The organism is Pseudomonas sp. BN606, assembly GCF_029873115.1.
Classification (GTDB): domain Bacteria; phylum Pseudomonadota; class Gammaproteobacteria; order Pseudomonadales; family Pseudomonadaceae; genus Metapseudomonas.
Window position 1 is genome coordinate 1 of record NZ_SSOF01000083.1, and the last position, 55990, is coordinate 55990.

Consider the following 55990-nt stretch of genomic DNA (forward strand, 5'->3'; position numbering starts at 1 on the left):
ATCCTCATCGAGGGCTTCGAGGTACTCGCGCACGGCGCGGGTGCTGAGCGCCGGATCGCGCCAATCGATCTCATCGCCCGGCACCCCGCGTTGCCGGCTGGCATCCGCCTTGATGATGCTGGCGTCGACGGCGAAGCCTTCACCTTTGACCAGCCCAGCGGCCATTCAGCGCCGGAGCACCCCATTGAACAACCAGCGGAACAGGCCGCTGTCACGGAAGCGGCCGTGACGATTCTTCGAGAAGGTCGAGTGATTGGGCACTTCGTCCTCCAGGCCCAGCCGGCAGAACCAGCGGTAGGCCAGGTTCAGATGCACCTCTTCGCATAGCCGCCGCTCGGAACGGATGCCGTAGCAGTAGTCGACCACCAGCATGCGCACCATCAACTCCGGATCAATCGACGGTCGCCCAATGGGGCTGTAGAAATCCGCCAGGTGGGCGCAGGTCACTGAGATCCAGGCACTGGTCGATGCTGCGCAGGAGGTGTTGGGGCGGGAGGTGATCTTCCAAGTTGAACGAGTAGAACAGGCGCTGCTGTCCTCCCGGTAACTGTCCCATCATGCTGCCTGCCCCCACGCTCACTGAGCGCGTGATTTTGCCGGCGGCATGGGGCGGCAGCTACTTTTTCAACAGAATCGGCCAGAAGCGGACTCAGGCAATGCGTCGATGATTCGACTATCCGCAACCTTTCCCGCTCAGCTCCCAAGTGCTACGGAGTGCAGTGCGTCACCCGCGCCGATCACTGATGGCCCACGCTTTCCACCGCCTTGAGAATCACCGCGGCGACGTCGGCCGGTTGCGATTGCTGCGGCACATGGCTGCTGTGCAACTCGGTCAGCTGGGCGCCGATGCGCTTGGCGGACGAGCGCTGGACATCCGGGTGAATCATGCGATCTTCGCTGGCCAGTACGTACCAGGACGGCTTGGTCCTCCATGCTGCAACGGTGGTTTTGTCCTCGAATGCGGACGCACGAATCGGCCCTTGAGTCGCAGTCATCACGGCCGTCTGTTCAGCCGGTAGGTCTTGGGCGAAGTCTTTGGCCATGCCTTCCGGCGTCAGGTAGAGAAACCCGTTGGCATCGGGCTTGATCTGGCTGATGCCTGGCGGGGTCGGTGCGCCTTTGCCTTGTTCGCCACTGATCTGCCCGGCGTCGGGTGCGAACGCGGCGACGTAGACCAGCGCGCTGACGTTCTGCTGGTTGCCCGCTTCACTGATCACGGTGCCGCCCCACGAGTGGCCGACCAGCACCACTTTGCCTGGCTGGTTGCGTAGTGCGCGTTGGGTGGCGGCGACGTCATCGGCGAGGGAGGTGAGCGGGTTCTGCACGACGGTCACCGCAACGCCTTTGGCCTGTAGTAGCGGAACCACTTTGGCCCAGTCCGAACCATCGGCGAATGCGCCATGTACGATCACCACGGAAGGCAGGGTACTCTCGGCGTGGCTGACGCCTGCACTGAAGGTGGTAGCCAGGGCGAGGGCGACGGTAGCGAGTTGAGCGTTGATTGTTTTCATCGGGATGACTCCTGTGTAGGGAGCTCCAGTTTGCTGACGGGCCTGCACGGCGGGTATCGGTCATTTATCCGAGCCAGGGAGTTTTCATGGATAGCACGCATCGATACGACATTTCCTTAGGCGCGGCACTGGCGGCCATCGCCCAGGTCGGTGATCTCAGCATGGGCCAACCGCTGGGACACTCCCTACGCGTGGCTCGCCTGGCCAGGCAGCTGGCGCAAGCGAGACAGGCAAGCGCCGAGCAGATGAGGGTGGTGGAGCAGGTGGCCTTGCTGCGCTGGTCGGGCTGCACGGCCAATGCCGACGGGTTTGCCCACCTGCTTGGCGACGATGTGGACGGCCGCCGCGCCATGCTGGACGGCACGTTGAGCGCCGCCGACATGAACGCCGTGCACAAAGCGGCGCCGCTTGCCGTGGTGCACTGCGAAGTGGCCGGCGAAATTGCCAGAACGCTGGAACTGGGCGACGCAGTGGAGACCGCGCTGTGCCGGGTATTCGAAACCTTCGATGGCAGCGGCCGGCCACTGGGGTTGACCCATGAGCACATCCCAGAGGCGGCCTACCAGGTGGTGCTCGCCGGGGATCTGGACATTCTCAGCCGCGCCCATGGGGTGGAGGCGGCGTTGAAGTGGATCCATGAGCAGGCTGACCGGCGCTACCCAGCCGCCCTCGCGGCGTTGCTGGTGAACAATGCGAAGGGCTGGTTGGCCGGGTTGGACGCCACCGCTGACACTCAGGGCGTCTCGGACAGCGAACGCCCCGTTTGCCTGAGCCTGGTGGGTGATGTGATCGATTTGAAGCTGCCGTGGCTGGCGGGGCATTCGCGGCAGGTGGCCCATATCGCCGTAGAGGCCGCTCGCTTGTGGGGCGTGGCCGAGTCCAGACGGGCGGAAATCGGTAAGGCCGCGCTTATCCATGGACTGGGCCGGGCCGCCGTTTCCAACCACGTGTGGAACACCGCCGGGCCGCTGCCCTACGGCGCTGCGGAGCGTGTGCACTTGGTGCCGTACTGGACGCACAAAGCGACTCGGTCGATCCGCGAACTGAGCGCGCCGGGCGAGATCGCTTCCTATGTTTACGAACGCCTCGACGGCAGCGGCTACTACCGAGGCACAGCGGCGGAGGCACTGTGCGCCGAGAACCGCTTGCTGGCCACTGCCGTCGCTTGGGTAGCGTTGCGTGGTACCAGGCCTTGGCGTGTCGCGCACAGCGAAGCCGATGCTGCCAGGCTGCTTAAACAGGAGGCCAGTCGCGGCGTCTTCGACGGTGAAATCTGCGATGCGGTGATCGCCGCCGCCCGTGGCGAACGCACCCTCACCCAGCCCAAGAACCCGCTGCTCACCCCACGTGAATGCCGCATCCTTCTGGAGATCAGTCAGGGCGCCAGCAACAAGGAAGTTGCGCGCAATCTGGCCATCAGCCCAAGTACCGTGCGCACGCACATGGAAAGCATCTTTCGCAAACTGGGGTGTTCCACCCGGGCGGCGGCGACGCTGAAAGGACTGACGCTGGGTTTGATTGCCTGATACCCATCGCGGACTAAACGCCCGCACGGGCCAGGGCAATGAAGGCCTTGAGCGCGGCCGACGGGTTGCGGCGGTTGGCGTAGTACAGGCACAGGGCGTCGCGCGGCGGGGTCCAGGCTTGCAGCACCCGTTCGAACTGACCCGTTTCGATTTCTTCCATGACGTCCTGCTCCATGAAAAAACCGAGCCCGATGCCTGCCTGCACCACGGCCTTGGCCACGCCAGGTTCGTCCAGGGTGAGCGGGCCGCGCACATCCAGGCGGATAACCTCGCCATCGCGCTCGAACTGCCACGGGAAAATCGCCCCGTTGGGTAAACGGATACGCAAGCACGGATGCTGGAGCAGGTCTGTTGGGGTGAGCGGCCGGCCATGGGCGGCAAAGTAGGCGGGTGTGCCCACCACCGCGTAGCGTTGCGGTTGACCCAAGGCGATGACGATCATGTCGCTGGGCACCAGATTCGTCGCCCGCACGCCGAGGTCAAACCCATCGGCAACGATGTCGACCAGGCGCCCCTCTGTGACCAGGTCGACGTGTACCTGTGGATAGCGTCGCAAGAACTCCAGCACCAGTGGCAGCAGCGCAGCGCGGGCGGCGCTGGCGAACGCATTGATACGCAGCACACCCGACGGCCCGGCGTTGTGCGAGCGCACCGCGTCCAGCCCGGCACGCACATCCCGCAAGGCCGGCCCCACCTGTTCGATGAACATCTCGCCCGCTTCGGTCAGCGACACGCTGCGTGTGGTGCGATTGAAAAAGCGCGTTTCCAGGCTCGCTTCCAGCTTGGCGATGGTGTGGCTCAATGCCGTGGTTGAAATTCCGAGGTCGATGGCCGCCTGGCGAAACGACGCCCGGCGTGCAACGGCCATGACCGCTTCCAGTTCGTTGAGGCTGACGCGCGGGTCCGACGTGGGATTGTCCTGAATTTTGGGATTACTCGTTAACCGTTGTCCCAGTTGAGCAAACAATTTATGGCGCGCCAACATTGCTCTCGTTCAATCCAACAACCCAAGCGAGAGGAGACAGGCCATGAACCTTGATCTGAGCGGCAAACGAATTCTGGTTACCGGTGGCACCAAAGGCGTTGGCAGCGCTGTTGTAAAACTGTTGCTGGAAGAGGGTGCCCAGGTGCTGACCTCGGCACGGCAAGCCACCGAGGACACGCCGCAGGCGGTGTTTTTCGCCGCGGACCTGACAACCGCGCAAGGTTGTGAGGCGTTGGCGGCGGCTGTCCGGGAGCGCCTGGGTGGCGTGGATATCATCGTGCACGTGCTGGGCGGCTCCACCGCTCCCGGCGGCGGGTTTGCCGCATTGGGCGAGGATGAGTGGCAGAACGAACTGAGCCTGAATCTGCTTCCGGCCGTGCGCCTGGATCGTGCGCTGCTGCCGGACATGCTGCAGCGCAAAGCCGGCGTGATCATCCACGTGACGTCCATCCAGAGCCGCCTGCCGTTGCCCGAAGCGACCACGGCCTATGCGGCGGCCAAGGCGGCACTTTCCACCTACAGCAAAAGCCTGTCCAAAGAAGTGTCGCCACAAGGCGTACGGGTGGTTCGGGTGTCGCCTGGCTGGGTCGAAACCGAAGCATCGGTGGCCTTGGCCGAGCGCCTGGCGCAGAACGCGGGCACTGACTATGAAGGGGGTAAGCAGATTGTCATGGACGCATTGGGCGGCATACCTCTGGGCCGACCGGCCAAGCCACTCGAGGTGGCCGAACTGATTGCCTTCCTGGCTTCGCCGCGCTCGGCGTCGATCACAGGCAGCGAGTTCGTGATTGATGGCGGCACGGTGCCGACGGTTTGAGTCGCCGGCAGCCATTCACTTGGGTGGGGCCACATTCATAGCTGAAATGTGTGGCATGTCGCCGAAGGGTTTTCCCTGCCTCAGCGCGCTGGGCCGCAAGCGTTGATCGGTTTGCTGGTGGTGGCGTTCAGCAAGATTAGCCAGGCCATGGAGCAGAAGCAGTAGCCTCCAAGCCCGCATGTTCCGGTCAGTGTTCTTCACTGCACCGCACGTCCTTCGAAGTGATCATCAACGCTTGCTGCGCCGTTGATGACGATCAGGCTCCGCGAGGAATGTCTGATCGCCGTCAGGTCAGAACTTGGCGCGCGGTGTTATCGATACCGCTCGTGGGTGACCCAAGATATTGCAGCCCTGGAAGGCAGCTATTGGCCGAGTGCGGCCGTCCGCTATGGGGAGGACTTCTGCCTTGGTGGCTGGCTGCTGTCGGCCGAAGTCGGAGCTACTCACCAATGAAAAAGGGCCGGTGAGCATTGCCCACCGGCCCTTTCTCGTACTCCTTCGACCCCAGTTCCTTTGGGGTTAATGGTCTTGACCGTACAACGAGGCCATCCTGGGATGGCCGGCGCCGCTACCCTCCCCAGGGCATCGGCTGTGCACCTTCTCGGTGCATCCGTTTCAACATTCAGTGAAAAAGTTTCAGTGTTTGTTGAAAAACTACGGGACCCGGATTCAATCCCAGCTCAGCGCGCCGCCGGTCTGGTACTCGATGACGCGCGTCTCGAAGAAGTTCTTCTCTTTCTTCAGGTCCATGATTTCGGACATCCATGGGAACGGGTTGGTCGCGCCCGGGTATTCCTCTTTCAGGCCGATCTGGGTCAGGCGGCGGTTGGCGATGAATTTGAGGTAGTCCTCCATCATCGCGGCGTTCATGCCCAGTACGCCGCGCGGCATGGTGTCGCGAGCGTATTCGATTTCCAGCTGGGTGCCCTGCAGGATCATCTGGGTGGCTTCGTCCTTCATCTGGGCATCCCACAGATGCGGGTTCTCGATCTTGATCTGGTTGATCACGTCGATGCCGAAGTTCAGGTGCATGGACTCGTCACGCAGGATGTACTGGAACTGCTCGGCGGTGCCGGTCATCTTGTTGCGGCGGCCCATGGAGAGGATCTGGGTGAAGCCGCAGTAGAAGAAGATGCCTTCCAGTACGCAGTAGTAAGCGATCAGGTTGCGCAGGAACTGGCGGTCGGTCTCTGGGGTGCCGGTCTTGAACTCGGGGTCGGAGATCGAGCGGGTGTACTTGAGGCCCCAGGACGCCTTTTTCGCGACGCTCGGAATCTCGTGGTACATGTTGAAGATCTCGCCTTCATCCATGCCCAGCGACTCGATGCAGTACTGGTAGGCGTGGGTGTGGATCGCCTCTTCGAACGCCTGGCGCAGGATGTACTGGCGGCACTCGGGGTTGGTGATCAGGCGGTACACGGCCAGCACCAGGTTGTTGGCAACCAGGGAGTCGGCGGTGGAGAAGAAGCCGAGGTTGCGCATCACGATGCGGCGCTCGTCTTCGCTGAGGCCGTCCTTGCTCTTCCACAGGGCAATGTCGGCGTTCATGTTCACTTCCTGCGGCATCCAGTGGTTGGCGCAACCATCCAGATACTTCTGCCAGGCCCAGTCGTACTTGAAGGGTACGAGCTGGTTGAGGTCGGCGCGGGCGTTGATCATCTGCTTGTCGCCAACCTGCACGCGCGCGGCGGAGCCTTCGAGGTCGTCCAGGCCTTCCTGGATGTCGAGGGCGTCGAGGGCCTTCTTGGCGCGGGCTACGGCGTCGGAGTCGTCGGCCGATACGGCGCGGGCGTCTTCAACGGAGCCAGCGGCTTCGTCGTCGAGCTTGTCGATGTTCTTGGCTGCGGCCTGGGCAACGGCGGGGGCTGCCTTGGCTTCGGTGGGGTCTTCTTTGTCGAATTCGTCCCAGCTGAGCATTGTTCCTCTCCTGGTCTGCGGACCGGTCTATGCCGGCCTGGGTGTTTGGGTGCGTGGATGGATGCACGCGAAAGCGTTGGATCAAGGACGGGGCGGTGGATTGCCCTGGCCTGTGCACACCCGGTTTGTGGATGTGATTGTTCGAATATCTGTGCTGCCTGAGGTTTCCCTCACCCCGGCCCCTCTACCAGTGGGAGAGGGGAGGGGAATTTCACTCCCGGTCGAGCGTGGTGCTGTGCGAGTGACCGCTAGGCGCCCGGTTGGCTGGAACCCCTGAGCGTACGTATGTACGTGATGGGGGCCGGCCAGCCGGGCAACAACGCGGACGCCGCTCAGCGACGCGCGCTTATTGGCACGCTTCGCAGTCGGGGTTATCGATGGAGCACGCGCTGGGCACTGGAGCCGGAGCCGGTGCTGCAGCCGGAGCGGCTTGCAGGGTTTCGCTGCCACCCGCCGATACGGCGTTCAGCTTGCCGGTGTTGATGGTCGACTTCTCGGTGCTGGTGGCGGCCAGGGCGCGGAGGTAGTAGGTGGTTTTCAGGCCACGGTACCAAGCCATGCGGTAGGTCACGTCCAGTTTCTTGCCCGAGGCGCCGGCGATGTAGAGGTTCAGGGACTGGGCCTGATCGATCCACTTCTGACGGCGGCTGGCGGCGTCGACGATCCACTTGGTTTCGACTTCGAACGCGGTGGCGTACAGGTCTTTCAGGTCTTGCGGGATGCGCTCGATCTGCTGCACGGAACCGTCGTAGTACTTCAGGTCGTTGACCATGACCGGATCCCACAGGCCACGGGCTTTGAGGTCGTGTACCAGGTAGGGGTTGATCACGGTGAACTCGCCGGAGAGGTTCGATTTCACGTAGAGGTTCTGGTAGGTCGGCTCGATGGACTGCGATACGCCGGTGATGTTGGCGATGGTCGCGGTCGGCGCGATGGCCATGATGTTCGAGTTACGAATACCTTTCTTGACGCGTTCGCGAACCGGGGCCCAGTCGAGGGACTCGGTCAGGTCGACGTCGATGTACTTCTGGCCACGGGCCTCGATGAGGATCTGCTGGGAGTCCAGCGGCAGGATGCCCTTGGACCACAGGGAGCCGTCGAAGGTCTCGTAGGCGCCGCGCTCGTCGGCCAGGTCACAGGACGCCTGGATGGCGTAGTAGCTCACCGCTTCCATGGACTTGTCGGCGAACTCGATGGCAGCGTCGGAGCCGTAGGCGATGTGCTGCAGGTACAGGGCGTCCTGGAAGCCCATGATGCCGAGGCCAACCGGGCGGTGCTTGAGGTTCGAGTTGCGAGCCTGCGGGACTGAGTAGTAGTTGATGTCGATAACGTTATCGAGCATGCGCACTGCGGTCTTGACGGTCTTCTCGAGCTTGGCGGTGTCCAGCTTGCCGTCGATGATGTGGTTGACCAGGTTGATCGAGCCCAGGTTGCAGACCGCGATCTCGTCCTTGTTGGTGTTCAGGGTGATCTCGGTGCAAAGGTTGGAGCTGTGGACCACGCCCACGTGCTGCTGCGGGCTACGCAGGTTGCACGGGTCCTTGAAGGTCAGCCACGGGTGGCCGGTCTCGAAGAGCATCGAGAGCATCTTGCGCCACAGGTCTTTGGCCTGGATGGTCTTGAACAGCTTGATCTTGCCGTACTGGGTCAGGGCTTCGTAGTACTCGTAGCGCTCTTCGAAGGCCTTGCCGGTCAGGTCGTGCAGGTCCGGTACTTCGGACGGCGAGAACAGGGTCCACTGGCCATCGTCGAACACGCGCTTCATGAACAGGTCGGGAATCCAGTTCGCGGTGTTCATGTCGTGGGTACGGCGGCGGTCGTCACCGGTGTTCTTGCGCAGCTCGATGAACTCTTCGATGTCCATGTGCCAGGTTTCGAGGTACGCGCAGACGGCGCCCTTGCGCTTGCCACCCTGGTTCACGGCTACGGCGGTGTCGTTCACGACTTTCAGGAACGGCACCACGCCCTGGGACTTGCCGTTGGTGCCCTTGATGTAGGAGCCCAGCGCACGGACCGGAGTCCAGTCGTTGCCCAGGCCACCGGCGAATTTCGACAGCATGGCGTTGTCGTGGATCGCGTTGTAGATGCCCGACAGGTCGTCCGGCACGGTGGTCAGGTAGCAGGAGGACAGCTGCGGACGCAGGGTGCCGGCGTTGAACAGGGTCGGGGTCGAGCTCATGTAGTCGAAGGACGACAGCAGGTTGTAGAACTCGATGGCGCGTTCTTCTTTCTGCTTCTCTTCGATGGCCAGGCCCATGGCCACGCGCATGAAGAAGACCTGAGGCAGTTCGAAGCGGATGCCGTCCTTGTGTATGAAATAACGGTCGTACAAGGTCTGCAGGCCGAGGTAGGTGAACTGCTGGTCGCGCTCGTGGTTGATGGCCTTGCCCAGCTTTTCCAGGTCGAAGGTCTTCAGCTGCGGGTCGAGCAGTTCGAACTCGACGCCTTTTTCCACATAGGCCGGCAGGGCCTTGGCGTAGAGGTCGGCCATCTCGTGGTGAGTGGCGCTCTCGGCAACACCGAGGAAGCCCAGCGCTTCGGCGCGCAGGGTGTCCATCAGCAGGCGGGCGGTGACGTAGGAGTAGTTCGGCTCGCGCTCTACCAGGGTACGGGCAGTCATCACCAGGGCGGTGTTGACGTCCTTCTCGGCTACGCCGTCGTAGAGGTTCTTCAGGGTTTCACGCTCGATCAGCGAGCCGTCGACTTCGGCCAGGGCTTCGCAGGCTTCGCTGATGATGGTGTTCAGGCGGCCCATGTCCAGCGGCTGCTGGCTGCCGTCGGCGCGGGTGATGCGGATGCTCGGGTGCGGCTGGGCTACGTCGCTGGAGGCGCTGCGCTTGGAGCGCTCCTGGGCGCGGGATTCGCGGTAGATCACGTAGTCGCGAGCGACTTTCTGCTCGCCGGCGCGCATCAGGGCCAGTTCGACCTGGTCCTGGATTTCCTCGATGTGGATGGTGCCACCGGAGGGCATGCGACGCTTGAAGGTCGCGGTGACCTGCTCGGTCAGGCGGGCGACGGTTTCATGGATACGCGAAGAAGCAGCGGCAGTACCGCCTTCCACGGCGAGAAACGCTTTGGTGATGGCAACGGTGATCTTGTCGTCGGTGTACGGGACGACAGTGCCGTTGCGTTTGATCACGCGCAGCTGGCCAGGCGCAGTGGCGGCCAGATCCTGGTTGGAATCTGCTGCCTGCGGCGCTGCGGCCTGCGGGTTCTCGCGAGTGGTGTCGGTCTGCATGGGGTTCTCCATGTTCTGATTTATGTAAGAGCGCCCGAGTCGCCTTCATTCCCTTTCACAACGCGATGCGCACGGCGGGACGCCGAACGCGAAACGTGGAGCTACGAGGCAGAAGGACAGGACTCAAGTGCCTTCCTGGCCCTACAAGTCAAACGTCACGGTGTTAAACCGCCGTGACAAACACAATACCTAGTGGTGGACGCTACTCACGTCGCACCTGCTTCCGGCCCCCAGTCACGTTCTTTGTGTCCTGGGCCGGCACCGCTCGCCTGAGGCGAATGGTGGGTGAATTACCGCAAATGACGCACCGGTGGTCAGGCCCTGAAAAAGCCTTTAGCGCTTGATTCTAATTGTGTCCGGTGGTACGCCCTCACCCCAATATGTAGGGGCTGGGCTCGATGGGGGTACAAGATAATGCGCTGTTGGGGGTATTGCAAGGCGACCCACAACATCTAGCCTGTGGATAAGTTGTGGGTGATTTGTGGGTGACTGCGGAGTAACGGAGGCAAAGGCCCGGTGGCTCTAGGCTCTGCCGTTCGTCGCCGCCGAATGGGCGTTTTTCGAGGTGTGGCGGCGCTGTCGATGGCGTCGCAAGCTAACACAATATCTTGTGTTTCCGTATCTGATTGGCATGCGCTGTGCTATCGGTCCGGCATTGATACAATGCGACCCTTTTCATGGTGGTCTGGACGCTGTCTACGGGAGTGAGTGGTGGAGCAAGAAGCCTGGCGAATCCTCATAGTCGAAGACGATCAGCGACTGGCCGATCTGACGCGAGAGTACCTGGAAGGCAATGGCCTGCAGGTGGCCATCGAATCCGATGGTGGCCAGGCCGTGGCGCGCATTCTGAGGGAGCGCCCCGATCTGGTGGTGCTGGACCTGATGCTGCCGGGCGAGGATGGCCTGTCTATCTGCCGCAAGCTGCGTGGCCAATATGAGGGCCCGATCCTGATGCTCACTGCGCGCACCGATGATATGGACCAGGTACTCGGCCTGGAGCTCGGCGCCGATGATTACGTCTGCAAGCCGGTGCGCCCGCGTGTGCTGCTCGCGCGCATTCGCGCCCTGTTGCGGCGAAGCGAGGCGGTGGCCGAAGCGCCCGTGGCGGAAAACCAGAGACGGCTGGAGTTCGGCCCGCTGGTCATCGACAACGCCATGCGCGAGGCCTGGCTCAGTGAGCGCAGCATCGAATTGACGAGTGCCGAGTTCGACCTGCTCTGGCTGCTGGCGGTGAATGCCGGGCGCATCCTGTCCCGCGAGGAGATCTTCAACTCCCTGCGCGGCATCGAGTACGACGGCCAGGATCGTTCCATCGATGTGCGCATTTCGCGTATCCGCCCAAAGATCGGCGACGACCCGATGCACCCGCGCCTGATCAAGACAGTGCGCAGCAAGGGCTACCTATTTGTAAGAGAGGCTGCCGAAGGCCTCTGACGGGCCGGTTGGCGGCCCGCTGCGTCCGGGCGACAGTCCATGAATTCGATCTTCCTGCGTATCTATGGCGGCATGCTGGTGACGCTGGTGCTGGTGGCGCTACTCGGCGTGTTCACCATTCACCAGGTCAACGAGGTGCGCTCCGACCAGTACCGCGAGAGCCTGGCACGCGGCACCTTCCGCCTGATGGCGGACAACCTCCAGCCCATGAACAACGTGGAACGCCGCCGTGCGGTGGTGCTCTGGGGGCGCCTGCTGGGCATTCCCCTGGAGCTGGAGTCCATGGACAACGCGAAGCTGGACAACAGCGCACGCAGCCGTCTGGTACGCGGCCAGGTGCTGGTCGAGCAGACGGGCCCCCACGCCGCGAGAGTCTACGGCCTGGTCAGCATGAGCGAGCGATTGTTGCTGACCGGCGAGGTGGAGCAGATCAGCGAGCAATTGGCGCGGGCCACCGTCTACCTATTGATGGATGAGCTGGTGCGTTTCCCGGTGAACGAACAGCCCCAACGCCTGGCGTCCCTCAAGGAGAACAAGCAGTTCGGCTTTGATCTGCGCCTGATCCCGTTGAGGAGCGCCGACCTCGACATCGACCAGCGCCGCCGGGTGGATGAGGGCGACACGGTCATGGCCCTGGGCAAGGATGGCGATTCCATCCGTGTTTTTGCCGGCATGGTGGACACTCCCTGGGTACTGGAGATGGGCCCGCTGCACCAGATGAACCCCTATCCGCCGCAGTTGCTGGTGCTGATCGGTTTCCTCGGCCTCACTCTTATCGGTCTGACCGTCTACTTCCTGGTGCGCCAGCTGGAGCATCGTCTGATGGGCCTGGAAAGCGCCGCCACCGATATTGCCCAGGGCAAGCTGGATGCACGGGTACCGGCCAGGGGCGCGGATTCCGTAGGGCGTCTGGCAGCAGCGTTCAATGGCATGGCCGAGCAGTTGCAGCGCTTGTTGATGCTGCAGCGGGAGCTGATCCGCGCTGTATCCCATGAGCTGCGTACCCCGGTGGCGCGGCTGCGCTTTGGTCTGGAGATGATCGCCGACGCCGAGAGTGAGAGTGCCCGGCGCAAGTACATGGATGGTATGGACGGTGACATCCAGGAACTGGACAAGCTGGTGGACGAGATGCTGACCTACGCGCGCCTGGAACAGGGCTCGCCGGCCCTGCATTTCCAGCGAGTGGACCTGGATGCCCTGTTCGACCAGGTGATCGCCGAACTTTCCCACCTGCGCGCCAATGTGCGCATCGAGCGTGGTCTGTGCCTGAATGTTGGCACTGACGGCGCCTGGGTCGAGGCCGAACCGCGTTACCTGCATCGCGCCCTGCAGAATCTGGTGAGCAACGCGATGCGCCATGCCGAATCGCGGGTTCAGTTGAACTATCAGATCGGCCACAAGCGTTGCCGCATCGACGTCGAGGACGACGGCCCGGGCGTGCCGGAAAGCCAGTGGGAAAAGATCTTCAAACCCTTCATGCGCCTGGACGACAGCCGTACCCGCGCCTCCGGTGGCCACGGTCTGGGGCTGTCCATCGTGCGACGCATCATTTATTGGCACGCCGGCCGCGCGCAGATCGGTCGCAGCGAAACGCTGGGTGGTGCGCGCTTCAGCCTGGTGTGGCCGCGGCGGCAGAGCGAGGCGGAGACGTTGTAAGACGGCCCGTGGGGCCACATTCTCTGTGGGCGAATTCATTCGCCCACAGAGGTTTTTTGCCAGCGGCTCGTCTTAGGCGGCGACTGCCACCAGGCTCAGCACTCGTCCCTGGAACTCGCAGTGCCAGCCTTCGAGTTCACTTCCTGCCTTCCATTCTTCCGACAGGCCGATCAACAGCCTCAGGCGTGCTCGTGCGTTGTCGCAGCCCAGCAGTTCGGCATCGTGGAAGTAGAAACGTTTTTGCACGATGGGGTAGAGGGCCTTGAACAGGCTTTCCTTGATGGAAAAGGTCAGGGTAATGCGCTGGGCCTGCTGGTCGGGCGTAAGGCTATCAAGCCGTTGCAGTTCGGCAGGGGTGAGGATTTCTTCCGCCAGGCGCAGGGCACGCTCGGCCTTCATGGGTTCTTCCAGGTCCAGGCCCAGGCCGCGCCACTGGTTGTGATTGGCGACCAGCGCGGTGGCCAGCCCGTGGCTATGACTGATCGATCCGGTGATGCCGGCGGGCCAGACCGGTGCGCGGTCCTCCCCAAGGGCAGGCACGTCGGCACGGCCAGTCAGGGCGAGGAGGGCAGTACGGGCGCAGAGGCGGCCAGCGAGGAATTCTGTCTGCCTCTTCGCCACCGAGCGCTGGATATTGGTGGGCGCGGGGACGGCGCTGCGCGGAAAGTCGTCGGCGCTGAGCAAGTCCGGATCGAAGCGACAGGAGCGCATGACTACGCCCGGCAAGGCTTCAGGAAAGGGCCAGGTCGAGTCGAAGGGGCTGCAGCAGGCGGGGTGTTTCGGGTTCATGGCGGCATTCTGCCCGGCGCCGCTGGAATGGGCCAGCGGCCCGCGCGTTTACATATGTTTGCAAATGGCAAACAAAGCGAAACGGAAGCCCGCCCCAGGTTTTTGCCAGACTACGCGGGCGTTTCTTCTGGAACGCAGGTGAGGTTGTAGTCTGGAAACCTGGCAGTGCCGGTTCCGGACATTTTCTCTGAATTGAGTGCGGGAGCCCGGATGGGCTCCCGTTTTTTTTGTCTGCGATTCAGGGGCTGAGGGCTAAATGCCCGCCGACGAGGCCAGCGGAAAGGGCTTCAGGCGGGGTAAGAAGTTTCGTTCAGCTCAGGTTCAAGAAGGGTTCAGCGGCGGTTCAGTGGCTGGTGGGCAATCTAGCCCCCGAGTTCAGCAACTACACGACCACTCGAAAAGGAATCCCACCATGAACCGTACCTTCAGCCATATCGCCCTCGCTTCCGCCTTGGCCCTTGCTGCCGCCGGCGCCCAGGCCGCGGACAACTTCGTCGGTCTGACCTGGGGGCAGACCAACAACAACATCCAGAAGTCCGATTCGCTGAACGCGAACCTGAACAATCCCAATCTGGACAAGGTCATCCACAAGACTGGCACCTGGGGTGTACGTGCCGGCCAGCAGACCGACGGCGGCCGCTACTACATGACCTACGAGAACTTCTCCGATACCAATAGCGGCTACAAGCTGCGCCAGCAGAACCTCCTCGGCAGCTACGATGTGTTCGTGCCGGTGGGTGCATACAACACCAAGCTGTTCGGCGGTGCGACCCTCGGCCTGGTCAAGCTGGAGCAGGAAAGCAAGGCCATGAGCCGCGACAGCAACATCAACTACGCTGCCGGTCTGCAGGCCGGTATTCTCCAGGACCTGAGCAAGAATGCGTCGATCGAGGCCGGCTACCGTTACCTGCGTACCAACGTCAGCACCGACATGGGTGAACACGGAGGTCCGCGTCTGGGCTCCCTGGATCTGCATAGCAGCGGCCAGGCCTACCTGGGCGCCAACTACAAGTTCTGATGCGTTACATGCAACGGGCCGGGCATTTGCCCGGCCGCCTCATTGATACGGAGAGCGGCCCATGAAACTGCTGGTTGTGGAAGACGAGGCGCTGCTGCGTCATCACCTCTACACCCGTCTCGGCGAGCAGGGGCATGTCGTGGATGCGGTGCCCGATGCCGAAGAAGCGCTATATCGCGCGGCGGAATACAACCATGACCTGGCAGTGGTTGACCTCGGCCTGCCGGGCATGAGCGGGCTGGATCTGATCCGTCAGTTGCGCAGCCAGGGCAAGAGCTTCCCCATCCTCATTCTCACCGCCCGTGGCAACTGGCAGGACAAGGTCGAGGGGCTGGCCGCCGGGGCTGACGATTACGTGGTCAAGCCTTTCCAGTTCGAGGAACTGGAGGCACGGCTGAATGCACTGTTGCGGCGTTCTTCGGGGTTCGTTCAGTCAACGATAGAGGCGGGTCCGCTGCTACTGGACCTGAACCGCAAGCAGGCACAACTGGACGGTGAACCCGTAGCGCTCACAGCCTACGAATACCGCATCCTCGAATACCTGATGCGTCATCACCAGCAGGTTGTGGCCAAGGAGCGGCTGATGGAGCAGCTGTATCCGAATGATGAGGAGCGTGATCCCAATGTGATCGAAGTGTTGGTCGGTCGCCTGCGCCGCAAGCTGGAGGGCGGCAGCGGATTCAAGCCGATCGACACTGTGCGCGGCCAGGGCTACCTGTTCACCGAGCGCTGCCGATGACCAAGGCATGGCGGAATTTCTACCGCCCGATGGGATGGTCGCTGCGCCTGCGACTTATGCTGGGTGCCGCCGCGATGGCGGTGCTGTTCATGCTCGCATTGCTGCCAGCGCTGCGGGGCGCCTTCGTGATCGCCCTCGACCAGTCCATCGAGCAGCGGCTGGCCGCCGATGCCAGTGCGCTGATCGCGGCGGCCCGTGTGGAGAACGGTCAGCTGGAGATGCCCGACAAGCTGCCCAACGAGGAGTTCGACAACCTGGAGGCCAGTCAGCTTGGCTACATCTACGACAGTGAAGGTGCCAAGGTCTGGCAGTCCCTTTCATCGCGGGATGAGCAGGTGACCTACCGGCCGCGCTACGACGGCCAGGGCCACGAGTTTCTCAGGGTCGCGGATGCCAAGGGGCGCGAGTTCTTCGTCTACGACGTGGAGGTGGACCTGCTGCGCGGGCAGCGCGCCGCCTACAGCGTCGTCACCATGCAGCCGGTTAGCGACTACCAGTCCATGTACGACGGATTCCTCCAGCAGCTCTACCTCTGGCTGGGAGGAGCGCTATTGGTGCTGCTGGGGTTGCTCTGGTTCGGCTTGACCTGGGGCTTTCGCAGCCTGCGCGGGCTCAGTGCCGAGCTGGACCAGGTGGAATCCGGCAGTCGTGACAGCCTGAGTGACGACCACCCGCGTGAGCTGCTGCGCCTGACCAAGTCCCTCAATCGCCTGCTGGATAGCGAACGCCGTCAGCGCGAGCGCTATCGCAATTCGCTGGACGACCTTGCCCATAGTCTGAAGACGCCGCTCTCCGTGCTGCAGGGCGTCAGCGAGAACATCGCCGCCCGGTCGGACAACCGCGAGCAGGCGCGGGTGCTGCAGAGTCAGATAGAGCGCATGAGCCAGCAGATCGGCTACCAGCTGCAGCGGGCGTCACTGCGCAAGAGTGGCCTGGTACGTCACCGGGTGCGTCTGGCGCCGCTGCTGGACACCCTTTGCGATGCGCTGGACAAGGTCTATCGGGAGAAGCGTGTGCGTGTGGAGCGGGATTTCGACCAGGACCTGATGATCCCTATGGAGCAGGGAGCCTTGCTGGAGATGCTCGGCAACCTGCTGGAGAACGCGTTCCGCCTGTGTCTGGGGGAAATTCGCGTCAGTGCCCGTGTGCGCGGCGGTCATTGCGAACTCAAGGTGGAGGACGACGGCCCCGGCGTGCCGCTGGATCAGCGCGAGCGCATCCTCAAGCGCGGCGAGCGGCTGGACGCCCAGCATCCGGGGCAGGGCATAGGTACGGCGGTAATCAAGGACATCATCGAAAGCTACGACGGCGAACTGTTCCTGGAGGAGTCCCCGTTGGGCGGGGCGGAGTTCAGGATTCGGTTTCCGTTGCTCTGAAATCGGCTGAAGCCCACCCTACGGCAGAACTGCGTTCTGCTTGGCGGATGAATTCGCCCCTACAGCCCATCCACATTCCGGGCCGATTTAGGTCTCCTGCGCCCGATACGCCCCCGGCGTCAGTCCGGTCCACTTCTTGAACGCCCGATGGAATGCCGATGGTTCGGAGAAGCCGAGCTGTTCGGCGATGTCCTGGATGGAGAGTTCATCCCGGCCCAGGTGGTAGATGGCCAGGTCGCGGCGCAGGTGGTCCTTCAGTTCCTGGAAGCTCGAACCCTCCTCCCGTAAGTGTCGACGCAGGGTCTGCGGGCTGATGTGCAGGTGCTGGGCCACCGCTTCCAAGTCTGGCCAGGTACGGCAGTCGCGGCCAAGCAGGCGGCGGATCTGGCTGGTCAGACTGTCGCCGCCATCGGGACGGGCCAGCAGGTCGGCCGGGGAGTGTTCGAGGAAGTGCTTGAGCGTGCGCTCGTCTTGTAGCAGCGGCATGGCCAGGTAGCGCGAATGAAAGCGCAGGCTGATGCGCGGCGCCCCGAAGTGGCGGCTGGTGGGGAAGAGCAATTCGTACTCGGCCGCGTGGGCCGGTTTGGCATAGCTGAAGGTGGCTTCCTCCAGCCGGATGCGCTGGCCAATCAGCCAACTGCCCAACCGATGCCAGATAACCAGCAGGCTTTCCACCAGGAAGTGGTCCGGGTCGCGGAGCAGCGCGTCGTCCACCGTCAGGACGGCGAAATCGCCGTCCCGTTCCAGCTGGATGCGCGGGGCATCAGGGAACAGCCCGTAGAAAAGGGTACCCCTCACGAGGGCCTTTTCCAGGCTGCGGCAATGGATGATTGCGTGGCACATCATGGCGAAGGTGCCGCGCTTGCTGCGCTGCTGGCCGAAGCCCATGTACTCGTCGTCGAGCACTTCCCAGAGCAGCTGCATCAGTCGCGCGAACTGTTCAGGAGCCACGCGGGCCCGCGGTTCGTCCAGCAGGGCCGGCTGAATGCCGGCGGCACGCAGCAAGGGGGTGCAATCCACGCCATGGTGCATGGCGCCGCACAAGGCGGCCCGGACGAAATGGCTGGCGATTGTGCGCTCGCGCATGGGGCTGATCCGTGGTCAGGGAGGCCGATGTTAGGGCGTGGCTGGAGGCGGCCACAAGGGCGCAAGTGGCGGAAATCCCCCTGGGGTCCTGGCGGAAATCCGCCCAAGGGATGCGTTGGGCTGGGTTTGTTTCTCTTTCAAGTCATTGAAATATAAGACTTTATTAAAATCAGAGGACTTGGCACAACGGCTGCTATGGAGAGAGTGCCGTCCATTCGACTGGACCGCACAACAACAAAAGTCTCCCAGACAGGGAGATATGTCGATCACAGTGACGCCAGGCCTTACGGAACAGGTCGGGATCACTTGAAAGGAACACTGCCATGTCCCGCCAACCGTTCTACAAGAGCCTGTACGTCCAGGTCATCGTCGCCATCGCCATCGGCATCCTGCTGGGTCACTTCTATCCGGAGACCGGTGTTGCGCTCAAACCCCTGGGTGACGGCTTCGTCAAACTGATCAAGATGGCCATCGCGCCCATCATCTTCTGCACCGTGGTCAGCGGCATCGCCGGCATGCAGGACATGAAGGCAGTGGGTAAGACCGGCGGCTACGCGCTGCTGTATTTCGAAATCGTATCCACCATCGCGCTGATCATCGGCCTGGTCGTGGTCAACATCGTCCAGCCTGGTGTCGGCATGCATGTCGATCCGGCCACCCTGGACACCAAGGGCATTGCCGCCTTCACCGCTGCCGGCGAACAGCAGAGCACCATTGCCTTCCTGCTCAACGTCATCCCCAGCACCATCGTTGGCGCCTTCGCCTCGGGTGACATCCTGCAGGTGCTGTTCTTCTCCGTGATCTTCGCTTTCGCCCTGCAGCGCATGGGTGACTACGGCAAGCCGGTGCTGGAATTCATCGATCGCATCGCCCAGGTCATGTTCGGCATCATCAACATGATCATGAAGGTCGCCCCCATCGGTGCCTTCGGTGCCATGGCCTTCACCATCGGCCAGTACGGCGTGGGTTCGCTGGTGCAGCTTGGCCAGTTGATGCTGTGCTTCTACATCACCTGCGTGTTCTTCATCCTGGTGGTCCTGGGCGGTATCGCCCGTGCCCACGGCTTCAGCATCCTGCGCTTCATCCGCTACATCCGCGAAGAGTTGCTGATCGTACTCGGTACGTCTTCTTCCGAGTCGGCCCTGCCGCGCATGCTGAACAAGATGGAAAAACTGGGTGCCAAGAAGTCCGTGGTCGGCCTGGTGATCCCCACTGGCTACTCCTTCAACCTGGATGGCACTTCCATCTACCTGACCATGGCTGCGGTGTTCATCGCCCAGGCTACTGACACCACCATGGACATCACTCACCAGCTGACCCTGCTGGCTGTGCTGCTGATCGCATCCAAGGGCGCCGCCGGCGTCACCGGTTCCGGCTTCATTGTGTTGGCCGCCACTCTGTCCGCCGTTGGCCACCTGCCGGTTGCCGGCCTGGCACTGATCCTCGGCATCGACCGCTTCATGTCCGAAGCCCGTGCCCTGACCAACCTGATCGGCAACGGCGTTGCCACCATCGTGGTCGCCAAGTGGTGCAAGCAACTGGACGAAGACACTCTGCAGCGTGAGCTGGCTTCCAGCGGAAAGTCCGAAGCTCCTGCCGCTCCGCAGACCGCTGCCTGATCGACGACTGCTACAGCGTTCTCCTCCCCGCGAGGAGACTTTCTCAAGCCCGGCTCCCCGTAGCCGGGCTTTTTTTGTCCTGCCGAATGGCTCTTCGACTTGATCTGGGTCAAGCCCGGTGCGCTGGCGCCAAAGGAACATTCTCGCCCTTCACGGGGTGGGTGCCTGCAGGCGCTGTGCCTCTTTCTGCGCCGTTTGGTACTAAGGACAACACCATGAACAGCATGAATCTTGCCTGGTCGTCGGATTATTCGACCGGGATCTCGATCATTGACGAGCAGCACAAGCGTCTCTTCGACTACTTCGCCGAGATCGAGGAAGGGGTCGCCCGCGACGATTCGCAGGGGCTCGAACTCGTAGTGCATGGCCTGATCCACTACGCCATTTCCCACAACACTTACGAAGAGTCGCTGATGGAGCAGGCTGGATATCCGATGCTGGAGGCGCATCGGGCCACCCATGAAAGTTTCAAGGCGCGGGCCCAGGACCTGCTCAAGAAGCTTGAATCAGGTGAGGCGCCCGCCAAGGTAGCGGCCAAGGCAAGAATCTTCATCGGCCTCTGGCTGGTCAGCCACGTCAAGCAGGAAGACCAGGACTACGTGCCTTATGTGAAGAAACTTGGGCGCAAGAGCCTGATGTCGTCGCTTTTGGGCAAGCTGTTCGGTTGAATGCGTATCTGGTCGATTGAGTCAATTCGCTCTGAGCGCTTGCGTCATTGAGGGCGCAAGGCGCTGGCGCCTAACCTGCGGCACGACTTCGGCCCAGGGAGGCAACCCCATGCAGCGCATTCATTTCGAGACCGAACACAATCTGTTCCGCGAGGCTTTCCGAGCCTTCCTGCAAAGGGAAGTGGTTCCGCACCAGGACGAGTGGGAAGCGGCCGGCGTGGTCGACCGCAGCGTGTGGAAGAAAGCTGGGGAGATGGGCTTCCTGCTGCCTTGGGCGGACGAGGAATACGGTGGTTCCGGGCTCAAGGACTTCCGTTACGAGCAGATCATGTGCGAGGAACTGGCCTACATCAACGAGCCGGGCTTCATGATTCCTCTGCATTCGGCCCTCTGCGGCCCCTACATCGCCGAGTACGGCAACGCCGAGCAGAAGGCGCGCTTCCTACCGGGAATCATCCGCGGCGAAACCATCCTCGCTGTGGCCATGACCGAACCTTCCGCTGGCTCCGATCTGGCTGGCATGCGCACTACCGCAATCGACAAGGGTGACCATTACCTGCTCAACGGCTCCAAGGTGTTCATCTCAAACGGGCTGCTGGCGGACGTGGTGATCGTCGCCGCCAAGACCGACCCGGCGAACAAGCACGCCATGGGTCTGTTCCTGGTGGAGCGGGGCATGGAGGGTTTCGAGCGTGGTCGCAACCTGAAGAAGCTGGGCATGAAGAGCCAGGACACTGCCGAGCTGTTCTTCAATAACGTGAAGGTGCCGAAGGAAAACCTGCTGGGCGATGCCAAGGGTGGCTTCTTCTATCTGATGAACATGCTCGCTCAGGAGCGGCTGACCAATGCCTGCGGTGCAGTGGCCGGCGCCGAGGCCGCGCTGCTCACCACCATCGACTACGTGAAGGAGCGCAAGGCCTTCGATCGGCCCGTAGCGCACTTCCAGAACACCCGCTTCAAGCTGGCCGAGATGCGTACCCAGATCGACGTCGCGCAGGTGTTCACCGACCGCTGCGTGATGGACCACAACCAGAAGAAGCTCACTCCCGAGGTGGCCGCCGAGGCCAAGCTGTTCACCACAGAACTGCTGTGCAAGGTGGTGGACGAAGGCGTGCAGTTGCATGGCGGCTGGGGCTACATGTGGGAGTACCCGATCTGCAAGATGTACGCGAACGCGCGTATCCAGCGCATCTTCGCCGGCACTTCGGAAATCATGAAAGAGATCATCAGCCGCGGGATGAAGCTCTGAGGATGGCGGGCGGTGCGCGTGGCGCACCGTACAAATGTGCCCCGTAGGGTGTGCTGTGCGCACCTTGAACAGACACTATTGAGGCAATCGTCATGACTCACGCAAAAGGCGCCATCGATGCCTGGGCCCAGCTTGCTACTGGCCGAACCCGCGAGCTGATACCCGAGGCAGTGCGGCTGTTCGAGAAGTCCGGAACCACGTCCCTGCTCGACAAGGGCCTGAGTCCCGAGCAAACCGTTGCCGAAATGGACCGTGCCGGCATCGACAAGCTGATGGTCAGCGCCTGGTGCCGTCCTGAACGCTGGGTAAGCACTAACGAAGAAGTGGCCGAATACACCCGCGCCTTCCCCGATCGCTTCGTCGGGGTTGCAGCGGTGGACATGAGCAAGCCCATGGCCGCCCTGCGCGAGTTGGATCGCGCCGTGAATGAGCTGGGTTTCAAGGCGCTGCGGGTAGTGCCATGGCTGTGGAAACTGCCGCCCAACCACCGGCTCTACTACCCGCTCTATGCGAAGTGCATCGAGCTGGACATCCCCTTCTGCACTCAGGTGGGCCACACCGGCCCGCTGATGCCCTCGGAAACCGGCCGGCCCGTGCCGTACCTGGACGAGGTGGCGCTGGACTTCCCCGAGCTGCGCATCGTCGCTGGGCATATCGGCCATCCCTGGACCGAGGAAATGATTGGCGTCGCCTGGAAGCACGACAACATCTATATCGATACTTCTGCCTACCTGCCGCGCTACTACCCGCAGGCGTTGATCCAGTACATGAAGACTTACGGCCAGGACAAGGTGCTATTCGGCAGCAACTTTCCGCAGTTGTCGCTCTCGCGTTGCATGGAGCAGGTAGAGGAGATGGGGCTGTCGGAGGATGTGAAAGGAAAATTCCTTCACGGCAACGCACGAAGAGTGTTCAAGCTCTAGAGTGATGGGCCATTGGGCAGCGAGCCGATAACAACAATAAGAGGGGCGAAGGATGAGCGAAGCATTGCCGTTGCAACGTTTCACCCACTGGGTGGCGACCACGCCAGACCGCGTCTGGCTGCGCCAGCCGGTGGCGCGGACCTGGCATCCCATCACCTGGCGCGAGGCCGACGACCGCGCCCGGCGCCTGGCCAGCGCACTGCGGGCCCTGGGCTGCGAGCCGGGCGACCGGGTGGCAATACTTGCGAAGAACTGCGCGGAATGGATCCTGAGCGACATGGCGATCATGCTCGCCGGACTGGTCAGCGTGCCGCTCTACCCGCTGCAATCGGCCGAGAGCATCGAGTACGTGCTACGCCATTCCGCATGCAAGGTGATCATCCTCGGCAAGCTGGATGATGCCGAGCGCCTGGAATCCGGCATTCCCGACAGCGTGGCACGCATCGCCATGCCCTATCCGACGCTGCGCGCCGAACATGCCTGGGGCGATTTGCTGTCGCGTTACGAACCCATGAGTGAAACCCATGAGCAGCGCCCGGACGAACTGCTCTGCATCCTCTATACCTCCGGTACCACCGGCCAGCCCAAGGGCGTAATGCAGACGGCGCGGGCGTTCGCCTTCGCCTCCAGCCGCTCGGTAGGGGAAATGGGGCTGGGGCCGGACGACCGGTTCTTTTCCTACCTGCCGCTGTCTCATGCCGCCGAACGCTTCCTGGTGCAAACCAACAGCCTCTATTGCGGCGGTGAAATCGCTTTCGTCGAATCCCTGGAAACCTTCGCTGAAGACCTGCGTCAGGTGCGACCAACCCAGTTCTTCTCGGTTCCACGCTTGTGGACGCGCTTCCAGCAGGGCGTACTGGAGCGGCTACCCCAGGGGCGACTCGACCGCTTGCTGGCCATTCCGCTGCTGGGGGCTCTGGTGGCGTGGAAGATCCGCCGCGGTCTGGGGCTGGACCGCGCGCGAGTGCTGGTGAGCGGTGCGGCGCCCATTCCGGTGGCGTTGCTGGAGTGGTATCGGCGCATCGGCCTGACTATCTGCGAGGGCTACGGCATGACCGAGAATTTCGCCTACGGCAACTTCAATCGGCCGGGGCAGGTGCGCTTCGGCACGGTGGGCCGGGTGATGCCGGACAACGACCTGCGCATCGCCGATGACGGAGAAATCCTCTACCGCAGCCCATCGCTGATGAGCGGCTACTACCTGGAGCCGGAGAAGAGCGCAGAAACCCTGCGCGATGGCTGGCTGCATACCGGCGACAAGGGGCATGTCGACGACGACGGCTACCTGCGCATTACCGGTCGGGTGAAGGACATCTTCAAGACCAGCAAGGGCAAGTACGTGGCGCCGGCCCCCATCGAGGGCGAAATCGCCAAGAATCTCTGGGTCGAGCAGGTGTGTCTGATGGGCAGCGGCCTGGACCAGCCGCTGGCGTTGATCGAGCTGAGCCCGGCCGCCCGCGAGCAGGCCCGCGCCCAGGTGGAGGCGGACCTGCTGACCACCCTCGAACAACTCAATGACCGGCTGCTGCCCCATGAGCGCGTCAGCCATCTGCTGCTGGTGCGTGAGCCCTGGACGGTGGATAACGGCTGCATGACCCCGACCATGAAGATTCGCCGCAACGTGCTGGAGGCCCGTTACGCCCCGGCGGTCGACCGTCTCGATGCACACCAGGCGTTGCACTGGGAATGACCGCCAGAACATACGCATCAGGAGTTGCCATGAAAGGCCCTTTGTCTTCGCTGAAAATCCTCGACTTCTCCACCCTGCTGCCGGGGCCCTTCGCCTCGTTGCTGCTGGCTGACATGGGCGCCGATGTGCTCCGGGTGGAGTCGCCTACGCGTACAGACCTGGTGCGTGTGCTGCCGCCCCACGACGGCGGCCAGTCCACCAGCCACGCCTATCTGAACCGCAACAAGCGCAGCATTGCCCTGGACTTGAAACGGCCGGAGGCGGTGGAGCTGGTCAGACAACTCGTGCAGGAATACGACATCGTCCTGGAACAGTTCCGTCCAGGCGTCATGGAACGGCTGGGGCTGGGTTATGAAGCGCTGAAGGCGATCAACCCGAAGCTGATCTATTTATCCATCACCGGCTATGGCCAGACCGGCCCCTATCGCGACCGTGCCGGACACGACATCAACTACCTGGCCCTGGCCGGTATCGCCAGCTACACCGGACGCCGCGACAGCGGACCGCTGCCGCTGGGCGTACAACTCGCGGATATTGGCGGCGGCTCCCTGCATGGGGTGATGGGCCTGCTCGCGGCTGTGATCCATCGCCAGGTGACAGGGGAGGGGCAGCACGTGGACGTCAGCATGACCGACTGCGCCTTCGCCCTGCACGGCATGGCGGGTGCCAGCTATCTCGGTGCGGGTGTTGAACCGGCCATGGAGAACCAGGCCCTGAATGGCGGCAGCTTCTACGACTACTACCGTACCCGTGATGGCCGCTGGTTCTCTGTAGGAAGCTTGGAGCCGCAGTTCATGCAGCAGTTCTGCGCCGCCCTTGGCCGTCCCGAGCTGGCAGCGAAGGGACTGTCGCCCAGGCCCGAAGACCAGCAGGAGCTGAAACGGGCAATCGAGATCGAATTCGAAAAGCGCGACTTCGCCGAGTGGGTCGAGGTCTTCGCCGAGCTGGACGCCTGCGTGGAGCCGATGCTGCCGCTGTCCGAGGCGGTGGATCATCCACAGATCAAGGCCCGCGGCCTGGTGGTGGAGGTTCCGCGCGAAGGCTTGCCTGCGCAGAAGCAGATCGGCTGTCCGATCAGGTTCTCTGCCGGCCTGCCCGCGCCGCGCCATGCCGGCGGCCCGTTGGGCTCGCATACCGCTGAAGTGCTGGCCGCGCTGGGGCTCAGCGCCGAGCAGATCGAGGCGCTGAAGGCGGCGAAGGTGGTGGGTTGACGGGGCGAAGCAGGAACCTTGTGGGGGGCGAACTCATTCGCTGAGGACCGCATGGCGGTCCCCGGCCTCCGGTGGGCAGGCCTTCGGCCTGCATGGCGAATGAATTCGTCCCCACAGGTCCGCCACAGGTCCTAAACCTGGCTTTGTTCCCCGCTGAACACCAGAGTCACCTGGCAGCGCCGACAGTAGTAGCGGCGCCCGCGCGTCACCAGGGCGTGGCGCTGGGCGGAGAAAGGATGGCCGTCGGGGCAGGCGCAGCGGTACAGGTAGCGCGTCACCTTGCGCCGGTTCACCTCATAGGTGTGGCAGCGGTTTGGGGGGAGTTCGTAGACCCCGCGCATGATCAGCTGCCATTCCTCGCCATGGGGTTGGATTCGGGGGCCGAACAGTTGATGGGCTACCAGGTGCGCCACTTCGTGGGCGACGGTCTGGCGCAGGAAGTCTTCCTGGTTTTCGCGGTAGAGCTGCGGGTTGAAACGCAGCTTGTTTTCGTCCAGATGGGCGACGCCGGCCTTCTGCCCGCGTAGCTTGAAGCTCACTTCGGGGCGGGGAAACCGGCATTTGAAAAAGGCTTCGGCCTGCTGATAGCAGGCCTCGACGCGGGCAAGTAGCTGCTCGGGCATAGGGCACTCCGTTGGCGCGGAATTATGCCGCAAAGCGTTTGCTGCCCAAAGGTGGTGACGCCGAGCGGTCATTCCCGGCCAAAAGAAAAGGCCGCCCGCAGGCGGCCTTCTGGTCAACGAGGGTTTTCAGCTGGTGTACACCGGCCCCAGGCCGAAGCCCCAGAGGATCACGGCGGAGGCGATCATCGCCACGAGCACCACCAGGCCCACTGCCAGCACCGAGCTGGAGAACAGGAAGCCTTCGTCTTTCGGAATGTTCATGAAAGTCGGTATGCCCACGTACAGCAGGTAGACCGTGTAGCAGATGGCTAATGTGCCTACTGTTGCGCCGAACCAGAGGTGCGGGTAGAGCGCCGCGAGACCGCCGATGAACAGCGGGGTCGCGCAGTAAGCGGCAAACACGATGCACTCGGTAACGCTAGGATTGGCGTCGTAAGTGCGCGCCATCCAGTGGATGAATCCGCCCATCACTGCCACGCCGGCGAGCATCGCCAGATAGGACATGATGGACATCTGCAACGCGCTGGCCTGGGTGAGCATCACGGGATCGCCCTTGCCCAGTACCCAGCCGACCTGGGTGGTGCCGATATAGGCAGAAATCACGGGAATTGCAGCAAGGATCAGGACGTGGGTGAGGTACATGTGGCTGACGCTTTCCTCTTCGCCACGGATCTCTTGCCACTCTTGATCGGGATGGGTGAAGAGCCCCCAAACGTGGTGGATCATGCTGAACACCTCCTCATTATTATGAGGTCGCCCCCCAGCGAAGCGCCGGGGGCGCGTAGCCAGCGCCACCCGGTGCCCGGCCGACCTATGCGACCTTATGTCGCAGTATAGGCAGGCGATTCGGCGACGCCTTAGAGCGAATCGAAGATTCAGCGTCAGCTGTAATAGCGTTGGAGTATTTCCATGGCCTTGTTGATCGATTGCAGGCGCGAGGTGCTGCCGCCGCGATCGGGGTGGTGCTGGCTCACCAACTGGCGGTAGCGCTGCTTGATCACCGCGAGGCTGAGAGGCTGGCTGCCGCTGTGCAGGCCAAACAGCTCCAGTGCCGCGAGCTTCTCTTCACTGCCCTGCATGCGGGTCCAGAAACTGGCCAGCAGGCGTTCCACATCTTCCTCGGTCGTGTGCCGCAGGTTACCCAAGTCCAGGTAATAGTCGCGCAGCGGGTCCAGCTCGCTGAGGGCCGAGGTGGCCCCAGCCTCATAGGGCAGCAGTTGCACGCACAGCGGACTGATGGCCAGCTGCGCAAGGCCGGTGCCGTTCAGCTGGTCGCGCAGGCGGTAGAGCGCGTTGAATACCAGGAAGTGCGTACGGAACAGCACCAGCTTGTCGGTAAGTTCCAAGTGCGGGATGTGGGTGGAGTGGCGGGCCTTGAGGGCCTGGATCAACTGGTACTCGCTCAGCCCCTCGGGGGCCCCGCGCAAGAGTTCGAGGAGCTGGTCGCTGAGGTCCAGGGCGGGATCGAGGTCACTGTTCATCCGCCGGAGCCTAGCACAGGGCGATGATGGGACTGGGGTCGCGCTCGCTTTGTGCGTAAAATAGCCAGCTTTTCGCATTCCCCCCGGATTTCAGAGCACCATGGGCACCCTTTCGGTCAACCAGAACAAACTGCAGAAACGCATCCGCCGCCTGGCCGGCGAAGCCATCGCCGACTTCAACATGATCGAGGATGGCGACAAGGTCATGGTCTGCCTGTCCGGAGGCAAGGACAGCTACACCATGCTGGACGTGCTGCTGTACCTGCAGAAGGTCGCGCCGATCAAGTTCGAGATCGTGGCCGTGAACATGGACCAGAAGCAGCCCGGCTTCCCCGAGCATGTCCTGCCGGCCTACCTGAAATCCATCGGTGTGCAGTACCACATCATCGAAAAGGACACCTATTCGGTGGTGAAGGAGAAGATTCCGGAAGGCAAGACCACCTGCTCGCTCTGCTCGCGCCTGCGTCGTGGCACCCTCTATACCTTCGCCGACGAGATCGGTGCGACCAAGATGGCCCTGGGTCACCACCGCGACGATATCCTCGAGACCTTCTTCCTCAATATGTTCTATGGCGGCACCCTCAAGGCCATGCCGCCGAAGCTGCGTGCCGACGACGGCCGCAACGTGGTGATCCGTCCACTGGCCTACTGCAATGAAGCCGATATCGAGGCCTACTCCATTCTCAAGGAGTTCCCGATCATCCCGTGCAACCTCTGCGGCTCCCAGGAGAATCTGCAGCGTCAGGTGGTCAAGGAAATGCTCCAGGAGTGGGAGCGTAAGTCGCCGGGGCGTACCGAGATCATGTTCCGTGCCCTGCAGAACGTAGTGCCTTCGCAGCTGGCTGACCGCAACCTGTTCGACTTCGCCAGCCTGCGCATCGACGAGACCGCGGCACCGCGTACGCTGGACGTGATCAACATCTGATCGTGCCCTTGCAGGAGAAAGGTTGCTCGCGAAGGTTCGCCAGCAAGCAGGCTCCTACAGGGAATCGTTTCCGCATCGAAAGGACAACGCATGCGCGACTACCGCTGGCTCCACGAATACTGCCTGAACCGCTTCGGCTCGGCCGAAGCCCTGGAGGCACGCCTGCCGCAGCCGCTCGGTGACGCCGAATTGCGTGCGCTCAGCGATGACCGCTATCTGTCGCTGATTGCTCTTCGCGTCTTCCGTGCGGGCTTAAAGCACAGCCTGGTGGACGCCAAGTGGCCGGCCTTCGAGCTGGCCTTCTTTGGCTTCGATCCGCAGAAAGTGGTGCTGATGGGCGCCGAGCATCTGGAGCGTCTGATGCAGGACGCGCGACTGATCCGCCACCTCGGCAAGCTCAAGAGCGTGCCGCGCAATGCCCAGTTCGTGCTGGATGTGGCACGAGAGAAAGGCAGCTTTGGCGCCCTGATCGCCGACTGGCCGGTGACCGATATCGTTGGCCTGTGGAAGTACCTGGCCAAGCATGGCAACCAGTTGGGCGGGCTGTCGGCGCCGCGCTTCCTGCGTATGGTCGGCAAGGACACCTTCATTCCGACCGATGATATGGTCGCGGCCCTCAAGGCCCAGGACATCATCGATAAGGCGCCCACCAGCCAGAAAGACCTGGCCCAGGTCCAGGCAGCTTTCAACCAGTGGCATGCCGAAAGCGGTCGCCCGCTCTGCCAGCTTTCGTGGATGCTGGCCCACACCGTCAATCACTGAACCGTAACGGGCGCTCGGCGCCGGCCGGCAGAGGAGGGGAGCATGTCGGATATCCAGCACGTGGCATCAGCCATCAAGGCGGCCGAGCGAATCCTGGTGATCACCGGAGCCGGGCTGTCAGCTGATTCGGGGTTGCCCACCTATCGTGGATTGGGCGGGCTCTACAACGGCGTCACGGAGGAGGGGTTGCCTATAGAGGAAGCACTTTCCGGGCCGATGCTGCGGCGCAACCCGGCGCTCTGCTGGAAGTACCTCGCCCAGCTCGGCCGCGCCTGTCTGGGCGCCCGGCCGAACGCCGGTCATGAAGCGATTGCACAGTTGCAGCGGCTCAAGCCCGAATGCTGGGTATTGACCCAGAACATCGATGGCTACCACCGCCAGGCGGGCTCGCCGCCGGAGCGGCTGATCGAGATCCACGGCGAGCTGTCGCCGCTCTACTGCCAGTCCTGCGGGGCGGAAAGTTCTGACCTTGCCCGACATCTGGCAGGAGAAATGCCTCCCAAATGCCATGAATGTGGTGGTATTCTCCGCCCACCCGTGGTGCTGTTCGAAGAAATGCTCCCAGAGCAGGCCATCGACAGTCTCTACGCCGAGCTACGCAAGGGATTCGATGCGGTGATCTCGGTGGGAACCACGGCGAGCTTTCCTTACATCATCGAGCCCGTCATCCGCACCCGCCAAGCAGGCGGTTTCACCGTGGAAATCAATCCGGCGCTCACCGACCTGAGCCCCGTCGTCGATGTCCACCTCAGAGGAAAGGCCTTAGATGTTTTGCAAGGACTGCTGAGTCACATTTCGGGCGATTAAATTTGCAAATGGATTTGATAGAGGGCATAGTCGCGCCTTCATCAGAAATCATTCGACACGGTCGTGCCCATGCTGAAGCGCTTCGCACCCCTCGTGCCTCTTACCTTCGCTCTGTTTCTCGCCGCTTGCGCAGGCAATGTGCAGCAGCAACCGCAATCCCAGGCCCAGACCCCCGTAGCCGACGGCGCACCCGATTCGCTGCTGGCGGATCGTGGGCCCACCGCCCTGGATCTTGCCAACCTCACCGACGACGAGCCCTACCAGATGCCGTCCCTGGCCGATGGCCTGCTTGAGCGCGGTTTCGAGCTGGTGGGTACTCCGTACCGCTTTGGCGGCCGTTCTATGAAGACCGGCTTCGATTGCAGCGGTTTCGTCGGTTACCTGTTCAAGGAAGAGGCTGGTATCCAGCTGCCGCGTTCCACTCGCGAAATGATCAACCTGGATGCTCCGGTGATCGCTCGTAGCGAGCTGAAGCCCGGCGACATCGTGTTCTTTAACAATCGTGGCCGTGGCCGCGTCAGTCACGCCGGCATTTATATCGGCGATGACCGCTTCATCCACTCCAGCAGCAGCCGCAGCGGTGGTGTCCGCGTCGACAGCCTCGACGACCGCTACTGGAAGGCCAGCTACATGGAAGCCAAGCGCGTCCTGGCCATGAATACCCCGACTCGCCACCCGCTGCATCGCTGATCCAGTCGGATTCGAGTCGAAACAGCCGAGGCAGCCCTTAGTGGTCGCCTCGGCTTTTTTCTGTCCGGGTTTTACCTGAATGCAAAAAAAATCGCTTTCCGAGTGTGGTCAGGGAACTTTTTCTGTTCGGGTGTGTAGCTTTCTCTTGCAATATCACTGTGAGATCAGCAAATTAGCGTGCACTCCTCAAGTCAGGACTGACTTGCCATGCTCGCACCGAACCGCCTCGCCATTCTTGCCCTGGCCTCGTTGCTCACCGCTTGTGCGAGCAAGGCACCGCCGCCTTACTCTCCTCCTGTCATTGCCGCGCCCTCCCAGCAGTTCTCCCCTGCGGCTGAAGACGTGCTGTTCCGTGCCCTGGGCCTGGTGGGCACGCCCTATCGCTGGGGCGGCAACACCCCGGACAGCGGTTTCGACTGCAGTGGCCTGATCGGCTACGTCTACCGCGACGCCGCGGGCATCGCCCTGCCGCGCTCCACGCGCGAACTGATCTCCATGCGTACGCCCAGCATCAGCCTCAATGCATTGCAAAGCGGCGATCTGGTGTTCTTCGCCACCAATGGCGGCGGGCAGGTCAGCCATGCCGGCATCTACGTGGGTGAGGGGCGCTTCGTACACGCGCCGCGCACGGGCGGAACGGTGCGTCTGGACAGCCTGTCGAACAGCTATTGGCAACGCAGCTATCTCAGCGCCAAGCGCGTAATCTTCGATCCACGCCTGGCCCAATCCCACTGAGGTTGTCATGACCAACCGCACGCTGAACCTCGACGACGCCCTTTACGGCTACCTCCTCGATGTTTCGCTACGGGACACGCCGCTGTTGCAGCGGCTGCGCGCCGAAACCGCCGCCATGCCCATGGCGCGCTGGCAGATCGCGCCGGAGCAGGGCCAGTTCATGGCCTTGCTGGTCAAGCTCACCGGCGCTCGTCGCATTCTCGAAGTGGGCACTTTCACGGGTTACAGCGCCCTGTGCATGGCCGCGGAATTGCCCGTTGACGGCCGGATGATCTGTTGCGACCTGCCAGGTGACTACAACGCTATCGCTCGTCGCTATTGGCAGGAGGCGGGGCTGGCCGAACGCATCGAACTTCGCTTGGCGCCGGCACTGGATACCCTGGCGAGCCTGGAAGATGGCAGCCTCGACCTGATCTTCATCGACGCCGACAAGGCCAACTATCCGGCCTATCTGGACGAGGCCCTGCGCCTGGTGCGCCAGGGCGGGCTGATCCTCTTTGACAACGTACTCTGGAGTGGCCGCGTGCTGGAGTCCGAGCCGGACGACGTCGACACTCGTGCCATACAGGCCCTGAACCTGACCTTGAAGACGGATGAGCGTATCGACCTGTCGCTGCTGCCCGTGGGCGATGGCCTGACGCTCTGCCGCAAGCGCTGACGGGCATGCCCGAACCGATCCGCCTGCCGCCCCAGCCCGACGCCTGCGAGTTGTGTGGCCGGGCTGCCGCGCTCACCCGTCATCACCTGATCCCCAAGGCTCTGCACGACAAGCCCTACGTGCAAAAGCGCTACGCGAAGAACGAGCGCATCACCGCCACCCTCTGGGTGTGCAGGCCCTGCCACAACCAGATCCACAAGCTGTTCAGCGAGAAGGAGCTGGCCCTGAACTACAACAGCCGGGAGGCCCTGATGGGTGACGAGCGCCTGCGCACCTTCGTCGACTGGCTGGCCGCCAAACCCGCCGGCTTCAATCCGAGGCACTGAATGGCACGTGTCCGCTAGCATTTGACGCTACCCCGCGCACCCTCTAACCTTCGCCGCTGCCTCAGGTGCCCCTCGGCTATTGCTGAAGGGGTGAAACAGGGAAGCCGGTCCATTCCTTCGAAGAATCCGGCGCTGCCCCCGCAACGGTAGGCGAGTAGAACGCCGCAATCGGCCACTGTGCCCCAGGCATGGGAAGGCGCGGCACGGGAGTTTCGGCTCCACTCGCAAGCCCGGAGACCGGCCTGTCGCAAGCAGGGCATCGCGGAGTCGTCCGCATGCAGTTCCCTTTAGAGATGTCGCGCGGGTGGCACGACGGAGATCCATACCTTGATTCGCAAGCCTTTCATCAGGCCGGCGGCGCTTGCGCTGCTCGGCAGTTCCTCCATTTCTCCCTTGCTGGTTGCAGCGCCCCTGACGCTGGACGAGCAAGTGGTTACCGCGACCCGTAGCGAACGACCGGTGCGCGCCAGCCTGGCCGCCAGTACGGTGATCGACCGCGAAGAGATCGAGCGCAGCCAAGCGCGTTCGGTGCCTGAGCTGCTGCAAAAAGTCCCGGGCGTGACCTTCAGCAACAACGGTGGCCCTGGCAAGAACACCACATTGTTCATGCGCGGCACCGAATCCGACCACGTGCTGGTGATGATCGATGGTGTCAAGGTGGGCTCGGTCAGCGCCGGCCTCACCGCCTTCCAGGACCTGCCGGTTGAGCTGATTGAACGCATCGAAGTGGTTCGCGGCCCGCGCTCCAGCCTCTATGGCTCGGAAGCGATTGGCGGTGTCATCCAGATCTTCACCCGCAAGGGCGGCAAGGACGGGGCCAAGCCCTGGTTCTCCGCGGGCTATGGCACCCACGACAGCTATGAAGGCAGCGCCGGCGTTTCCGGTGGTGACGACAAGGGCTGGTACAACCTCGGCGTCAGCAGCCAGGACACCGACGGCATCAACTCGCGCCGGCAGGGCAGCGACTATTACGAGCCCGATGCCGACGGTTACCGCAATCTTTCCGGCAGCCTGCGTGCAGGCTATCGCTTCGAGAACGGCCTGGAACTCGATGGCACGCTGATGCGCGCCAAGGCCCACAACGACTACGACGATATCGACCAGTTCGGCTACTTCCACCCCCTGGGCGGGCACAACGCCAATGCCGACAACCGTCAGGAGCTGCTGGGCGGCCGCGCGCGTTTCAGTCCGGCGGAAATCTGGGATGTGACCCTGCAGGCCGGTCGCAGCGAAGACAAGACCACCAGCCGCACCGACGGTGTCTTCGATGCGCGCTTCGACTCCAAGCGTGACAGTGCCTCATGGCTCAACGACCTGACCCTGGCCGAAGGGCACGTACTGACCCTGGGCTACGACTGGCAGCGCGACCGGATCAGCAGTTCAACCGTATTCGACAAGGACTCGCGCCTGAACAAGGGCTGGTTTGCCCAGTACCTGGGAGAGCACGGACGCCAGGACTGGCAGCTCAGCCTGCGTCGTGATGACAACGAACAGTTTGGCACCCACGACACCGGCAATGCCGCCTGGGGCTATGCGATGACCGATGCGGTGCGCTTCAGCCTGAGCTATGGCACTGCCTTCAAGGCGCCCAGCTTCAACGAGCTTTACTACCCCGGATATGGCAATCCCGACCTGGACGCAGAAACTTCGGAAAGTTTCGAGGCCGGCCTTGCCGGGCAGCACGAGTGGGGCCACTGGTCGATCAATGCCTATCGCACTCATGTGGACGACCTGATCGCCTACGATTCCACCCTCGGTCTTTATGGTGGCCCTAACAACATCGGCAAGGCGCGCATCGACGGACTCGAACTGGTGCTGGGCAGTCAATGGCTGGGCTGGAGCTGGAACGCCAACGCCAGTTTCCTCGACACCGAGAACCGCAGCGCCGACACCAACGCCGGCAATGAACTGCCGCGTCGCGCCAGGGAAGTATTCAATCTCGATCTGGACCGCCGTATCGGCCAATTTGGCGTCGGGGCCACTGTGCATGCCGAGGGTCGCAGCTACAACGACCTGGCCAATCGCGAACGCGTCGCCGGCTATGCCACCGTCGACCTGCGCGGTGAGTACTGGCTGACCGAGGAGTGGCGCCTGCAGGCCAAGGTGACCAACCTGCTGGATGCCGACTACGAAACCGCGCTGGACTACAACCAGCCGGGGCAAGCTGTTTACTTCACCGTCCGCTATCAAGCCCTGTGACGAGGTACTCACGATGACCGAATCCGCAGACCGCGACGCCCGCCACAAGGCGCGCATGCAACGCAAGAAGGCCGTGGTCGACGAAAAGATCGCCCAGGCCCAGGACGAGTACGGCCTGCTGCTGGTGCACACCGGCAACGGCAAGGGCAAGAGCAGTTCGGCATTCGGCATGGTCGCCCGTGCCCTCGGCCACGGCCTCAAGGTGGGCGTGGTGCAATTCATCAAGGGCGGTATGTCCACCGGTGAAGAGAATTTCTTCCGTCGTTTCCCGGAAGAAGTCAGCTACCACGTGATGGGCGAGGGCTACACCTGGGATACCCAGGATCGCCAGCGTGATATCGAGAAGGCGCGCGCCGCCTGGACGGTCGCGCGCGGACTGATGGACGACCCGCAGATCGGCCTGGTGGTACTGGATGAGCTGAACATCGCCCTCAAGCATGGCTACCTGGAGCTGGACGACGTGTTGCGTGACATCGAGTCCCGCCCCGAACACCAGCATGTCGTCGCCACCGGCCGGGGCGCGCCCCAGGGCCTGATCGACGCCGCCGACACCGTTACCGAAATGACTCTGGTCAAGCACGCCTTCAAGTCCGGTGTGAAAGCCCAGAAGGGTGTGGAGTTCTGATGTCAGGCACTGCCGCTGTTTTTACCCCCTCTCTATTCAGGGAGAGGGAAGGGGAGAGGTTTTGCCATGTCTGACCTCACTCGGAGCTGCCCCGCACTTCTGATCGCCGCCCCGGCCTCCGGCCAGGGCAAGACCACCGTCACCGCAGCGCTCGCTCGCCTGCACGCCCGCGAGGGCAAGCGGGTGCGGGTGTTCAAGTGCGGGCCGGACTTTCTCGACCCGATGATCCTCGCCCGCGCGTCCGGCGCACCGGTCTACCAGTTGGACCTGTGGATGGTGGGCGAGGCGGAAAGTCGCCGCCTGCTTTGGGAAGCTGCCGGAGAGGCTGATCTGATCCTCATCGAGGGCGTGATGGGCCTGTTCGACGGCTCGCCGTCCGCCGCCGACCTGGCTCGCCATTTTGGTGTGCCGGTACTCGGCGTGATCAATGGTGCCGCCATGGCGCAGACCTTCGGTGCTCTGGCTGTGGGCCTGGCCACCTACCAGCCGGACCTGCCCTTTGCCGGTGTGCTCGGTAATCGCGTCGGCAGCCAGCGCCACAGCGACCTGATCCGCGACAGCCTGCCGGACTGGATTCGCTGGTATGGCTCGCTGCCGCGCAGCGCGGATGTGGAGCTGCCCAGTCGCCACTTGGGGCTGGTGCAGGCCGAGGAACTGGCCGACCTGGATGCACGCCTGGACGCCGCCGCCGACGCCCTGGCCGCCAGCGCAGAAGTGGCGCTACCGCCAGCGGTGAGTTTCGCCGCGCCCGAACTGCAGTCGCTCGGCAAGGAACTGGCCGGCGTGCGTATCGGCATCGCGCGGGATACCTCCTTTGCTTTCCTCTACCAGGCCAACCTCGACTTGCTGCAGCAGCTTGGCGCCGAACTGGTGTACTTCTCGCCGCTGGCCGATGAGTGCCTGCCCGAGGTGGACAGCCTGTACCTGCCGGGCGGCTACCCCGAACTGCATATGCGGCAACTCGAGGGCAATCGCTCCATGGCCGAGGCTATCCGCGCCCACCACGGCGCTGGCAAACCGATCCTCGCCGAATGCGGTGGCATGCTTTACCTGCTGGACGCCCTGACCGACGCAGGAGGTGAATGCGCCGAGCTGGTTGGCCTGCTGCCCGGCCGCGCCACCCTGCAGAAACGCCTGGCGGCCCTGGCTCTGCAGGAAGCGCCCCTGCCGGAAGGCAACCTGCGTGGACACACCTTCCATCACTCCTTGCTGGATTCCACCCTGGAGCCCCTGGTTCGCGGCCTCTGTCCGAACGACAAACCGGTGGCAGAAGCCGTGTTCCGCAGCGCAAGACTCACCGCCTCGTACATTCACTTCTACCTGCCGTCCAACCCAAGGGCGGCAGCGGAGCTGTTCAGACCATGAGCGAACACGCCTTCAGCCCGGAAGAGCGCGCGGCGGTCTATCGCGCCATCGCCGAGCGCCGTGACATGCGCCACTTCAGCGGCGGCGAAGTGGCGCCCGAACTGCTGGCGCATTTGCTAGAGGCCGCCCACCAGGCTCCCAGTGTCGGGCTGATGCAGCCCTGGCGCTTCATCCGCGTCACCTCCAGTGAACTGCGGGAGCGCATCCATGCCCTGGTGGAGGCGGAGCGGGTGCGCACGGCCGAGGCCCTGGGCGAGCGCTCCGACGAGTTCATGCGGCTCAAGGTGGAAGGCATACGCAATTGCGCCGAACTGCTGGTGGCGGCGCTGATGGACGGCCGCGAGGCTCACGTGTTCGGCCGTCGAACCCTGCCGGAGATGGACCTGGCCTCGCTTTCCTGCGCCATCCAGAACCTCTGGCTGGCGGCCCGCGCCGAAGGCCTGGGAATGGGCTGGGTGTCGCTGTTCGAGCCGGATGCCCTCGCCGAACTGCTGGGCATGCCGGCGGGCAGCAAGCCTGTTGCGGTGCTTTGCCTTGGCCCGGTGAATGCGTTTTATCCGGCCCCCATGCTTGCGCTCGAGGGCTGGGCCAAGCCACGTCCGCTGGCGGATCTGGTATTCGAGAACCAGTGGGGGGAGCGCCCATGAGCCTGGGTTTCCTCACGCTCGGCGCCGTGGCGCTGGATGCCCTGTTCGGTGAGCCCAGGGGCTGGCACCCGCTGGTGGCCTTCGGCAGGCTCGCCAACCGCCTGGAGCAACGCTTCAACACGGGCGGGCGTGGCTGGCGCAGTCATGGCGTGAGTGCCTGGGTACTTGCCGTGTTGCCGCTGACCTTCGCTGCCTGGCTGCTTTCGGAACTGCCCTATATCGGTTGGCTGGTGGGCGTCATTGCGCTCTACGCCGCCATTGGCCTGCGCAGCCTCAACGAGCACGCAGAGCCGGTAGCCAACGCACTGCAAGCGGGGGACTTGCCGGAAGCACGCAAGTGCGTCGGCTACATGGTCAGTCGCGAAACCCGCGAGCTGGACGAAGGGGCCGTGGCCCGCGCCGCTACCGAGTCGGTGCTGGAGAACGGTAGCGATGCCGTGTTTGCCGCGCTGTTCTGGTTCGCGGTCGCCGGTGCGCCGGGCGTGGTGCTCTATCGTCTGTCCAACACACTGGATGCCATGTGGGGCTACCGCAATGCACGCTTCGAGCGCTTTGGCTGGGCGGCAGCGCGCATCGACGACGTCCTCAATTACATCCCGGCGCGGCTGGTGGCGCTGACCTACGCCCTGCTCGGCAAGACGGCACTGGCTCTGCGCTGCTGGCGCCGGCAGGCCCCGCAGTGGGACAGTCCCAACGCCGGCCCGGTGATGGCTGCCGGCGCTGGCGCTCTGGGCGTAGCCCTGGGTGGCCCGGCGGTGTATCACGGCGAGCTGCATGAGCGCCCGGTGCTGGGTGAAGGTCCGCAGGCCCGCGCCGAGGATATCCGCCGCGCCATGGACCTGGTGCGCCAGGGCGTGATGCTCTGGCTCGCGGCGCTGATCATCGGAGGCTGGCTCCTTGCTTGAACATGGCGGACGACTTCGCGCGGCGGCGCGGCGTTACGGAATTGCCGAAGCGGGCTGGCTCGATCTTTCCACCGGCATCGCCCCCTATGGTTGGGAATTGCCGGCCATTCCGGTCGCGGCCTGGGCGCGTCTGCCCGAGCTGGAGGACGGCCTGGAAGACGCGGCCCGGCGTTACTACGGCTGCGAGTCGCTACTGCCGGTGGCCGGTTCCCAGGCCGCGATCCAGGCATTGCCGCGCCTCCGTGAGCGCAGCCGGGTAGGGGTGATCTCGCCTTGCTATGCCGAGCATGCCCATGCCTGGCGCCGTGAGGGTCACGAGCTGGAGGCGCTGGATGCGCAAACCGCCGAGCGTGAGCTGGAGCGTTTCGACGTGGTGCTGGTGGTCAACCCGAACAACCCCACTGGCGAGCGACTGACGCCGCAAACCCTGCTGGGCTGGCGCGCTCGTCTTGCCGAGCGGGGCGGCTGGCTGCTGGTGGACGAAGCCTTCATGGACTGCACGCCGCAGCAGAGCCTGGCGAGTCATTGCCCGTTGCCGGGGCTGGTGGTGCTGCGTTCCTTTGGCAAGTTCTTCGGCCTGGCGGGAATCCGCCTGGGCTTCGTCCTGGCCGAAACAGCGTTGCTGGATCGACTCAACGAATGGCTCGGCCCCTGGGCGGTCAGCGGTCCGGCCCGGGCCCTGGCCAAGGCGCTGTTGCAAGATGAAGCGGGGCAAACGGTTCAGCGGCAAACCTTGCTGCGCGATGGTTTGCGTCTGGAAACGTTGTTGCGTGATTGCGGCCTGCCTCCCGCTGGCGGCACCGCGTTGTTCCAGCGCCTGCTCCGCGACGACGCTTTGGCGCTGCACGAATTTCTCGCCGCTCGCGGCATTCTTACCCGGCTTTTCACCTCGCCACCCAGCTTGCGCTTTGGTCTGCCGCCGGACGAAGCCGGCTGGGCACGCCTCGGCCGGGCTCTGACAGATTTTTCCAAGGAGCGCCCATGACGACCCTGATGGTGCAGGGCACCACGTCCGATGCGGGCAAGAGCACCCTGGTGACGGCCTTGTGCCGCTGGCTCAAGCGCCGGGGCATCGCGGTGGTGCCCTTCAAGCCGCAAAACATGGCGCTGAACAGCGCGGTGACCGCCGACGGTGGCGAAATCGGTCGTGCCCAGGCGGTGCAGGCCCTGGCCTGCGGATTGGCGCCGCATACCGACATGAACCCGGTGCTGCTCAAGCCCAATACCGATATTGGCGCCCAGGTGATCATCCATGGCCGCGCCGTCACCAGCATGAATGCGGTCGCGTATCACGACTACAAGAAGGTCGCGATGGCGGCGGTGCTTGAGTCCCACCAGCGCCTGAGCAGCCAGTATTCCGTGGTGATGGTCGAGGGTGCCGGCTCCCCGGCGGAGATCAATCTGCGCGCCAACGACATTGCCAACATGGGCTTTGCCGAAGCGGTCGACTGCCCGGTGATTCTGGTAGCCGACATCGATCGCGGTGGCGTGTTCGCCCATCTGGTGGGCACCCTGGAGCTGCTGTCGGAAAGCGAACAGGCGCGGGTGAAGGGCTTCGTCATCAACCGCTTCCGGGGTGATATCGCCCTCCTCGAGCCGGGCCTGGACTGGCTGGAGCAACGCACCGGCAAGCCGGTGCTCGGCGTTCTGCCCTACCTCACCGACTTCCACCTGGAAGCCGAGGACGCCATCGACCAGCGGCAGTCCGCCAAGACTGGCGATGTGCTGCGGGTTGCGGTGCCGGTGTTGCCTCGCATCAGCAACCACACGGACTTCGATCCGCTGCGATTGCACCCACAGGTACAGCTCACCTTCGTCGCCCCCGGCCAGCCCATTCCGCCAGCAGACCTGATCATCCTTCCCGGCTCGAAGAGCGTGCGTGCCGACCTTGCACGGCTGCGCGAGCACGGCTGGGATCAGGCGCTGCAACGTCACTTGCGCTATGGCGGCAAGGTGCTCGGAATCTGCGGCGGTTTCCAAATGCTCGGACGCACCATCGTCGACCCTCACGCCCTGGAAGGTCCGGCAGGGGAGAGCGTCGGCCTTGGGTTGCTGGACATCGACACGGTGCTGGAGCCGGAGAAACAGTTGCGCAATGTCGCTGGCGCCCTCCGCCTGGAAGACGCGGCGGTGAGCGGCTACGAGATCCACGCTGGCGTCACCACCGGCGTTGGCCTGGAAAACCCCATGGTGGTGTTGGACGACGGCCGCACCGATGGCGCCCGCAGTGTCGACGGCCAGATCATGGGCACCTACCTGCACGGGTTGTTCGAATCCTCCGCCGCCAGTGCCGCCATCCTGCGCTGGGCCGGTCTCGCCGCTGTCCAGGCGGTGGACTACAACGCACTACGCGAGCGCGATATCGAACGCCTGGCAGACCTGGTAGAGCAGCACCTGGATACGCGGAGGCTGCAATTACTGTGCGGATTGTCCCTGTAGGAGCCAGCTTGCTGGCGGACCTTCGGCGCAACCTTCGCCAGCAAGCAGGCTCCTACGGCCGTGCTCCCTATCCAGGGCCAGCCCCACGAACGACGAGGTTTAACGATGCTTGAACTCATCCTCGGCGGTGCCCGCTCCGGCAAAAGCCGGTTGGCGGAAAAGCTCGCTGCTGAAAGCGGCCTCAAGGTCATTTATATCGCCACCAGCCAGCCGCTGGACGGCGAGATGAGCGCGCGTGTCGCCCATCATCGTGCCCGCCGTCCGGAGCACTGGGGGCTGGTGGAAGAACCGTCGCAACTCGCTCGAGTGCTGCGCGAGAGCGCCGCCGACGATACCTGCCTGCTGGTTGACTGCCTGACGCTCTGGCTGACCAACCTGCTCATGCTGGACGATCCGGCGCGGCTGGACGAAGAGCGCGAAGCGCTGCTCGGTTGCATCGCCGGGCTTCCCGGTCGCGTGCTGCTGGTAAGCAATGAAACCGGCCTGGGCGTCGTGCCCCTGGGCGAGCTGACCCGTCGCTATGTCGACGAGGCCGGCTGGCTGCACCAGGCCCTGGCCGAACGCAGCGAACGGGTGATCTTCACCGTCGCCGGCTTGCCCATGATCCTCAAGGGAGATTCCCTATGACTCCGCTGCACTGGTGGCAGGCCCCCTGCCAGCCCCTCGATCCCATCGCTCGTGCCAAGGCCCAGGCCCGGCAGGATCAGCTGACCAAGCCCCGTGGCGCCCTCGGTCAACTCGAGGACCTCACCATCACGCTCGCCGCCCAACAAGGGCGCGAGCGGCCGTGCATCGATCGCCCCTGGTTCGCGGTCTTCGCCGGTGACCACGGCGTGGTGGAAGAGGGCGTGTCCGCCTATCCACAGGCGGTGACCGGCGAGATGCTGCGCAACTTCGTCCGCGGCGGTGCCGCCATCAGCGTGCTGGCCAAAAGCCTCGGCGCAACCCTGGAACTGGTGGACCTGGGCACAGCGTTGCCATTGGAACCCCTGCCGGGTGTGCTGCACCTGCACGTGGGCGCCGGCACCGCGAATTTCGCCCGCGAACCGGCAATGACCGCCGCCCAGTGCCTGATCGCCCTGCAAGCCGGCCGCTCCAGCGTCGAGCGCGCCTTGGGCGCGAGCGCCGATCTTTACGTCGGCGGCGAAATGGGCATCGGCAACACCACCACCGCCAGCGCCCTGGCCTGTGCCCTGCTGGACCTGCCCGCCACCGCGATGGCTGGCCCAGGCACCGGTCTCGACGGCAAGGGAGTGGCCCACAAGATCCAGGTCATCGAACATGCCCTGGCGTTGCATCGCGAAGGCTGCGACAGCCCGCAGGAAACCCTGCGCCGCCTCGGCGGCTTCGAAGTAGCGGCGCTGACCGGCGCCTACCTCGCCTGCGCCCAGCTGGGCCTGCCGGCGTTGGTGGACGGCTTCATCTGCAGCGTGGCGGCGCTATGCGCCGTGCGCCTGAACCCCGCCTGTCGCGAGTGGCTTCTGTTCTCCCATCGTTCCGCCGAGCCGGGTCACGTCGCCGTGCTCGAGGCACTGGAGGCTCAGCCGCTACTGGACCTGGGCCTGCGCCTGGGCGAAGGCAGCGGGGCCGCCATCGCACTGCCGCTATTGCGCCTGGCCTGCGAACTCCATGGCGGCATGGCGACCTTCGCCGAAGCTTCGGTTTCGGACCGGCCGGAATGAAGCTCGACCTCCTGAGGCATGGTGAAACCGAACGGGGCGGCGGCTTTCGTGGCAGCCTCGACGACGCCCTGACCGACAAAGGCTGGACGCAGATGCGCGCGGGCATCGTCGGCGCCGGGCCATGGGACGTGCTGGTGAGTTCGCCCCTGCAACGTTGCGCCGCGTTCGTCTGCGAGCTGGAGCTGCAGCTTGGCCTGCCGCTGCATTTCGATTCCGACCTGCGCGAACTGCACTTCGGTCAATGGGAAGGCCGCAGCGCCGCCGAATTGATGGAGGATCACGCCGAGGGGCTTGGCCAGTTCTGGAATGACCCCTATAGCTTCACCCCGCCGGACGGTGAAACCCTGCTGGACTTCGAGGTTCGGGTGCTGGCTGCCGGTGAGCGTCTGCTGGAGCGCTTCGCCGGAAAGCGGGTGCTGCTGGTCACCCATGGCGGTGTGATCCGCATCCTGGTGGCCCGCGCCCGGCAGTTGCCGCGCACCGGGTTGATGCAGGTGGAAGTGGCCCATGGCGAGCTGTTCCGCCTGACCTTCGACGTACACGGTCTGCGGGAGCGCCCATGACGCCCCTGCTGATCGCCCTGCAATTCCTCACCCGTCTGCCCGTGCGTCTGCCGGGTATGCCGGAGCCGGCGCAGATCGGCCGGTCGCTGCTCTGGTATCCCCCGGTCGGATTGCTGCTCGGCGCACTGCTATTGGGCGGTGCCTGGCTGCTGGACGGGCATCCGCCGCTGTTGTCGGCGGCCCTGTTGCTGGCACTCTGGATCGGATTGTCGGGCGGCCTGCATCTGGACGGATTGGCGGACACGGCCGATGCCTGGGTAGGTGGCTACGGCGACCGCGAACGCACCCTGACGATCATGAAGGACCCACGCAGCGGGCCGATCGCGGTGGTGGTGCTGGTGGTGGTGCTGCTGCTCAAGTTCGCTGCATTGACGGCCCTGTTGCAGGCAGGGCAATGGCTGCCCCTGTTGCTGGCGCCCTGGCTGGCGCGAGGGATGTTGCCCCTGCTGTTCCTTACCACCCCTTACGTCCGTCCCGGCGGCCTGGGACAGGCGATTGCCGAACATCTCCCGCGCCGCGAATTGCCGATGTGGTTGGCGGTTCAGGGGGCACTGATTCTGCTGCTGGGCTGGCCCGCCTGGATCGCCCTGGTGGCGGCGCTGGCGCTGTTTGGCTGGCTGCGCGGGCGGTTCATGCAACGCCTGGGTGGCACGACCGGGGATACGGCGGGAGCGATGGTGGAGTTGGTGGAGGTGGGGGTGTTGGTGGGGGTGGCGTTGTTCGCCTGATCTGCCCTCTCCCCCGGCCCCTCTCCCTGAAGAGGAGAGGGGCCGGGGGAGAGGGGATTGCCGGGAAATGCTTCCTCCGCTGCCAATCGGATGGCTTCGAGCACGGCTTCAGTTTCCTGCAGCACTTCGTGGTTCCAGAACCGCAGGACCCGGAATACCCGCACGACGAACCAGGTGTCTCGCGCTTCATTGGACTTACTTTCCGGGTGCTGCCCGCCGTCCACTTCAATCACCAGCATCCGTTCCTGGCAGATGAATTCGACGATGTAGGGTCCAATGGGTTTCTGCCGCCGAAACTTCATTCCGAGTAACCGCTTTGCGCGCAGATGCTGCCAAAGCCGCTGCTCCGCATCCGTCTGTTCTACCCGAAGCCGCCTGGCAAACTCGAGCCTTTCCATGGCCTTTCCTCTGATGTGGAAAGGCTCGATCTTCTATGCAATCAGCTTCGTTGCCTTCCGAAAATCCCCCGCGATTCCCCCGGTCTCACTCAAATACAAAATGCTCGCCCGCCAGTCCCATCACCGTCCCAGTCGGCTTCAGCATGGCCGTCGCGTGCCCTTTGGCGCGAGGTAGCAGGCGGGCGAAGTAGAAGTCGCTGGTGGCCAGTTTGGCGCGGTAGAACTCGGCGGAGTCCGCGCCACCTTCGCGCAGCCGCACGCGGGCCGCGCGCTCTTGCAGGGCCCAGGCATAGGCCAGGGCGGCGTAGCCGGAGTACATCAGGAAGTCGTGGCTGGCGGTGCTCACCAGGTCGCGGTCCTTGCGGGCGCGCAGGGCGATGCGCAGGGTCAGCCAGTTCCATTGCGCGGCCATCCTGAGCAGCACCAGGGCTCGTCCGCGCATGGCGGGTTCGGTCTTCAGCAGTTCGATGGCGAAACGGGCGAGCTCGCCTGTGAAGTCACGCACGGCCTTGCCTTGGGTCATCAGCAGCACCTTGCGGCCCAGCAGGTCAAGGGCCTGGATGCCGGTGGTGCCCTCGTAGAGGGTGGCAATTCGGGCGTCGCGGACGATCTGCTCCATACCGTGTTCTCGGATGTAGCCATGGCCGCCGAACACCTGCATGCCGAGGTTGGCGCTTTCCAGGCCCAGCTCGGTCAGGCAGCCCTTGAGAATCGGCGTGAGGAAACCGAGTTTGTCATCCCAGTGGGCGTACTGCCGTTCGTCCTTGTGCAGGATGCCTTCGATCATGCGGTCGGCGTACTGGGTAGCGAGGTAGACCAGCGCACGGCCACCTTCGGCCACGGTTTTCTGGGTCAGTAGCATGCGTCGTACGTCGCCGTGGACCATCAGTGGGTCGGCGACGGAGTCGGGTTCCTTGGTGCCGGACAGGGCGCGCATGGAGCGGCGTTCGCGGGCGTAGGCGAGGGCACCCTGATAGGCCAGTTCCGCGGTGGCCACGCCCTGGATGGCAGTCCCGATACGGGCGCTGTTCATGAAGGTGAACATACATTCGAGGCCCTTGTTCGCCGGACCGATGAGAAAGCCGGTGGCACCGTCGAAGTTCATCACGCAGGTGCTGGAGGCCTTGATGCCCATTTTCTTCTCCAGCGCCCCGCAGCTCACCCCGTTGCGCTCGCCCAGGCCGCCATCGGTGCCGGGAAGGAACTTGGGCACGATGAACAGGGAGATGCCGCGCGTACCTTTCGGCGCATCCGGCAGTCGGGCGAGCACGATGTGCACGATGTTCTCGGTGAGGTCGTGCTCGCCCGAGGAGATGAAGATCTTGGTGCCGGTCAGGGAATAGCTGCCGTCGGGATTGGCATCGGCGCGGGTCTTCACCTGGCCAAGGTCGGTGCCGCACTGGGGCTCGGTCAGGCACATGGTGCCGCCCCAGCGGCCTTCGGTGAGAGGCACCAGATAGGTCCTTTTCTGTTCCTCGGTGCCGTGCTGCATCAGGGTGTTCATGGCGCCGAGGGAGAGGCCCGGATACATGGAGAACGGCCAGTTGGCGGTGCCGAGCATTTCCTGCTTAAGAGCACCGAGGCTCATCGGCAAGCCCTGGCCGCCGTATTCCACCGGGTGCGAAAGGCCTTGCCAGCCGCCGGCGACATAGGCGTCGTAGGCTTCCTTGAAACCCTTGGGTGTGCGTACCTCGCCGTTTTCCAGGTGGCAACCTTCCTCGTCGCCGCTGTGGTAGAGCGGGGCGATCACTTCTTCGCAGAGCCGTGCGCATTCGCCGAGGATGGCGTCGACCATGTCAGGGGTCGCTTCGCCGCCATTGGCCAGGGCGCGGTAGTGGGCGGGAAAGTCGAAGACTTCGTTGAGCAGGAAGCGCGTGTCGCGCAGCGGGGCTTTGTAGCTGGGCATGGTGACCTCGGCGTGCGTTGATGGCCCGGTTTATACGGGGCAGGCCACGCGAGATCCTTGGCAGCGGCTACGACAGCCTCTGGCAATTGGGACAATCACCTTCGGCCAGCGGGCGTCGAACGGCAGGCTTGGATTGACGATCAGGCAGTTGCGGGTATATACACGTATCCCATGTTGCCGACCCAATGCCTCTGTACCAAGCTGCGCCGCGTCACGCGAAGCGTGACCCGGCTCTACGACGATGCTCTCGAGGGCGTTGGGGTGAACGTCGCCCAGTATTCGCTGTTGAAGAACCTGGCGCGGCTGGATCAGCCCAGCATCACCAGCCTGGCGGAAGCCCTGGGTCTGGATCGCAGCACCCTCGGGCGCAATCTGAAGGTGCTTGAAGGCAAGGGGCTGGTGCACTTGGAGGGCGGTGAGGACCAGCGCAATCGTCTGGTTTCGCTAACCGCTGCCGGGCACGCCAGGCTCGATGAAGCGCTGCGGGCCTGGGAACAGGTACAGGTGCAACTGGGGCAACGCATAGGACTGGAGAAGCGAGCGGCGCTGATGGCGCTGCTGGATGATCTGGAACACATCAGCTGATTCTTTCGATGGAAAGCGGGTATGTACCCGTAAAGGATTTTCTATGACATCGGTATGGCGTACGAGTGGCTGGGTTCTTCTTGGGGCGTCACTGATCCTGGCGCTTTCCCTGGGCATTCGGCATGGCTTTGGCCTGTTCCTGGCGCCGATGAGCAGCGAGTTCGGCTGGGGCCGCGAGGTATTCGCCTTCGCCATCGCCCTGCAGAACCTGATCTGGGGTCTGGCGCAGCCCTTCACCGGGGCTCTGGCCGACCGCTTCGGCGCGGCGAAGACGGTGATCGTGGGCGGCGTGCTCTATGCCTTGGGCCTGGTGCTGATGGGGTTCGCCGATTCGGCCCTGTCGCTGTCGTTCAGTGCCGGTCTGCTCATCGGTATCGGCCTGTCGGGCACCTCCTTCTCGGTGATTCTCGGCGTGGTAGGGCGCGCCGTGCCTGTGGATAAGCGCAGCATGGCGATGGGCATCGCCGCAGCCGCCGGCTCCTTCGGCCAGTTCGCCATGCTGCCCGGCACCCTCGGGTTGATCGGCTGGCTAGGCTGGTCGTCCGCGCTGTTGGCGCTGGGCCTGCTGGTGGCGCTGATCGTGCCGCTGGTAGGGCTACTCAAGGACAATCCGCCGCCGCCCCAGGCCCATGAACAGAGCTTGGGCGAAGCCCTGCGCGAGGCGACATCGCATAGCGGTTTCTGGCTGTTGGCCCTCGGTTTCTTTGTCTGTGGCTTCCAGGTGGTCTTCATCGGCGTGCATCTGCCGGCCTACCTGGTTGACCAACACTTGCCAGCTTCGGTGGGCACCACGGTGCTGGCGCTGGTAGGGCTGTTCAACGTGTTCGGCACTTACATCGCCGGCTGGCTGGGAGGCCGTCACGCCAAACCGAAGCTGCTTACCGGGCTTTACCTGCTGCGTGGCGTGGTGATCGTGGCGTTCGTCTATTCGCCGCTGAGCATTTGGAGCGCCTATGCCTTCGGTATGGCCATGGGGTTGTTGTGGCTGTCTACAGTCCCCCTGACCAATGGCACGGTCGCGACCCTCTTCGGCGTGCGCAACCTGTCCATGCTCGGTGGTATCGTCTTCCTGTTCCACCAGCTCGGCGCCTTCCTCGGCGGTTGGCTGGGTGGCTACCTCTATGACCACACGGGCAGTTATGAACTGGTATGGCAGATTTCCATCTTCCTCAGCCTGCTGGCCGCCGTGCTGAACTGGCCGGTGCGCGAACAGCCGGTGGCGCGCCTTCAACCCGCCGGGGCCGCATGAGCCTGTACCTGGGCTGGGCACTTGGCGCCCTGCTCGCGGGCTCGCTGCTGGCCTTGGGCTGGTGGGGCTGGGAGCAGGGTGGGCTGGCGTTGATGCAGCTGGGCTTCAATTGCTAGGCGCTGCACTTGGCAGTAGCTTAAGCGGATCAATCGACCTGCGCCGGAGTCCGCCATGAAAGCCTCGCCCATCCTCTTCCTGTCGCTTGCCTTGCTCGGCGGCCAGGCCATGGCTGCCGAATGTCCTTCGCTGCTGCAGCACGAGCTGCCGCAACTTCGTTCCAAGAACACCATCGACCTTTGCCAGCGCTTCGCCGGCAGGCCGCTGGTGATCGTCAACACCGCCAGTCACTGCGGTTTCACCCCGCAGTTCAAAGGGCTTGAAGCGCTCTACAAGCGCTATAAGGACCAGGGGCTGGAAGTGCTCGGCGTGCCTTCGGACGACTTCAAGCAAGAAGCCGCCAGTACCGAGGAAACCGCCAAGGTCTGCTACGTCAACTATGGTGTGACGTTCGCCATGACCCAGCCGCAGCACGTCACTGGTGACGAGGCGACACCGCTTTACAAGGAACTGATCGCCCAGTCAGGGCAGAAACCGCGCTGGAACTTCTACAAGTACGTGGTGGATCGCCAGGGCAAGGTGATTGCGCACTTCTCCAGCCTGACCAAGCCCGACGACCCTGATCTGCTGAAGGCCGTGGAGCAGGCGTTGGCAAGCCGGCCGTGATTGGCGAACCATGAAAAAAGCCCGGACAAGTCCGGGCTTTTTTGTGGCGCTGATTCCTGCTTAGAAGCGGTAGGTCAACTGCGCACCCAGGCCGTGGGCACTGTTCTGGAAGGTGGCGCGATAGGCCCCTTTGGAGGCGCTGACCTGATTGATGTCGGCGTCATCTTCCTTCAGGTAGGAGTAGGCCACGTCGACGGTCACGTCGTCGTTGGGGCTCCAGGCGGCGCCCAGGCTGAAGATCTTGCGATCATTGGTCGGGATGCGCGGCGAGCGGTGCTCATTGCGGGCCGGGGACTGGTCGTAGGCGAGACCTGCACGGAGGGTCCACTGTTGGTTCAGCTTGTAGGCCGCACCTACGGCGTAGGACCAGGTATCACGCCAGTCCTGCTCTTCGGTGATGGTGCCGAGGGCCGGTGCCAGCAGTCCGCGAACCCCCTCGTTATCCACCTTGATTTCTTCCAGGCGGCTCCAGCGGGTCCAGGTGCTGCCGGCGTAGAGGGTCCAGGCGTCGTTCAGGTCGTGGGTGACGGAGAAGTCGACCGATTCCGGGGTCTCCAGGTCCAACGAGGCATCGTACTTGCCGGCGGAGCTGGCCAGTACCGGGCCACTGCCGGAAACGGTGGTGTCGCCCTTCAGCTTGTAGTCCACCTTGGAGTGGTAGGTCAGGCCGAAGCGGGTGCGCGGGTCCAGCTCGAAGAGGATGCCAGCGTTGAAGCCCAGCGCGGTGTCGTCGCCCTTGACCTTCACGCGGCCGTCGTTGCGGCCCGGGGACAGCGGGTTGAGCACGGAGGAGGTCAGCTCGCCGTCGATGCGGTTGATGGTGGGGCCGAAGCCGACGGACAGCTGGTCGTTGATGCGATAGCTGACGGTGGGCTGCAGGGTGATCACGCGCACTTCGCTCTTGTCGCCGTAGTAACGGCCGGCGAAACCGGTTTCGTAGTCGGTGATCAGGCCGAAGGGCACGTACATGCCGAGGCCGAAGGTCCAGTTGTCATCGATCGGCTTGACGTAATAGCCCATGGGAACGCCCACGGTGGGAACCATGTCGCCATCGTTGCTGCCACCGAAAGTACCGCGAGCGTCGTCGATATCGGTCTTCGCGAAGATGGCGGCGGCGCCGACGCTGACCTGCTCGCGCTTCAGGCGCGACATGCCGGCGGGGTTGCCGTACACGGTGGTGGCGTCGTCGGCGGAGGACGAACGGCCGGCGAAGGCGGTGCCCATGCCACTCACGCTTTGCTCGTTGAGGGCGAAGCCAGCGGCCAGGCTGTAGCTGGAAGCGGCGCTGACGGCCAGGGCGAGGGCGGTCTTGAGGACTCTGCTTATCACGGTGAACTCCTGATCGGTCGTGCAAAGGGCGGCACGCTAACAGGAATCCACCGGCCTGGCCAGCTTGGAAAAGTACGGCAATAAGTATTGTAAGATTGTCGAACAAAAGGCAAAACGATGGCATTTTCGTCGATCGTGCAGAGCGCTTGGTACGCTTGTTCCTGACTGGTTGGTCAATGATCAGGCGACCTGGCAGAGCCCTCCGACATGGCGCTGCCAGGCGTCGATGAACTCCCGTGGACTGCCGTCGGGCTGGAAGACCTGGCGCCAGATCATCGCCATGCCGATCAGGTCATCTGCGGCGGGAAGTACTAGAACGGTCGATTCCACCAGCATCCAGGCGATAGCAGTGGCGTAGCGCAGGTTGACGATCAGTTCCAGGTGCGGAGCGGTGAGAAAGGCATGCTGGCTCGCCAACCCGCGTACCTGGCTGGCGAGTTCCGGGTCATGGGCCAGGTGCTGGTCCCAGAGTTGCTGGTGGCGTTCGTCGCTGATGCGGTAGAGGCCGCGTCCCGCACCGCAGTCCAGGGCAGCGCCGAGGGCGGATTGGCAGGCGGCGGCGCCCAGCAGCAGGCTTTCGGCGGTGGGGGAGGGGCGCTGCAGGTAGAGCAGCGTCGGTCGTATCACATGCTGGCGGAGATCGCTGGCGGCAATTCCCATATGGCCCTCGCGAAAGGTGCCGGCGGGGCCGGGGCGTTTTGGCAGCTTCTCATCGTTCTAGGAAAGAGCCCCACCGGGAGCGGAGTTAGCCGCTCGATTTGAAGTCTAGTGCGATATTCCTGCTGTAAAGGCCTGTTTTTAAACTGTTTCAGGCTTCTGGTTATTGTCTATATAGCTGCCTGTGATTAAAAAACATCCAGCGCACAAGGGCCGCCAGGTCCCTTGTGCGCTGGCATTCAGGGCTTATTCGCCAGTGGCCAGCGGCCGCGAAGGCTGAGTGATCCACTCGCTCCAGGAGCCGGCGTAGAGCCGTGCGAGAGGGTAACCGGCGAGGCTCAAGGCGAAGAGGTTGTGGCAGGCAGTGACGCCAGAGCCGCAATAGGCCACCAACTCGTCCAGTGGACGATCACCGATCAGGGTGGCGAAGCGCTGCTTGAGGGCGTCGGCCGGGAGGAAGCGACCATCGCTGCCGAGGTTATCGGTGAAGGCGGCGCACTGGGCGCCCGGAATATGGCCGGCGACCGGGTCGATGGGCTCCACTTCTCCCTTGAAGCGGGGTAGCGCGCGGGCGTCCAGCAGGGTCAGATTCGCATTGCCCAGGCGCTGCTGGAGGTCGTCGGCGTCGACCAGCAGGCTGGCGTCGGGTTGCCCGGAGAAAGTGCCGGCCTGCGCCGTTGGTGTTACGGCGGTCAGCGGCAGTTCTGCATCTCGCCAGGCCTTGAGGCCGCCATCCAGGAGGAATACGCCGTCGCGTTTGCCCAGCCAGGCCAGTAGCCACCAGGCGCGCGCGGCGAATGCGCCGGGGCCGTCGTCGTAAAGCACGATGGTGCTGTCGGCAGCGATGCCCCAGTCGCGCAGTTTTCCGGCCAGAGCCGTCGGGTCCGGCAGCGGATGGCGGCCGGTCACGCCACGGATCACTGGGCTGGAAAGGTCACGTTCCAGGTCGGCGAAGCGGGCCTTGGGAATGTGGCTCTCGTTGTAGCTGCGCTGGCCGTAGGCCGGATCGTCGAGGGAGAAGCGGCAGTCGAGGATGATCAGGCCCGGTTCATCCTGGCGGGCACTGAGTTGGGCAGGGCTGATGAGCTGTGCGAGCGACATGGCGGGTTCCTTGTCGTGACCATTGTTGTGGCAAGCATCATAAGGACGCCCGCACTGGCTGTCGCGCGCTATTGGCGGCGGCGCGGAGCCCGCGCCGCCCGCGGGGTCAACGGCAGATGGCGCGAAGACGCTGGAAGCCAGCGTCAAGGTCGGCGATCAGGTCGTCCGGATGCTCCAGGCCGATGTGCAGGCGTATCAGCGGGCCGTCGGCCTTCCAGGTCGTCGCGCTGCGATGGGCGCTGGGATTGGTCAGCAGGATGAGGCTCTCGAAGCCGCCCCAGCTGAAGCCCATGCCGAACAGGTTCATGCCGTCGAGCATGGCGCGCACGGCTTGCTCTGGCATCGCCTTTAACATCACTCCGAAGAGACCGCAGGCGCCGCTGAAGTCGCGTTTCCACAGCTCATGGCCGGGGGCGCCGGGTAGGGCGGGATAGAGGATGCGTTCCACTTCCGGCTGCTCGGCCAGCCACTGCGCGACCTTTTCCGCGTTGCGCTGGTGGCGTTCCAGGCGCGTGGACAGGGTACGCAGGCCGCGCAGGGCAAGGTAGGCATCGTCGGCGCTGACCGACAGGCCGAGCTGCTTGTAGAAGCCGCGCACCTGGGGGAACAGCGCCTCGGTGGTCATGATTACGCCCATCAGCACGTCCGAGTGGCCGACGATGTACTTGGTGGCGGCGTGGATGGAGATGTCTACGCCGTGCTTGAAGGAAGCGAAGTGCACCGGGGTGCCCCAGGTGTTGTCGAGCATCACCAGGGCACCGTGGGTATGGGCGACCTCGGCTATGGCCGGCACATCCTGTACCTCGAAGGTCAGGGAGCCAGGAGATTCGAGGAACACCACACGGGTATTCGGACGGATCAGCTCGGCTATGCCGCCGCCGATCAGCGGGTCGTAGTAGGTGGTCTCGATGCCGAAGCGCTTCAGGGTTTCGTCGCAGAAGGCGCGAGTCGGGTCGTACACCGAATCGGTCATCAGCAGGTGGTCGCCGGGCTTGAGGGTCGCCAGCAGGGCGGTGGTAAGGGCGCTCAGGCCGCTGGGGGTGAGCATTGCCCCGAAGGCGCCTTCCAGGCCCGCCAGGGCATGTTCCAGGGAGCGGGTGGTGGGGTTGCCATGGCGTCCGTAGGTATTGAGGGTGCCGCTCTGCGCGTGCAGGGCTTCCACGGTGGGGAAGAGCAGCGTGGAGGCGCGATAGACCGGTGTATTGACGGTGCCGCCGACCCGGCCCCGTTCGCGACCTTCATGGGCCAGGAGTGTTTCAAGGTGCAGCTTGCGGTCGTCCACCTGGTGTTTCCTCTGATTCCGGATAGCGAAAAGTATGCGCCTGCCTGGCGATGGCGGCGTCTGGAGTGGAAGAAAGATTACGGGTGGGGGCGGGGAAATTCTTTGCTTTGATTTGCGAGAGTAGGTTTTTGTGTAGGAAATAAATCTACAAAGTAGGAGAATTTGGAAAAATATTTCCTGCCATGCATCCGGATCGGGAAGGCAACCTTCGTTCTACAGCGCCAGGTGGCCGAGCGGCAGTGCCGTGGTGTGCTTGATCACTTCCATGGCGAAGCCGGAGCTGACGTCGGATAGGTCCGCGACGCGGATCAGGCGCTTATATACCGCGTCGTAACCCTTGATGTCCGGTACCACGATTTTCAGCAGGTAGTCGACATCGCCGGTCATGCGGTAGATCTCGACGATCTCGGGAATGTCGCGGGTGCCTTCGATGAATTGTCGGGTCCAGTCGTCGCTGTGGCGGCTGGTGCGGATAGTGACGAATACCGTGACCCCTAGGTTGAGCCGCTCGGCATCGCAGAGCGTCACCTGTTTACGGATTACCCCGTCCTCACGCAGTTTCTGCAGGCGTCGCCAGCAGGGCGTGGGGGAAAGATTCACCGCTTCGGCGAGCTCCGCAAGGGAGATGGAGGCGTCCTGCTGCAGGAGTTCGATGATCTGCAGGTCTTTCTTGTCCATGGGGGCGGGTCCGTGGCGGAGGCGTTTGGTCAGGAGGCTGGCGTGCCAAGTGTGTCGAAACGATGACAATCGGCATCATAAGGTCACCCGCGCATGAAGTCGCCCGGGGAGAAGATGGGAGAGCTAAATGCCAAGCCTGCAAATTCTGAGTGAACGTGCCTCGCTGATCCGCCGTCTGGGCGTGATCCTGGGGACTCTTTCGGTGGTCTTCTACTACTGCTGCCTTGTGCTGATGCGCGCGCCGCTGGGGCGCCTCGACCGCGCCTGTGTGGACCGCTATACCCGTGCCATGTCACGCCTGCTTCTGCGCCTGGTGCGCATGGACCTGTCGGTGCACGGCGCGATACCTGATTTCAATGATGGCCGCCGCTATCTGGTTCTTTGCAGCCATTCCAGCCATTACGACATTCCGGCCAGCTTCGTCGCGCTGCCGGGGTCGATCCGCATGCTGGCGAAGAAGGAACTGTTCCGCATTCCCTTCCTCGGCCCGGCCATGCGTGCGGCGGAATTCCCCTCCATCGATCGGCACAACCGGCGCCAGGCCCTGGCTGATCTGGCCACCGCTCGGCAGATGATGGAAAGCGGCATCGTCCTCTGGGCTGCGCCCGAGGGCACCCGATCCGCCGATGGCCGTCTGCTGAAGTTCAAGAAGGGCTGCTTCCATCTGGCGCTGGATACCGATGCGGTGATCATTCCCGTGTCCATCCGCGGCATCCACCGCGTGCTGCCGGCCCGCACCTTCCGCCTGAACCTTGGGCAGAAGGTGGAAGTGCACGTGGGCGAGCCCATCGATGCCAGCCGGTACGGCCCGGAGCGGCTCGGTGAGCTGATGGCCGAGACTCGCGAGCGGATGGAGGGGTTGCTGGGGCAGCAGCTCGGTGACGCCACGAATCCTGACGGGGTGACTTCTTATCCACCTCCGGCGCGAACCTTGTAGGAGCTGGCTCGCCAGCGAAACGGGGTCATTCGCTGGCAAGCCAGCTCCTACGGGCAATGCAGCTGCTTGCAATATGCAATGCAGACATAGCCATTTCATTCGCCAAGCAGTGCAAGGCTCGCCTCGGTGTTCAACGAATCTTCAATTTCCCGATCCGGTCATTGTCGAGGCTGCCGAAATACAGGTAGTCCCCCACCGGCTTGACCGACGTCACCATGCGCAGGTGGGTGCCGCTGGTGTCGTGCAGGCTATGGACGATCTCGCCCTTCTCGTTCAGTTGGATAGCGAAACCGTAGGACACCGGTTTGGGCCAGAACATGCGCGGCAGCTTGGCGATCTGCGCCTTCAGCCAGGGCTGGGTATGGAGGAAGTCGGCATCGGACTTGCGCGGGGTGGGCAGGGCGACCCAGAAGGTGCCTTGGTGATCACCTTGCAGGTTGTCCGGAAGGCCCGGCAGGTTGTCGATGAACACGTCATGGGTGCCGGCCTTCTCGCCGCTCAGCCAGTAGCGGGTGATGCGATAGCGATAGGTTTCGTTGACCAGCACGAAGTCCTCGTTGGCGGACAGCGCCACGCCGTTGGCGAAGTACAGGTCCTTGAGCAGCACTTCGGTGTTGCCTGTGGCCGGGTCGAAGCGCATCAGCCGGCCGTGGGGGCGGGCCTCGAGCAGGTCGAGCAGGTAGTCCGGTTGCTGGAACTTGCTGGAGGCGTCGGTGAAGTAGATGCGGCCGTCCTGGGCGATATCCAGGTCGTCGGTGAAGCGGAACGGCACGCCTTCGGCCTCGGTGGTCAGCACGCTGATCTTGCCTTGCGGGTCGATGCGCAGCAGGCCCTTGTAAGCGTCGCCGACGATCAGGTTTCCGGTTGCGTCGAAGTCCATGCCCAGGGGGCGGCCGCCGGTTTCGGCGAAAGTTTCGATCTCGCCCTTGTCGCTGATACGCACGATGCGGCCGTCATGCAGGCCGGCATAGAGGCGTCCCTGGGGATCGATGGCGGTGTCCTCCGGGCCATGAATCTGACCCTGGGCAATGAGCTCGGCCTTCATCAGTGTGTCGTTGGGTTCCAGTACGCCGGTCATGGTCGGTGCCTTGGGGGCCTCCCATGCCTGCGGATCGATGGGGGAGGGGGTAATCGCGAGATAGACCGTCAGGGCGACGATCAGCAGGGCGAACACGCCCAGCAGCTTCTTCATCTTCTTGTATCCATTGAGGTGGGATGGCGGCCGGAGCCTTGTTCTTCTGCGCGGGCTTTTTTAGCAGTCGTCTGCCACAGGCGCCAGGGCTGAATGTTGCCGCATTAGACAGAGCGCAGTTGACAGTGCCGGGGCCGCCTGCGCAGTATCTGGCCCTCGCTGCACTCACCCGAGCATTCAATGCCTGCCATCGCCTTCTTCGCCGCTTCTGCCCTGGTCTTCCCGGCCCAGGCGTCGGCTATTGGCGTTGCCGCAGGTAAATCGAAGAAACAGTCGCTCATTTGACCGGGGCGCGCTGTCCCGTCAGATGGGCTGACAGGACAGTAGGCGCGAAGTAGGTC

51 protein-coding genes, 2 pseudogenes and 1 riboswitch are annotated in these 55990 nt (G+C 63.6%); of the genes and pseudogenes, 35 read left to right on the forward strand and 18 right to left on the reverse strand.

Going from position 1 to position 55990, the window contains the following annotated elements; all coding sequences use genetic code 11:
* Positions 1-559 (reverse strand): annotated as a pseudogene (locus E8E75_RS26080) (transposase); the annotation flags it as partial.
* A 178-nt stretch (positions 560-737) separates the two neighbouring features.
* The gene (locus E8E75_RS26085) at positions 738-1511 is read right to left on the reverse strand and encodes an alpha/beta hydrolase (RefSeq protein ID WP_120652049.1); all 774 of its coding nucleotides are present in this window, start codon (positions 1509-1511) and stop codon (positions 738-740) included.
* An 86-nt stretch (positions 1512-1597) separates the two neighbouring features.
* Between E8E75_RS26085 and E8E75_RS26090 the strand changes: the two genes are divergently transcribed.
* Positions 1598-3037, forward strand: a complete 1440-nt coding sequence (locus E8E75_RS26090; RefSeq protein ID WP_153917870.1) for an HD domain-containing phosphohydrolase — start codon at positions 1598-1600, stop codon at positions 3035-3037.
* Between the two features lie 13 nt (positions 3038-3050).
* Here the strand turns inward: E8E75_RS26090 and E8E75_RS26095 are convergent, their stop codons facing one another.
* Positions 3051-3962, reverse strand: coding sequence for a LysR family transcriptional regulator (locus E8E75_RS26095; protein ID WP_280359915.1), 912 nt, complete (start codon positions 3960-3962; stop codon positions 3051-3053).
* 103 nt (positions 3963-4065) lie between these two features.
* On the opposite strand from E8E75_RS26095, the gene E8E75_RS26100 reads away from it, so the two are divergent.
* Positions 4066-4839 (forward strand): SDR family oxidoreductase, encoded by a 774-nt coding sequence (locus E8E75_RS26100; RefSeq protein ID WP_120652043.1) that lies wholly within the window; start codon positions 4066-4068, stop codon positions 4837-4839.
* Positions 4840-5508: 669 nt separating this feature from the next.
* On the opposite strand, the gene E8E75_RS26105 is transcribed toward E8E75_RS26100, so the two are convergent.
* Positions 5509-6756 carry a ribonucleotide-diphosphate reductase subunit beta gene (locus E8E75_RS26105; protein ID WP_028628950.1) on the reverse strand — a complete coding sequence of 416 codons (1248 nt, stop codon included), beginning with the start codon at positions 6754-6756 and terminating at the stop codon, positions 5509-5511.
* Positions 6757-7102: 346 nt separating this feature from the next.
* Positions 7103-9994: a ribonucleoside-diphosphate reductase subunit alpha gene (locus tag E8E75_RS26110; protein ID WP_120652041.1), complete on the reverse strand. Its 2892-nt coding sequence runs from the start codon at positions 9992-9994 to the stop codon at positions 7103-7105.
* A 711-nt stretch (positions 9995-10705) separates the two neighbouring features.
* On the opposite strand from E8E75_RS26110, the gene E8E75_RS26115 reads away from it, so the two are divergent.
* Positions 10706-11428 carry a response regulator gene (locus E8E75_RS26115; RefSeq protein ID WP_120652040.1) on the forward strand — a complete coding sequence of 241 codons (723 nt, stop codon included), beginning with the start codon at positions 10706-10708 and terminating at the stop codon, positions 11426-11428.
* Between the two features lie 39 nt (positions 11429-11467).
* A complete protein-coding gene (locus E8E75_RS26120) occupies positions 11468-13084 on the forward strand; it encodes an ATP-binding protein (RefSeq protein WP_120652038.1) in 1617 nt (538 codons plus the stop codon).
* 72 nt (positions 13085-13156) lie between these two features.
* Here E8E75_RS26120 and E8E75_RS26125 read toward each other — a convergent pair whose 3' ends face one another.
* The gene (locus E8E75_RS26125) at positions 13157-13873 is read right to left on the reverse strand and encodes a 4'-phosphopantetheinyl transferase superfamily protein (protein WP_153917874.1); all 717 of its coding nucleotides are present in this window, start codon (positions 13871-13873) and stop codon (positions 13157-13159) included.
* Positions 13874-14285: 412 nt separating this feature from the next.
* On the opposite strand from E8E75_RS26125, the gene E8E75_RS26130 reads away from it, so the two are divergent.
* From E8E75_RS26130 to E8E75_RS26140, 3 genes are all read left to right on the forward strand, one after another.
* Positions 14286-14891: an outer membrane beta-barrel protein gene (locus E8E75_RS26130; RefSeq protein ID WP_153917876.1), complete on the forward strand. Its 606-nt coding sequence runs from the start codon at positions 14286-14288 to the stop codon at positions 14889-14891.
* 61 nt (positions 14892-14952) lie between these two features.
* On the forward strand, positions 14953-15630 hold the full coding sequence (locus tag E8E75_RS26135) for a response regulator (protein ID WP_077525528.1): 678 nt from the start codon (positions 14953-14955) through the stop codon (positions 15628-15630).
* Between the two features lie 29 nt (positions 15631-15659).
* A complete protein-coding gene (locus tag E8E75_RS26140) occupies positions 15660-17006 on the forward strand; it encodes an ATP-binding protein (protein WP_120655239.1) in 1347 nt (448 codons plus the stop codon).
* Between the two features lie 87 nt (positions 17007-17093).
* Here the strand turns inward: E8E75_RS26140 and E8E75_RS26145 are convergent, their stop codons facing one another.
* Positions 17094-18092, reverse strand: a complete 999-nt coding sequence (locus tag E8E75_RS26145) for an AraC family transcriptional regulator (protein WP_120652032.1) — start codon at positions 18090-18092, stop codon at positions 17094-17096.
* Between the two features lie 323 nt (positions 18093-18415).
* Here E8E75_RS26145 and E8E75_RS26150 point away from each other — a divergent pair, with 323 nt between their 5' ends.
* The 6 genes from E8E75_RS26150 to E8E75_RS26175 all read left to right on the forward strand — a co-directional run bounded on the left by E8E75_RS26150 (position 18416) and on the right by E8E75_RS26175 (position 25452).
* The gene (locus tag E8E75_RS26150; protein ID WP_120652031.1) at positions 18416-19711 is read left to right on the forward strand and encodes a dicarboxylate/amino acid:cation symporter; all 1296 of its coding nucleotides are present in this window, start codon (positions 18416-18418) and stop codon (positions 19709-19711) included.
* A 215-nt stretch (positions 19712-19926) separates the two neighbouring features.
* Positions 19927-20379, forward strand: coding sequence for a bacteriohemerythrin (locus E8E75_RS26155; RefSeq protein WP_120652029.1), 453 nt, complete (start codon positions 19927-19929; stop codon positions 20377-20379).
* A 109-nt stretch (positions 20380-20488) separates the two neighbouring features.
* Positions 20489-21628, forward strand: coding sequence for an acyl-CoA dehydrogenase family protein (locus E8E75_RS26160; protein WP_120652027.1), 1140 nt, complete (start codon positions 20489-20491; stop codon positions 21626-21628).
* 92 nt (positions 21629-21720) lie between these two features.
* Positions 21721-22551 carry an amidohydrolase family protein gene (locus E8E75_RS26165; protein ID WP_120652025.1) on the forward strand — a complete coding sequence of 277 codons (831 nt, stop codon included), beginning with the start codon at positions 21721-21723 and terminating at the stop codon, positions 22549-22551.
* A gap of 52 nt (positions 22552-22603) precedes the next feature.
* The gene (locus tag E8E75_RS26170) at positions 22604-24241 is read left to right on the forward strand and encodes an AMP-binding protein (protein ID WP_153917878.1); all 1638 of its coding nucleotides are present in this window, start codon (positions 22604-22606) and stop codon (positions 24239-24241) included.
* A gap of 29 nt (positions 24242-24270) precedes the next feature.
* Positions 24271-25452, forward strand: coding sequence for a CaiB/BaiF CoA-transferase family protein (locus tag E8E75_RS26175; RefSeq protein WP_153917880.1), 1182 nt, complete (start codon positions 24271-24273; stop codon positions 25450-25452).
* Positions 25453-25583: 131 nt separating this feature from the next.
* Here the strand turns inward: E8E75_RS26175 and E8E75_RS26180 are convergent, their stop codons facing one another.
* The 3 genes from E8E75_RS26180 to E8E75_RS26190 all read right to left on the reverse strand — a co-directional run bounded on the left by E8E75_RS26180 (position 25584) and on the right by E8E75_RS26190 (position 27556).
* Positions 25584-26075: a SprT family zinc-dependent metalloprotease gene (locus E8E75_RS26180; RefSeq protein WP_120652021.1), complete on the reverse strand. Its 492-nt coding sequence runs from the start codon at positions 26073-26075 to the stop codon at positions 25584-25586.
* A 126-nt stretch (positions 26076-26201) separates the two neighbouring features.
* The gene (locus tag E8E75_RS26185) at positions 26202-26801 is read right to left on the reverse strand and encodes a Yip1 family protein (protein WP_028628964.1); all 600 of its coding nucleotides are present in this window, start codon (positions 26799-26801) and stop codon (positions 26202-26204) included.
* A gap of 155 nt (positions 26802-26956) precedes the next feature.
* Positions 26957-27556, reverse strand: coding sequence for a DNA-J related domain-containing protein (locus E8E75_RS26190; RefSeq protein ID WP_153917882.1), 600 nt, complete (start codon positions 27554-27556; stop codon positions 26957-26959).
* A gap of 100 nt (positions 27557-27656) precedes the next feature.
* Between E8E75_RS26190 and ttcA the strand changes: the two genes are divergently transcribed.
* The 18 genes from ttcA to E8E75_RS26280 all read left to right on the forward strand — a co-directional run bounded on the left by ttcA (position 27657) and on the right by E8E75_RS26280 (position 43612).
* Positions 27657-28481 carry a tRNA 2-thiocytidine(32) synthetase TtcA gene (gene ttcA, locus E8E75_RS26195; protein WP_280359900.1) on the forward strand — a complete coding sequence of 275 codons (825 nt, stop codon included), beginning with the start codon at positions 27657-27659 and terminating at the stop codon, positions 28479-28481.
* Positions 28482-28571: 90 nt separating this feature from the next.
* Entirely contained in the window at positions 28572-29243 is a 672-nt protein-coding gene (locus E8E75_RS26200) for a DNA-3-methyladenine glycosylase I (RefSeq protein ID WP_153917934.1), read from the forward strand.
* Between the two features lie 42 nt (positions 29244-29285).
* Positions 29286-30050 (forward strand): NAD-dependent deacylase, encoded by a 765-nt coding sequence (locus E8E75_RS26205; protein ID WP_120652013.1) that lies wholly within the window; start codon positions 29286-29288, stop codon positions 30048-30050.
* Positions 30051-30119: 69 nt separating this feature from the next.
* Entirely contained in the window at positions 30120-30740 is a 621-nt protein-coding gene (locus tag E8E75_RS26210) for a C40 family peptidase (RefSeq protein WP_153917936.1), read from the forward strand.
* 207 nt (positions 30741-30947) lie between these two features.
* Positions 30948-31475, forward strand: coding sequence for a C40 family peptidase (locus tag E8E75_RS26215; RefSeq protein ID WP_120652009.1), 528 nt, complete (start codon positions 30948-30950; stop codon positions 31473-31475).
* Between the two features lie 7 nt (positions 31476-31482).
* A complete protein-coding gene (locus E8E75_RS26220) occupies positions 31483-32133 on the forward strand; it encodes an O-methyltransferase (protein ID WP_120652008.1) in 651 nt (216 codons plus the stop codon).
* A 5-nt stretch (positions 32134-32138) separates the two neighbouring features.
* The gene (locus E8E75_RS26225; RefSeq protein ID WP_120652006.1) at positions 32139-32459 is read left to right on the forward strand and encodes a hypothetical protein; all 321 of its coding nucleotides are present in this window, start codon (positions 32139-32141) and stop codon (positions 32457-32459) included.
* Positions 32460-32505: 46 nt separating this feature from the next.
* Positions 32506-32720: riboswitch (cobalamin riboswitch) on the forward strand.
* A 69-nt stretch (positions 32721-32789) separates the two neighbouring features.
* Positions 32790-34658 (forward strand): TonB-dependent vitamin B12 receptor, encoded by a 1869-nt coding sequence (gene btuB / locus E8E75_RS26230; protein ID WP_280359916.1) that lies wholly within the window; start codon positions 32790-32792, stop codon positions 34656-34658.
* A gap of 13 nt (positions 34659-34671) precedes the next feature.
* Positions 34672-35283, forward strand: a complete 612-nt coding sequence (gene cobO, locus E8E75_RS26235; RefSeq protein ID WP_120652000.1) for a cob(I)yrinic acid a,c-diamide adenosyltransferase — start codon at positions 34672-34674, stop codon at positions 35281-35283.
* Positions 35284-35349: 66 nt separating this feature from the next.
* Entirely contained in the window at positions 35350-36648 is a 1299-nt protein-coding gene (locus E8E75_RS26240; RefSeq protein ID WP_153917940.1) for a cobyrinate a,c-diamide synthase, read from the forward strand.
* Complete coding sequence (gene bluB, locus E8E75_RS26245; RefSeq protein WP_153917941.1) at positions 36645-37295, forward strand: 5,6-dimethylbenzimidazole synthase; 651 nt, start codon at positions 36645-36647, stop codon at positions 37293-37295. Before E8E75_RS26240 ends, bluB begins: the two co-directional genes overlap by 4 nt.
* Positions 37292-38200, forward strand: a complete 909-nt coding sequence (gene cbiB / locus E8E75_RS26250; RefSeq protein WP_153917943.1) for an adenosylcobinamide-phosphate synthase CbiB — start codon at positions 37292-37294, stop codon at positions 38198-38200. Before bluB ends, cbiB begins: the two co-directional genes overlap by 4 nt.
* Entirely contained in the window at positions 38193-39185 is a 993-nt protein-coding gene (cobD, locus tag E8E75_RS26255; protein WP_153917945.1) for a threonine-phosphate decarboxylase CobD, read from the forward strand. Before cbiB ends, cobD begins: the two co-directional genes overlap by 8 nt.
* Positions 39182-40639, forward strand: a complete 1458-nt coding sequence (locus E8E75_RS26260) for a cobyric acid synthase (RefSeq protein ID WP_153917947.1) — start codon at positions 39182-39184, stop codon at positions 40637-40639. The genes cobD and E8E75_RS26260 overlap by 4 nt, the downstream gene beginning before the upstream one ends.
* A 105-nt stretch (positions 40640-40744) precedes the next feature.
* Positions 40745-41266 (forward strand): bifunctional adenosylcobinamide kinase/adenosylcobinamide-phosphate guanylyltransferase, encoded by a 522-nt coding sequence (gene cobU / locus E8E75_RS26265; protein WP_120651987.1) that lies wholly within the window; start codon positions 40745-40747, stop codon positions 41264-41266.
* The gene (gene cobT, locus E8E75_RS26270) at positions 41263-42321 is read left to right on the forward strand and encodes a nicotinate-nucleotide--dimethylbenzimidazole phosphoribosyltransferase (RefSeq protein WP_120651986.1); all 1059 of its coding nucleotides are present in this window, start codon (positions 41263-41265) and stop codon (positions 42319-42321) included. Before cobU ends, cobT begins: the two co-directional genes overlap by 4 nt.
* A complete protein-coding gene (cobC, locus tag E8E75_RS26275; RefSeq protein WP_153917949.1) occupies positions 42318-42884 on the forward strand; it encodes an alpha-ribazole phosphatase family protein in 567 nt (188 codons plus the stop codon). Before cobT ends, cobC begins: the two co-directional genes overlap by 4 nt.
* Positions 42881-43612: an adenosylcobinamide-GDP ribazoletransferase gene (locus tag E8E75_RS26280; RefSeq protein WP_120651982.1), complete on the forward strand. Its 732-nt coding sequence runs from the start codon at positions 42881-42883 to the stop codon at positions 43610-43612. Before cobC ends, E8E75_RS26280 begins: the two co-directional genes overlap by 4 nt.
* A 95-nt stretch (positions 43613-43707) precedes the next feature.
* Here the strand turns inward: E8E75_RS26280 and E8E75_RS26285 are convergent.
* Positions 43708-44010: pseudogene (locus E8E75_RS26285) on the reverse strand (DUF559 domain-containing protein); the annotation flags it as partial.
* 85 nt (positions 44011-44095) lie between these two features.
* Positions 44096-45916 carry an acyl-CoA dehydrogenase C-terminal domain-containing protein gene (locus E8E75_RS26290; RefSeq protein WP_153917951.1) on the reverse strand — a complete coding sequence of 607 codons (1821 nt, stop codon included), beginning with the start codon at positions 45914-45916 and terminating at the stop codon, positions 44096-44098.
* A gap of 171 nt (positions 45917-46087) precedes the next feature.
* Between E8E75_RS26290 and E8E75_RS26295 the strand changes: the two genes are divergently transcribed.
* The 3 genes from E8E75_RS26295 to E8E75_RS26305 all read left to right on the forward strand — a co-directional run bounded on the left by E8E75_RS26295 (position 46088) and on the right by E8E75_RS26305 (position 48473).
* Positions 46088-46501 carry a MarR family winged helix-turn-helix transcriptional regulator gene (locus E8E75_RS26295; protein WP_153917953.1) on the forward strand — a complete coding sequence of 138 codons (414 nt, stop codon included), beginning with the start codon at positions 46088-46090 and terminating at the stop codon, positions 46499-46501.
* Between the two features lie 43 nt (positions 46502-46544).
* Entirely contained in the window at positions 46545-47750 is a 1206-nt protein-coding gene (locus E8E75_RS26300; RefSeq protein ID WP_120651977.1) for an MFS transporter, read from the forward strand.
* A gap of 171 nt (positions 47751-47921) precedes the next feature.
* A complete protein-coding gene (locus tag E8E75_RS26305; protein ID WP_153917955.1) occupies positions 47922-48473 on the forward strand; it encodes a redoxin domain-containing protein in 552 nt (183 codons plus the stop codon).
* 60 nt (positions 48474-48533) lie between these two features.
* Here E8E75_RS26305 and E8E75_RS26310 read toward each other — a convergent pair whose 3' ends face one another.
* From E8E75_RS26310 to E8E75_RS26330, 5 genes are all read right to left on the reverse strand, one after another.
* A complete protein-coding gene (locus E8E75_RS26310; protein ID WP_280359905.1) occupies positions 48534-49802 on the reverse strand; it encodes an outer membrane protein transport protein in 1269 nt (422 codons plus the stop codon).
* Between the two features lie 180 nt (positions 49803-49982).
* Positions 49983-50462, reverse strand: coding sequence for a hypothetical protein (locus tag E8E75_RS26315; RefSeq protein WP_120651971.1), 480 nt, complete (start codon positions 50460-50462; stop codon positions 49983-49985).
* A 243-nt stretch (positions 50463-50705) separates the two neighbouring features.
* Positions 50706-51560, reverse strand: coding sequence for a sulfurtransferase (locus tag E8E75_RS26320; RefSeq protein ID WP_120651969.1), 855 nt, complete (start codon positions 51558-51560; stop codon positions 50706-50708).
* Positions 51561-51666: 106 nt separating this feature from the next.
* Positions 51667-52842: a cystathionine beta-lyase gene (gene metC / locus E8E75_RS26325; protein WP_280359906.1), complete on the reverse strand. Its 1176-nt coding sequence runs from the start codon at positions 52840-52842 to the stop codon at positions 51667-51669.
* A gap of 213 nt (positions 52843-53055) precedes the next feature.
* Entirely contained in the window at positions 53056-53520 is a 465-nt protein-coding gene (locus E8E75_RS26330; protein ID WP_120651965.1) for an Lrp/AsnC family transcriptional regulator, read from the reverse strand.
* A gap of 127 nt (positions 53521-53647) precedes the next feature.
* Here E8E75_RS26330 and E8E75_RS26335 point away from each other — a divergent pair, with 127 nt between their 5' ends.
* Positions 53648-54457, forward strand: a complete 810-nt coding sequence (locus E8E75_RS26335; RefSeq protein ID WP_120651964.1) for a lysophospholipid acyltransferase family protein — start codon at positions 53648-53650, stop codon at positions 54455-54457.
* Between the two features lie 130 nt (positions 54458-54587).
* Here E8E75_RS26335 and E8E75_RS26340 read toward each other — a convergent pair whose 3' ends face one another.
* The gene (locus tag E8E75_RS26340; protein ID WP_120651962.1) at positions 54588-55649 is read right to left on the reverse strand and encodes an SMP-30/gluconolactonase/LRE family protein; all 1062 of its coding nucleotides are present in this window, start codon (positions 55647-55649) and stop codon (positions 54588-54590) included.
* Positions 55650-55990 lie beyond the last annotated feature (341 nt).

What these genes read in the sequence shown, in the direction of transcription:
- E8E75_RS26085 (WP_120652049.1), bottom strand. Translation starts at nt 1,511, where the DNA reads ATGAAAACAATCAACGCTCAACTCGCTACCGTCGCCCTCGCCCTGGCT.
- E8E75_RS26090 (WP_153917870.1), top strand. Translation starts at nt 1,598, where the DNA reads ATGGATAGCACGCATCGATACGACATTTCCTTAGGCGCGGCACTGGCG.
- E8E75_RS26100 (WP_120652043.1), top strand. Translation starts at nt 4,066, where the DNA reads ATGAACCTTGATCTGAGCGGCAAACGAATTCTGGTTACCGGTGGCACC.
- E8E75_RS26105 (WP_028628950.1), bottom strand. Translation starts at nt 6,756, where the DNA reads ATGCTCAGCTGGGACGAATTCGACAAAGAAGACCCCACCGAAGCCAAG.
- E8E75_RS26110 (WP_120652041.1), bottom strand. Translation starts at nt 9,994, where the DNA reads ATGCAGACCGACACCACTCGCGAGAACCCGCAGGCCGCAGCGCCGCAG.
- E8E75_RS26120 (WP_120652038.1), top strand. Translation starts at nt 11,468, where the DNA reads ATGAATTCGATCTTCCTGCGTATCTATGGCGGCATGCTGGTGACGCTG.
- E8E75_RS26125 (WP_153917874.1), bottom strand. Translation starts at nt 13,873, where the DNA reads ATGAACCCGAAACACCCCGCCTGCTGCAGCCCCTTCGACTCGACCTGG.
- E8E75_RS26130 (WP_153917876.1), top strand. Translation starts at nt 14,286, where the DNA reads ATGAACCGTACCTTCAGCCATATCGCCCTCGCTTCCGCCTTGGCCCTT.
- E8E75_RS26135 (WP_077525528.1), top strand. Translation starts at nt 14,953, where the DNA reads ATGAAACTGCTGGTTGTGGAAGACGAGGCGCTGCTGCGTCATCACCTC.
- E8E75_RS26140 (WP_120655239.1), top strand. Translation starts at nt 15,660, where the DNA reads ATGGGATGGTCGCTGCGCCTGCGACTTATGCTGGGTGCCGCCGCGATG.
- E8E75_RS26145 (WP_120652032.1), bottom strand. Translation starts at nt 18,092, where the DNA reads ATGCGCGAGCGCACAATCGCCAGCCATTTCGTCCGGGCCGCCTTGTGC.
- E8E75_RS26150 (WP_120652031.1), top strand. Translation starts at nt 18,416, where the DNA reads ATGTCCCGCCAACCGTTCTACAAGAGCCTGTACGTCCAGGTCATCGTC.
- E8E75_RS26155 (WP_120652029.1), top strand. Translation starts at nt 19,927, where the DNA reads ATGAACAGCATGAATCTTGCCTGGTCGTCGGATTATTCGACCGGGATC.
- E8E75_RS26160 (WP_120652027.1), top strand. Translation starts at nt 20,489, where the DNA reads ATGCAGCGCATTCATTTCGAGACCGAACACAATCTGTTCCGCGAGGCT.
- E8E75_RS26165 (WP_120652025.1), top strand. Translation starts at nt 21,721, where the DNA reads ATGACTCACGCAAAAGGCGCCATCGATGCCTGGGCCCAGCTTGCTACT.
- E8E75_RS26170 (WP_153917878.1), top strand. Translation starts at nt 22,604, where the DNA reads ATGAGCGAAGCATTGCCGTTGCAACGTTTCACCCACTGGGTGGCGACC.
- E8E75_RS26175 (WP_153917880.1), top strand. Translation starts at nt 24,271, where the DNA reads ATGAAAGGCCCTTTGTCTTCGCTGAAAATCCTCGACTTCTCCACCCTG.
- E8E75_RS26180 (WP_120652021.1), bottom strand. Translation starts at nt 26,075, where the DNA reads ATGCCCGAGCAGCTACTTGCCCGCGTCGAGGCCTGCTATCAGCAGGCC.
- E8E75_RS26185 (WP_028628964.1), bottom strand. Translation starts at nt 26,801, where the DNA reads ATGATCCACCACGTTTGGGGGCTCTTCACCCATCCCGATCAAGAGTGG.
- E8E75_RS26190 (WP_153917882.1), bottom strand. Translation starts at nt 27,556, where the DNA reads ATGAACAGTGACCTCGATCCCGCCCTGGACCTCAGCGACCAGCTCCTC.
- ttcA (WP_280359900.1), top strand. Translation starts at nt 27,657, where the DNA reads ATGGGCACCCTTTCGGTCAACCAGAACAAACTGCAGAAACGCATCCGC.
- E8E75_RS26200 (WP_153917934.1), top strand. Translation starts at nt 28,572, where the DNA reads ATGCGCGACTACCGCTGGCTCCACGAATACTGCCTGAACCGCTTCGGC.
- E8E75_RS26205 (WP_120652013.1), top strand. Translation starts at nt 29,286, where the DNA reads ATGTCGGATATCCAGCACGTGGCATCAGCCATCAAGGCGGCCGAGCGA.
- E8E75_RS26210 (WP_153917936.1), top strand. Translation starts at nt 30,120, where the DNA reads ATGCTGAAGCGCTTCGCACCCCTCGTGCCTCTTACCTTCGCTCTGTTT.
- E8E75_RS26215 (WP_120652009.1), top strand. Translation starts at nt 30,948, where the DNA reads ATGCTCGCACCGAACCGCCTCGCCATTCTTGCCCTGGCCTCGTTGCTC.
- E8E75_RS26220 (WP_120652008.1), top strand. Translation starts at nt 31,483, where the DNA reads ATGACCAACCGCACGCTGAACCTCGACGACGCCCTTTACGGCTACCTC.
- E8E75_RS26225 (WP_120652006.1), top strand. Translation starts at nt 32,139, where the DNA reads ATGCCCGAACCGATCCGCCTGCCGCCCCAGCCCGACGCCTGCGAGTTG.
- cobO (WP_120652000.1), top strand. Translation starts at nt 34,672, where the DNA reads ATGACCGAATCCGCAGACCGCGACGCCCGCCACAAGGCGCGCATGCAA.
- E8E75_RS26240 (WP_153917940.1), top strand. Translation starts at nt 35,350, where the DNA reads ATGTCTGACCTCACTCGGAGCTGCCCCGCACTTCTGATCGCCGCCCCG.
- bluB (WP_153917941.1), top strand. Translation starts at nt 36,645, where the DNA reads ATGAGCGAACACGCCTTCAGCCCGGAAGAGCGCGCGGCGGTCTATCGC.
- cbiB (WP_153917943.1), top strand. Translation starts at nt 37,292, where the DNA reads ATGAGCCTGGGTTTCCTCACGCTCGGCGCCGTGGCGCTGGATGCCCTG.
- E8E75_RS26260 (WP_153917947.1), top strand. Translation starts at nt 39,182, where the DNA reads ATGACGACCCTGATGGTGCAGGGCACCACGTCCGATGCGGGCAAGAGC.
- cobU (WP_120651987.1), top strand. Translation starts at nt 40,745, where the DNA reads ATGCTTGAACTCATCCTCGGCGGTGCCCGCTCCGGCAAAAGCCGGTTG.
- cobT (WP_120651986.1), top strand. Translation starts at nt 41,263, where the DNA reads ATGACTCCGCTGCACTGGTGGCAGGCCCCCTGCCAGCCCCTCGATCCC.
- cobC (WP_153917949.1), top strand. Translation starts at nt 42,318, where the DNA reads ATGAAGCTCGACCTCCTGAGGCATGGTGAAACCGAACGGGGCGGCGGC.
- E8E75_RS26280 (WP_120651982.1), top strand. Translation starts at nt 42,881, where the DNA reads ATGACGCCCCTGCTGATCGCCCTGCAATTCCTCACCCGTCTGCCCGTG.
- E8E75_RS26290 (WP_153917951.1), bottom strand. Translation starts at nt 45,916, where the DNA reads ATGCCCAGCTACAAAGCCCCGCTGCGCGACACGCGCTTCCTGCTCAAC.
- E8E75_RS26295 (WP_153917953.1), top strand. Translation starts at nt 46,088, where the DNA reads ATGTTGCCGACCCAATGCCTCTGTACCAAGCTGCGCCGCGTCACGCGA.
- E8E75_RS26300 (WP_120651977.1), top strand. Translation starts at nt 46,545, where the DNA reads ATGACATCGGTATGGCGTACGAGTGGCTGGGTTCTTCTTGGGGCGTCA.
- E8E75_RS26305 (WP_153917955.1), top strand. Translation starts at nt 47,922, where the DNA reads ATGAAAGCCTCGCCCATCCTCTTCCTGTCGCTTGCCTTGCTCGGCGGC.
- E8E75_RS26315 (WP_120651971.1), bottom strand. Translation starts at nt 50,462, where the DNA reads ATGGGAATTGCCGCCAGCGATCTCCGCCAGCATGTGATACGACCGACG.
- E8E75_RS26320 (WP_120651969.1), bottom strand. Translation starts at nt 51,560, where the DNA reads ATGTCGCTCGCACAGCTCATCAGCCCTGCCCAACTCAGTGCCCGCCAG.
- E8E75_RS26330 (WP_120651965.1), bottom strand. Translation starts at nt 53,520, where the DNA reads ATGGACAAGAAAGACCTGCAGATCATCGAACTCCTGCAGCAGGACGCC.
- E8E75_RS26335 (WP_120651964.1), top strand. Translation starts at nt 53,648, where the DNA reads ATGCCAAGCCTGCAAATTCTGAGTGAACGTGCCTCGCTGATCCGCCGT.
- E8E75_RS26340 (WP_120651962.1), bottom strand. Translation starts at nt 55,649, where the DNA reads ATGAAGAAGCTGCTGGGCGTGTTCGCCCTGCTGATCGTCGCCCTGACG.